At 72.5% G+C, this 56,914-nt stretch carries 50 protein-coding genes (1 of these 50 running past the window's edge); 29 read left to right on the top strand and 21 right to left on the bottom strand.

Annotated elements, in window-relative coordinates:
* The 7 genes from IE287_RS27785 to IE287_RS27755 form a co-directional block, all read left to right on the top strand.
* A protein-coding gene (locus IE287_RS27785) for an SCO family protein (RefSeq protein ID WP_189851950.1) crosses the window boundary here: on the top strand, nt 1-563 show its 3' portion. The gene continues 172 nt to the left of window position 1, outside the view; only the last 563 of its 735 coding nucleotides appear in the window; the start codon falls outside the window, past its left edge; its stop codon occupies nt 561-563.
* Nucleotides 560-1,012 carry a copper chaperone PCu(A)C gene (locus tag IE287_RS27780; protein WP_189851949.1) on the top strand — a complete coding sequence of 151 codons (453 nt, stop codon included), beginning with the start codon at nt 560-562 and terminating at the stop codon, nt 1,010-1,012. Before IE287_RS27785 ends, IE287_RS27780 begins: the two co-directional genes overlap by 4 nt.
* Nucleotides 1,013-1,033: 21 nt before the next feature.
* Nucleotides 1,034-3,085 (top strand): copper resistance protein CopC, encoded by a 2,052-nt coding sequence (locus IE287_RS27775; RefSeq protein WP_189851948.1) that lies wholly within the window; start codon nt 1,034-1,036, stop codon nt 3,083-3,085.
* A complete protein-coding gene (gene efeB / locus IE287_RS27770; RefSeq protein WP_189851947.1) occupies nt 3,086-4,405 on the top strand; it encodes an iron uptake transporter deferrochelatase/peroxidase subunit in 1,320 nt (439 codons plus the stop codon).
* A gap of 204 nt (nt 4,406-4,609) precedes the next feature.
* The gene (gene pheA, locus IE287_RS27765) at nt 4,610-5,545 is read left to right on the top strand and encodes a prephenate dehydratase (protein WP_189851946.1); all 936 of its coding nucleotides are present in this window, start codon (nt 4,610-4,612) and stop codon (nt 5,543-5,545) included.
* Between the two features lie 466 nt (nt 5,546-6,011).
* Nucleotides 6,012-7,301, top strand: coding sequence for a serine--tRNA ligase (gene serS, locus IE287_RS27760; RefSeq protein WP_189851945.1), 1,290 nt, complete (start codon nt 6,012-6,014; stop codon nt 7,299-7,301).
* Nucleotides 7,298-8,104, top strand: a complete 807-nt coding sequence (locus IE287_RS27755) for an HAD family hydrolase (RefSeq protein WP_189851944.1) — start codon at nt 7,298-7,300, stop codon at nt 8,102-8,104. Before serS ends, IE287_RS27755 begins: the two co-directional genes overlap by 4 nt.
* 132 nt (nt 8,105-8,236) lie before the next feature.
* Here IE287_RS27755 and IE287_RS27750 read toward each other — a convergent pair whose 3' ends face one another.
* Entirely contained in the window at nt 8,237-8,854 is a 618-nt protein-coding gene (locus tag IE287_RS27750; RefSeq protein WP_308436889.1) for a rhomboid-like protein, read from the bottom strand.
* A 108-nt stretch (nt 8,855-8,962) separates the two neighbouring features.
* Nucleotides 8,963-10,366, bottom strand: a complete 1,404-nt coding sequence (lpdA, locus tag IE287_RS27745; RefSeq protein WP_189851942.1) for a dihydrolipoyl dehydrogenase — start codon at nt 10,364-10,366, stop codon at nt 8,963-8,965.
* A gap of 157 nt (nt 10,367-10,523) precedes the next feature.
* Between lpdA and IE287_RS27740 the strand changes: the two genes are divergently transcribed.
* Together IE287_RS27740 and IE287_RS27735 are read left to right on the top strand one after the other, a co-directional pair.
* Entirely contained in the window at nt 10,524-11,240 is a 717-nt protein-coding gene (locus tag IE287_RS27740) for a FadR/GntR family transcriptional regulator (protein ID WP_189851941.1), read from the top strand.
* Nucleotides 11,241-11,269: 29 nt separating this feature from the next.
* On the top strand, nt 11,270-12,508 hold the full coding sequence (locus IE287_RS27735; protein ID WP_189851980.1) for a CynX/NimT family MFS transporter: 1,239 nt from the start codon (nt 11,270-11,272) through the stop codon (nt 12,506-12,508).
* Nucleotides 12,509-12,523: 15 nt separating this feature from the next.
* Here the strand turns inward: IE287_RS27735 and IE287_RS27730 are convergent, their stop codons facing one another.
* Genes IE287_RS27730 through IE287_RS27715 form a run of 4 tightly spaced genes read right to left on the bottom strand, consistent with a single transcriptional unit; the run spans nt 12,524 to nt 16,032 of the window.
* Complete coding sequence (locus IE287_RS27730; RefSeq protein WP_189851940.1) at nt 12,524-13,243, bottom strand: ABC transporter permease subunit; 720 nt, start codon at nt 13,241-13,243, stop codon at nt 12,524-12,526.
* Between the two features lie 16 nt (nt 13,244-13,259).
* Nucleotides 13,260-14,171: an ABC transporter ATP-binding protein gene (locus IE287_RS27725; protein WP_189851939.1), complete on the bottom strand. Its 912-nt coding sequence runs from the start codon at nt 14,169-14,171 to the stop codon at nt 13,260-13,262.
* A complete protein-coding gene (locus IE287_RS27720) occupies nt 14,168-15,070 on the bottom strand; it encodes an ABC transporter permease (protein WP_189851938.1) in 903 nt (300 codons plus the stop codon). The genes IE287_RS27725 and IE287_RS27720 overlap by 4 nt, the downstream gene beginning before the upstream one ends.
* Nucleotides 15,067-16,032 carry an ABC transporter ATP-binding protein gene (locus IE287_RS27715; RefSeq protein ID WP_189851979.1) on the bottom strand — a complete coding sequence of 322 codons (966 nt, stop codon included), beginning with the start codon at nt 16,030-16,032 and terminating at the stop codon, nt 15,067-15,069. The genes IE287_RS27720 and IE287_RS27715 overlap by 4 nt, the downstream gene beginning before the upstream one ends.
* 249 nt (nt 16,033-16,281) lie before the next feature.
* Between IE287_RS27715 and IE287_RS27710 the strand changes: the two genes are divergently transcribed.
* The 5 genes from IE287_RS27710 to IE287_RS27690 all read left to right on the top strand — a co-directional run bounded on the left by IE287_RS27710 (nt 16,282) and on the right by IE287_RS27690 (nt 21,314).
* Complete coding sequence (locus IE287_RS27710) at nt 16,282-17,127, top strand: M24 family metallopeptidase (RefSeq protein WP_189851937.1); 846 nt, start codon at nt 16,282-16,284, stop codon at nt 17,125-17,127.
* The gene (locus IE287_RS27705; protein ID WP_189851936.1) at nt 17,127-18,926 is read left to right on the top strand and encodes an SDR family oxidoreductase; all 1,800 of its coding nucleotides are present in this window, start codon (nt 17,127-17,129) and stop codon (nt 18,924-18,926) included. The genes IE287_RS27710 and IE287_RS27705 overlap by 1 nt, the downstream gene beginning before the upstream one ends.
* A 121-nt stretch (nt 18,927-19,047) precedes the next feature.
* Entirely contained in the window at nt 19,048-19,971 is a 924-nt protein-coding gene (locus IE287_RS27700; RefSeq protein ID WP_373307912.1) for a MerR family transcriptional regulator, read from the top strand.
* 96 nt (nt 19,972-20,067) lie between these two features.
* The gene (locus IE287_RS27695) at nt 20,068-20,610 is read left to right on the top strand and encodes an RNA 2'-phosphotransferase (RefSeq protein ID WP_189851934.1); all 543 of its coding nucleotides are present in this window, start codon (nt 20,068-20,070) and stop codon (nt 20,608-20,610) included.
* A gap of 251 nt (nt 20,611-20,861) precedes the next feature.
* Nucleotides 20,862-21,314 carry a hypothetical protein gene (locus IE287_RS27690; protein ID WP_189851933.1) on the top strand — a complete coding sequence of 151 codons (453 nt, stop codon included), beginning with the start codon at nt 20,862-20,864 and terminating at the stop codon, nt 21,312-21,314.
* Between the two features lie 24 nt (nt 21,315-21,338).
* Here the strand turns inward: IE287_RS27690 and IE287_RS27685 are convergent, their stop codons facing one another.
* The gene (locus tag IE287_RS27685) at nt 21,339-22,652 is read right to left on the bottom strand and encodes a hypothetical protein (RefSeq protein WP_189851932.1); all 1,314 of its coding nucleotides are present in this window, start codon (nt 22,650-22,652) and stop codon (nt 21,339-21,341) included.
* 176 nt (nt 22,653-22,828) lie between these two features.
* Nucleotides 22,829-23,731, bottom strand: coding sequence for an LLM class flavin-dependent oxidoreductase (locus IE287_RS27680; RefSeq protein ID WP_189851931.1), 903 nt, complete (start codon nt 23,729-23,731; stop codon nt 22,829-22,831).
* A 333-nt stretch (nt 23,732-24,064) separates the two neighbouring features.
* Here IE287_RS27680 and IE287_RS27675 point away from each other — a divergent pair, with 333 nt between their 5' ends.
* Nucleotides 24,065-24,940, top strand: coding sequence for a Cof-type HAD-IIB family hydrolase (locus IE287_RS27675; RefSeq protein WP_189851930.1), 876 nt, complete (start codon nt 24,065-24,067; stop codon nt 24,938-24,940).
* A gap of 195 nt (nt 24,941-25,135) precedes the next feature.
* Here IE287_RS27675 and IE287_RS27670 read toward each other — a convergent pair whose 3' ends face one another.
* The 4 genes from IE287_RS27670 to IE287_RS27655 form a co-directional block, all read right to left on the bottom strand.
* Nucleotides 25,136-26,851 (bottom strand): sensor histidine kinase, encoded by a 1,716-nt coding sequence (locus tag IE287_RS27670; RefSeq protein WP_189851929.1) that lies wholly within the window; start codon nt 26,849-26,851, stop codon nt 25,136-25,138.
* A 20-nt stretch (nt 26,852-26,871) separates the two neighbouring features.
* Nucleotides 26,872-30,411 (bottom strand): thiol reductant ABC exporter subunit CydD, encoded by a 3,540-nt coding sequence (cydD, locus tag IE287_RS27665; RefSeq protein WP_189851928.1) that lies wholly within the window; start codon nt 30,409-30,411, stop codon nt 26,872-26,874.
* A 78-nt stretch (nt 30,412-30,489) separates the two neighbouring features.
* Nucleotides 30,490-31,491 (bottom strand): cytochrome d ubiquinol oxidase subunit II, encoded by a 1,002-nt coding sequence (gene cydB / locus IE287_RS27660; protein WP_189851927.1) that lies wholly within the window; start codon nt 31,489-31,491, stop codon nt 30,490-30,492.
* Nucleotides 31,492-31,509: 18 nt separating this feature from the next.
* On the bottom strand, nt 31,510-33,027 hold the full coding sequence (locus IE287_RS27655) for a cytochrome ubiquinol oxidase subunit I (protein ID WP_189851926.1): 1,518 nt from the start codon (nt 33,025-33,027) through the stop codon (nt 31,510-31,512).
* A 203-nt stretch (nt 33,028-33,230) separates the two neighbouring features.
* Here IE287_RS27655 and IE287_RS27650 point away from each other — a divergent pair, with 203 nt between their 5' ends.
* Nucleotides 33,231-33,605, top strand: a complete 375-nt coding sequence (locus IE287_RS27650) for a cyclophilin-like fold protein (protein ID WP_189851925.1) — start codon at nt 33,231-33,233, stop codon at nt 33,603-33,605.
* 4 nt (nt 33,606-33,609) lie between these two features.
* Here the strand turns inward: IE287_RS27650 and hisC are convergent, their stop codons facing one another.
* The gene (gene hisC / locus IE287_RS27645; RefSeq protein WP_189851924.1) at nt 33,610-34,707 is read right to left on the bottom strand and encodes a histidinol-phosphate transaminase; all 1,098 of its coding nucleotides are present in this window, start codon (nt 34,705-34,707) and stop codon (nt 33,610-33,612) included.
* A 392-nt stretch (nt 34,708-35,099) separates the two neighbouring features.
* Here hisC and IE287_RS27640 point away from each other — a divergent pair, with 392 nt between their 5' ends.
* The 3 genes from IE287_RS27640 (at nt 35,100) to IE287_RS27630 (ending at nt 38,755) form a co-directional block, all read left to right on the top strand.
* Entirely contained in the window at nt 35,100-36,206 is a 1,107-nt protein-coding gene (locus IE287_RS27640) for a LacI family DNA-binding transcriptional regulator (RefSeq protein WP_189851923.1), read from the top strand.
* A 318-nt stretch (nt 36,207-36,524) separates the two neighbouring features.
* Nucleotides 36,525-37,964, top strand: a complete 1,440-nt coding sequence (locus IE287_RS27635) for a metallophosphoesterase (RefSeq protein WP_189851922.1) — start codon at nt 36,525-36,527, stop codon at nt 37,962-37,964.
* Nucleotides 37,965-38,125: 161 nt separating this feature from the next.
* On the top strand, nt 38,126-38,755 hold the full coding sequence (locus IE287_RS27630; protein ID WP_189851921.1) for a hypothetical protein: 630 nt from the start codon (nt 38,126-38,128) through the stop codon (nt 38,753-38,755).
* 62 nt (nt 38,756-38,817) lie between these two features.
* Here the strand turns inward: IE287_RS27630 and thiC are convergent, their stop codons facing one another.
* Entirely contained in the window at nt 38,818-40,599 is a 1,782-nt protein-coding gene (thiC, locus tag IE287_RS27625) for a phosphomethylpyrimidine synthase ThiC (RefSeq protein WP_189851920.1), read from the bottom strand.
* 204 nt (nt 40,600-40,803) lie between these two features.
* On the opposite strand from thiC, the gene IE287_RS27620 reads away from it, so the two are divergent.
* A complete protein-coding gene (locus tag IE287_RS27620; protein ID WP_229883781.1) occupies nt 40,804-42,216 on the top strand; it encodes a YibE/F family protein in 1,413 nt (470 codons plus the stop codon).
* A 157-nt stretch (nt 42,217-42,373) separates the two neighbouring features.
* Here IE287_RS27620 and IE287_RS27615 read toward each other — a convergent pair whose 3' ends face one another.
* From IE287_RS27615 to IE287_RS27600, 4 genes are all read right to left on the bottom strand, one after another.
* Nucleotides 42,374-42,814, bottom strand: a complete 441-nt coding sequence (locus IE287_RS27615; RefSeq protein ID WP_030753939.1) for an SsgA family sporulation/cell division regulator — start codon at nt 42,812-42,814, stop codon at nt 42,374-42,376.
* Between the two features lie 138 nt (nt 42,815-42,952).
* Nucleotides 42,953-43,717, bottom strand: coding sequence for an IclR family transcriptional regulator (locus IE287_RS27610; protein WP_189851918.1), 765 nt, complete (start codon nt 43,715-43,717; stop codon nt 42,953-42,955).
* 286 nt (nt 43,718-44,003) lie between these two features.
* Entirely contained in the window at nt 44,004-44,222 is a 219-nt protein-coding gene (locus IE287_RS27605; protein WP_189851917.1) for a DUF5326 family protein, read from the bottom strand.
* 307 nt (nt 44,223-44,529) lie between these two features.
* Nucleotides 44,530-44,847, bottom strand: coding sequence for a cupin domain-containing protein (locus IE287_RS27600; RefSeq protein ID WP_189851978.1), 318 nt, complete (start codon nt 44,845-44,847; stop codon nt 44,530-44,532).
* A gap of 50 nt (nt 44,848-44,897) precedes the next feature.
* Here IE287_RS27600 and IE287_RS27595 point away from each other — a divergent pair, with 50 nt between their 5' ends.
* From IE287_RS27595 to IE287_RS27575, 5 genes are all read left to right on the top strand, one after another.
* Nucleotides 44,898-45,281 (top strand): phage holin family protein, encoded by a 384-nt coding sequence (locus tag IE287_RS27595; RefSeq protein ID WP_189851916.1) that lies wholly within the window; start codon nt 44,898-44,900, stop codon nt 45,279-45,281.
* Between the two features lie 9 nt (nt 45,282-45,290).
* Entirely contained in the window at nt 45,291-45,785 is a 495-nt protein-coding gene (locus IE287_RS27590) for a low molecular weight protein-tyrosine-phosphatase (RefSeq protein WP_189851915.1), read from the top strand.
* Between the two features lie 159 nt (nt 45,786-45,944).
* On the top strand, nt 45,945-47,105 hold the full coding sequence (locus IE287_RS27585; protein WP_189851914.1) for a cystathionine gamma-lyase: 1,161 nt from the start codon (nt 45,945-45,947) through the stop codon (nt 47,103-47,105).
* Between the two features lie 187 nt (nt 47,106-47,292).
* The gene (locus IE287_RS27580; RefSeq protein ID WP_189851913.1) at nt 47,293-48,186 is read left to right on the top strand and encodes a LysR family transcriptional regulator; all 894 of its coding nucleotides are present in this window, start codon (nt 47,293-47,295) and stop codon (nt 48,184-48,186) included.
* A gap of 35 nt (nt 48,187-48,221) precedes the next feature.
* Entirely contained in the window at nt 48,222-48,701 is a 480-nt protein-coding gene (locus tag IE287_RS27575) for an NUDIX domain-containing protein (RefSeq protein ID WP_189851912.1), read from the top strand.
* On the opposite strand, the gene IE287_RS27570 is transcribed toward IE287_RS27575, so the two are convergent.
* Nucleotides 48,633-49,886: a globin domain-containing protein gene (locus IE287_RS27570; RefSeq protein WP_373307909.1), complete on the bottom strand. Its 1,254-nt coding sequence runs from the start codon at nt 49,884-49,886 to the stop codon at nt 48,633-48,635. The two genes, IE287_RS27575 and IE287_RS27570, sit on opposite strands and share 69 nt — an antisense overlap.
* A gap of 230 nt (nt 49,887-50,116) precedes the next feature.
* Between IE287_RS27570 and IE287_RS27565 the strand changes: the two genes are divergently transcribed.
* From IE287_RS27565 to IE287_RS27555, 3 genes are all read left to right on the top strand, one after another.
* Nucleotides 50,117-50,980: a GNAT family N-acetyltransferase gene (locus IE287_RS27565; protein ID WP_189851911.1), complete on the top strand. Its 864-nt coding sequence runs from the start codon at nt 50,117-50,119 to the stop codon at nt 50,978-50,980.
* Nucleotides 50,981-51,094: 114 nt separating this feature from the next.
* Nucleotides 51,095-51,553, top strand: a complete 459-nt coding sequence (locus tag IE287_RS27560) for a MarR family winged helix-turn-helix transcriptional regulator (RefSeq protein WP_189851910.1) — start codon at nt 51,095-51,097, stop codon at nt 51,551-51,553.
* A gap of 57 nt (nt 51,554-51,610) precedes the next feature.
* Nucleotides 51,611-52,063, top strand: a complete 453-nt coding sequence (locus tag IE287_RS27555; protein ID WP_189851909.1) for a GNAT family N-acetyltransferase — start codon at nt 51,611-51,613, stop codon at nt 52,061-52,063.
* A gap of 59 nt (nt 52,064-52,122) precedes the next feature.
* On the opposite strand, the gene IE287_RS27550 is transcribed toward IE287_RS27555, so the two are convergent.
* The gene (locus tag IE287_RS27550) at nt 52,123-53,505 is read right to left on the bottom strand and encodes a serine hydrolase domain-containing protein (RefSeq protein WP_189851908.1); all 1,383 of its coding nucleotides are present in this window, start codon (nt 53,503-53,505) and stop codon (nt 52,123-52,125) included.
* Nucleotides 53,506-53,541: 36 nt separating this feature from the next.
* Nucleotides 53,542-55,029: a replicative DNA helicase gene (gene dnaB / locus IE287_RS27545; RefSeq protein ID WP_189851976.1), complete on the bottom strand. Its 1,488-nt coding sequence runs from the start codon at nt 55,027-55,029 to the stop codon at nt 53,542-53,544.
* 442 nt (nt 55,030-55,471) lie between these two features.
* On the opposite strand from dnaB, the gene IE287_RS27540 reads away from it, so the two are divergent.
* Nucleotides 55,472-56,809 carry an MATE family efflux transporter gene (locus IE287_RS27540; RefSeq protein ID WP_189851907.1) on the top strand — a complete coding sequence of 446 codons (1,338 nt, stop codon included), beginning with the start codon at nt 55,472-55,474 and terminating at the stop codon, nt 56,807-56,809.
* Nucleotides 56,810-56,914 lie beyond the last annotated feature (105 nt).

Here is a 56,914-nt window from a genome sequence, read left to right as displayed (position 1 = left end):
TCCAGATCGAGGGGGGCACCGCCGGGCAGGCCCGGGCCGCCACCGTCCTCGACCGGCCGTTCACCAAGCCCGACCTCGTCCTCACCGACACCACGGGCGCGACGTACGACCTGCGCGAGCGCACCAAGGGCAAGCCGACGCTCCTCTACTTCGGCTACACCAACTGCCCCGACGTGTGCCCGCTGACGATGAGCAACATCGCCATCGCCAAGAAGCAGCTGCCCCAGGCCGACCAGGACAAGCTCCAGGTCGTCTTCGTCACCACCGACCCCGAGCGGGACACGGCCGCCTCGCTGGCCAAGTGGCTGCCCGCGGCCGGCGACCCGTCCTTCACCGGCCTCACCGGCGACTTCGCGAAGATCCAGGCGGGCGCCCGCTCGATCGGCATCGGCATCGACCCGGCGAAGAAGGAGAAGGACGGCAGCGTCGTCTCCATGCACGGCGCCCAGGTCGTCGCCTTCTCCCCCACCACCGACCAGGGCTACGTCCTGTACGGGGAGGACGCCACCGTCGACGACTACGCCAAGGACCTGCCGAAGATCATCAAGGGGGAGAACCCGTGACCCGCCGCACCACCGCCCTGTCCGCCGCCGTGGCGCTCGCCGCCGCGCTCGCGCTCACCGGGTGCTCGTCCGACAGCGGAAAGCCCGAGCTGAAGGTCAGCGGCGCGTACATGCCCCAGCCCGTGATGGACATGGCCGGCGGTTTCCTCACCATCCAGAACACCGGTGACACCGCCGACAAGCTCACCTCCGTCACCAGCCCGCTCTCGGACGACGTCACGATGCACGAGACGAAGGACCAGAAGATGCTGGCGGTGAAGGCCTTCGACATCCCCGCCGACGGGGAACTGAAGCTGGCCCGGGGCGGGAACCACCTCATGTTCATGGAACTGAAGTCGAAGCCGAAGCAGGGCGACAAGGTCAGCATCGAGCTGCACTTCGAGAAGGCCGACCCGATCACGGTCGAGCTGCCCGTCGAGGCCGCCAACCACAACCCGCAGCAGCACTGAGCTCGTTGACGGAGTGACACAGTGACGACACCCACCGCCCCGCGCCTCGGCACCGCCCTGGCCCGGCTGCTCGTTCTCGCGGCCGCCCTCCTGGGCGTGCTCCTCGCCGGCGCCGCCCCCGCCTCCGCGCACGCGGCGCTGACCGGGAGCGATCCGCAGGACGGGGCGGTGGTCGCCACCGCCCCCGCGGAGGTCGGCCTCACCTTCTCGGAACAGGTCGCGATGAGCGCCGACTCGATCCGGGTCCTCGACCCCTCGGGCCGGCGCGCCGACACCGGCGAGATCATCGACCTGTGCAGCGGCGCCGTCGTCAAGTACGGCGTGGCGCTGCGGGCCGGTCTGCCGGACGGCACCTACACGGTCGCCTGGCAGACCGTCTCCGCGGACAGCCACCCCATCGCCGGCGCCTTCACCTTCTCCATCGGCGCCCCCTCCGCCACCTCGGTCGCCCTGCCCGAGCAGGCGGCCGGCGGGGGGACCGTCGGCCTCCTCTACGGGATCGCCCGCTACCTCTCGTACGCGGGCTTCGCCGTCCTCGTCGGCGGCGGCGCCTTCGTGCTGCTGTGCTGGCCGCGCGGGGCGGGCGTCCGGCCCGTGCAGCAGACCGTCGTACGGGGCTGGCTCACCCTCACCGGCGCCACCCTGGTCATGCTGCTGCTGCGCGGTCCGTACACCGGCTCCGGCAAGCTCGCCGACGTCTTCGACCTGGCCGGGCTCCAGGGCGTGCTCCAGACCAAGACCGGGGCCGCGCTCACCTCCCGGCTGCTCCTGCTCGGCGCGGCCGCGCTCTTCGTCGCCGTCCTCTTCGGCGCGTACGCCCGGCGCACCGACCCGAAGGAGCGCAAGGACCTCTCCTTCGGACTGGGCCTCGGCGGCACCGTGGTCGCCGCGGGCATCGCCGGCACCTGGGCCCTGGCCGAGCACGCCTCCACCGGCATCCAGCCCGGCATCGCCATGCCGGTCGACATCCTGCACCTGCTCGCCGTGGCCGCCTGGCTCGGCGGCCTCACCACCCTGCTGGTCGCCCTCTACCGGGCGCCGTCGGTGGAGCGCGCGGCGGTCGAGCGCTTCTCCCGCGTCGCCTTCGCCTCGGTCGCCGTGCTGGTGGCCACCGGCATCTACCAGTCCTGGCGCCAGGTCGGCTCCTGGTCGGCCCTCACCGGCACCCGGTACGGGCAGCTGCTCCTGGTCAAGATCGGCCTGATGGGCGTCCTCGTCGGCATCGCCTGGATATCCCGCCGCTGGACCCGGCGCCTGGCCGGACGGACCGCGGGGGCGGACGCCGGGACCGGCTCCGCGGCCGACGGGTCCTCGCCGGTCGCCGGGTCCTCGCCGGTCGCCGGCACGGAGGCGGAGACCGGCCCGGAGGCGGAGACCGGCCCGGAGGCCGGCGAGGAGGAGCCCGAGCAGCCGGATCCCGGGGAGCAGGGGACCGAGGAGCGGGAGCCGGAGGAAAAGGGGGCCGCGGAGCAGGGGACCGAGGCGGCGGATCCCGAGCGGGCCGCGCAGCTCGCCCGGCAGCGCGTCGCCATGGCCACCGCCCGGCGCAAGAAGGCGCGGGACGCGGACCCCGAGCGGACCGGACTGCGCCGTTCGGTGCTGACCGAGGCGGCCGTGGCCGTCGTCCTGCTCGCCGTCACCACCGTCCTCACCACCACCGAGCCCGGCCGCACCGAGGAGGAGGCCGCTAGGACCGGCGGGACGACGGCCGGCTCGGCCGCGGTGCCCGACCGCCCGGTCGACATCCGGCTGCCCTTCGACACCGGCGGCGTGGACGGCAAGGGCGTCGTCCGGCTCAGTCTCGACCCGGGCCGCACCGGCGCCAACGCCCTGCACCTCTTCGTGGAGCGCCCCAACGGGAAGCCGCTGGACGTCCCCGAGGTCAAGGTGAACCTGACCCTGGAGGAGAAGGGCGTCGGCCCGCTGCCCGTCGCCCCGGACCGGATCCAGACCGGACACTGGAGCGCGAGCGGCGTGCAGCTCCCGCTGCCCGGCGAATGGCGGATCCAGGTGACGGTCCGTACCTCCGAGATCGACCAGACCACCATCGAGAAGAACGTCAAGATCGGCTGAATGCCCGTGAGCAACCCCGTGCCCGGCCCCGCGCCCGACGGCGCCTCCGCCCCCGTGCCCGACGGCGGCCACCTCGACATCTCCCGGCGCCGGCTGCTCGGCACCGTCGGCGCGGCGGGCGCGGCCGGCCTCGTGATCGGAGCCGCCGGCGGTGCGGGGATCGCGTCGGCCGTCTCCGGGGACGGCCCCGTCACCGGGGCGGGCGGCCCCCGCGCCCTCACCTCGGTGGGCTCCACCGAGGTGGCCTTCCACGGCAGGCACCAGCCCGGCATCACCACCCCGCTCCAGTCCCGCGGCCATCTGGTCGCCTTCGACCTGGCGCCGGGCGCCGGCCGCAAGGAGGCCGCCGCGCTGCTGCGCCGCTGGTCGGCGACGGCGCGGACGCTGATGGCGGGGAAGGCGCCGTCGGCGGACACCGGGATCGCGCTGGACGCGGGCCCGTCGTCCCTCACGGTCACCTTCGGCTTCGGCCGCACCTTCTTCGACCGGACGGGGCTGGCCGCCCGGCGCCCGATGCAGCTCGACCCGCTGCCCTCCTTCTCCAACGACGCGGTCGACCCGAAGCGGTCGGAGGGCGATCTGTGGGTGCAGATCGGGGCGGACGACTCCCTGGTCGCCTTCCACGCGCTGCGCGCGCTCCAGAAGGAGGCCGGGGACGCGGCCCGGGTGCGCTGGCAGATGAACGGCTTCAACCGCTCCGCCGGGGCGACCTCCCGCCCGATGACGGCCCGGAACCTGATGGGCCAGGTCGACGGCACCAACAATCCGAGGACCACCGACCCCGACTTCGACCGCCGGATCTTCGTCCCCGCCGGGGCGACCGGCGCCCAGGACTGGATGGCGGACGGCTCGTACGCCGTCGTGCGGCGGATCCGGATGCTCCTGGACGACTGGGAGGGGCTGACGCGGGAGAAGCAGGAGCGGGTCATCGGCCGCCGCAAGGCGGACGGGGCACCGCTGTCCGGCGGCTCGGAGACGACTCCGCTGGACCTGGACAAGAGGGGTCCGGACGGGAAGCTCGTCATCCCCGACAACGCCCACGCCCGGATCTCCGCCCCCGAACAGAACGGCGGGGCGGCGATGCTGCGCCGGCCCTTCTCCTTCCACGACGGGATCGACGCGGACGGCGCCCCGGACGCGGGGCTCCTCTTCGTCTGCTGGCAGGCCGATCCGCTGCGCGGCTTCGTGCCGGTGCAGCGCAAGCTCGACCGGGGCGACGCGCTGTCCCCGTTCGTCCGGCACGAGTCCAGCGGTCTCTTCGCCGTGCCGGGCGGGGCGGCCGAGGGCGAGTACGTCGGGCAGCGGCTGCTGGAGTCCTGAGGGCCGCCCCGGGCGGAAGTCCCGTGGCCACCGGGCATCCGCCTCCCGTGCCCGCCGGGGACGGGAGGCGGATGCCCCCCGGGGCCGCCGGTCCGGTGCCCGCGGGGGAGGCGGGGCCGGCGCCCTCCCCGTGCGGAGGGCGCGGCGCGGGTCGAGGACTGAGACGGGGCGGGCCCGGCCGCCGGGGCGCATTAGGGTGACGGTATGTCCGCCACCCGGTACACCTACCTCGGTCCCGAAGGCACGTTCACGGAGGCCGCTCTGCGGAGCCTGCCCGAGGCGGCCACGCGGGAGCTCGTCCCCATGGTCTCCGTCCCGGCCGCGCTCGACGCCGTACGGAACGGAGAGGCGGCCGCCGCGCTCGTGCCCATCGAGAACTCGGTGGAGGGCGGGGTGACGGCGACCCTCGACGAGCTGGCCTCCGGCGAGCCGCTGATGATCTACCGCGAGGTGCTGCTGCCGATCGCCTTCGCCCTGCTGGTGCGCCCCGGGACCGCGCTGTCGGACATCAAGACGGTGACGGGCCATCCGGTGGCCCAGCCGCAGGTGCGCAACTGGCTGCGCAAGCACCTCCCGGAGGCGGTGTGGGAGTCGGCCGCGTCGAACGCGGACGGGGCCCGGCTGGTGCAGGAGGGGCGGTTCGACGCGGCCTTCGCGGGTGAGTTCGCGGCGGCGACGTACGGCCTGGAGGCAGTGGTCAAGGAGATCCACGACGCGGAGAACGCGGAGACGCGGTTCGTGCTCGTGGGCCGGCCGGCGCGGCCGGCGGCGCCGACCGGCGCGGACAAGACCTCGGTGGTGCTGTGGCTGGGTGACGATCATCCGGGTGCCCTTCTGGAACTCCTCCAGGAGTTCGCGGTGCGCGGGGTGAACCTGATGCTGATCCAGTCCCGGCCGACGGGGGCGGGGATCGGGAACTACTGCTTCGCCGTGGACGCCGAGGGCCACGTCTCGGACCGGCGCGTCGGCGAGGCGCTGATGGGTCTGAAGCGGATCTGTCCGCAGGTGCGCTTCCTCGGCTCGTATCCGCGGGCGGGCGCGTCCCGCGCGGACGTGCGGCCGCTGCGGCGGGGGACCTCGGACGAGGAGTTCACGGCTGCCTCCGACTGGCTGGCGAGGGCCCAGGACGGCAGGGCCTGACCGCGATACTGGCCGAGCGGCGCGACCCGTGCGTTCGCTCGTCCACAGGCAGGCATCAATAGTCCTACCTGCATACTTTTCAGTTTCCCCAAGGAGTTATCCACAGCTTTGAACCACAAGCTGGGGACAAGTCGACTCCGGACGCCATCGGGGTCGACAAATCACCCTCTTCACCCCTCGTGCGCATGCCCTCCATCCACAGGCTCCCCCCGGCTCCACGTCAGAGGGACCTTGCGACTTTCACCCTCCAGAGGGATCGATTCCCCTCGAAATGGGTGTGTGAATAGGGTTTGATCACCCATTTCGGAGGCGGTGAAGCGGAAATCCACAGAACTCCCTCACACCCTGTGGATAACTTGGGTCCCGGTCGCCCCGGGGAAATTCCGAAGGCCCTCAATTCGGGCATACCAACACGCGCCCGCATATCCGGTGGGGTCGCGCGAGCGCACACCGGTAGCCTGGTGGGGTGATTGACCTTCGCCTGCTCCGTGAGGACCCCGACCGTGTTCGCGCCTCCCAGCGCGCCCGTGGAGAGGACGTCGGCCTCGTCGACGCCCTGCTCTCCGCCGATGAGCGGCGCAGGTCGTCCGGCGTCCGCTTCGACGAGCTCCGTTCCGAGCAGAAGGCGCTCGGCAAGCTGATCCCCAAGGCCACCCCGGAGGAGCGCGCCGAGCTCCTCCAGCGCGCCGAGCAGCTCAAGACCGACGTCAAGGCCGCCGAGGCCGAGCAGAACGAGGCCGACGAGACGGCCCGCGCGCTCCTCCTCCGGCTCGGCAACATCGTCCACCAGGACGTGCCGGTCGGCGGCGAGGAGGACTTCGTCGTCCTGGAGACGCACGGCACCATCCGCGACTTCGCGGCCGAGGGCTTCGAGCCCAAGGACCACCTGGAGCTGGGCGAGGCGCTCGGCGCCATCGACGTCGAGCGGGGCGCCAAGGTCTCCGGCTCGCGCTTCTACTACCTGACCGGCGTCGGCGCCCTCCTGGAGCTCGCCCTGGTCAACGCGGCCATCGCGCAGGCCACCGAGGCCGGCTTCATCCCGATGCTCACCCCCGCGCTGGTCCGCCCGCGCGCCATGGAGGGCACCGGCTTCCTCGGCCAGGCCGCGGAGAACGTGTACCACCTGGAGAAGGACGACTACTACCTGGTCGGCACCTCCGAGGTCCCGCTCGCCGCGTACCACATGGACGAGATCATCGACGCCGACAAGCTGCCGCTGCGGTACGCGGGCTTCTCGCCCTGCTTCCGCCGCGAGGCCGGCACGTACGGCAAGGACACCCGCGGCATCTTCCGCGTCCACCAGTTCGACAAGGTCGAGATGTTCTCGTACGTCGCGCCCGAGGACGCGGAGAACGAGCACAAGCGGCTCCTGGACTGGGAGAAGCAGTGGCTCACCTCCCTGGAACTGCCCTTCCAGGTGATCGACGTCGCCACCGGCGACCTCGGCTCCTCGGCCTCCCGCAAGTTCGACTGCGAGGCGTGGATCCCCACCCAGGGCAAGTACCGCGAGCTGACCTCGGCCTCCAACTGCGACGGCTTCCAGGCCCGCCGCCTCTCCGTCCGCATGCGCGAGGAGCAGGGCGGGAAGAAGACCGTCCAGCCGCTCGCCACGCTGAACGGCACGCTGTGCGCCGTCCCTCGCACCATCGTGGCCCTGCTGGAGAACCACCAGCTCGCCGACGGCTCGGTGCGCGTCCCGGAGGTCCTCCGGCCGTACCTGGGCGGACGCGAGGTCCTGGAGCCGATCGCCAAGTGAGCGCCTTCCCCTACCGCCTGGTCGCGACGGACCTCGACGGCACGCTGCTGCGGGCCGACGAGTCCGTCTCGGACCGCACCCGGGACGCGCTCGCCGCGGTGACGGCGGCGGGCGCCGCGCACATCGTCGTCACCGGCCGGGCCGTTCCCTGGACCCGGCACATCCTCGACGACCTCGGCTACGAGGGGATCGCGGTGTGCGGCCAGGGCGCGCAGGTCTACCACGCCGGCGAGCACCGGCTGCTGACCTCGCTGACCCTGGACCGGCAGCTCGCCGGACTCGCCCTCTCCAAGATCGAGGCGGAGGTCGGCCCGGTGGCGCTGGCCGCGAGCCGCGACGGCCTGGAGGGCGAGGTCCTGATGGGCCCCGGCTACCGCGCCCAAGAGGGTCCGCTGCCGTACGTGCCGTACGAGGACCCGGCCGAGCTGTGGGCGGCGCCGCTCACCAAGCTCTACCTCCAGCACCCGGTGCTGAGCGACGACCAGCTGACCGCCGTCGCCCGCGCCACCGTGGGCGGGCTGGTCGACGTGGTCATGGCCGGTCCGGGGATCGTGGAGATCCTGCCGCTCGGTCTCAGCAAGGCCACCGGTCTCTCGCTGGCGGCGCGCCGGCTCGGCGTGAAGGCGGCGGACACCATCGCCTTCGGCGACATGCCCAACGACATCCCGATGTTCGGCTGGGCCGCGCACGGCGTCGCGATGGGCAACGCCCACGAGGAGCTGCGGGCGGTCGCGGACGAGGTGACCGCCTCCAACGAGGAGGACGGCATCGCCGTCGTCCTGGAGCGCCTGCTGGCCTCCTGATCCTTCGGAAAGTCCGTGCGAAGGCCCGCTCCCCCGAGGGAGCGGGCCTTCGTCGGTCGCGGCCCGCGCGGACCCGGGTCCGCGCGCTCGAAGCGGCCGCCGCCGGGGGATCCCCCGTGTCCCCCCGCACAACTAGTGTGCGCCGGGGCGCCGTTCGGGGGCGAACGGTTTTCCGTGCGCGGGACGCCGGGTGAGCGGGTAGCAGGCCAGGCCGATCGCCAGCGAGATCGCGTGCCCGAGGTCGGTGTACGTGCGGTCCGAGAGCAGCGGCACGAGGAAGAAGGCCACCACCGCGGCGAGGTAGAGCCACCGCCAGGGCCGGGCCAGCCGGTAGGTCAGGATCCCGGCGGAGGCGGCGAGGCCGTAGCTGACGCCGATGTCGACGACGTGCGCCATGCTGCGCGGCACGTCGTGGTCGCGGATCGCGAGGAGGACGGCCTGCTGGCTGACGAGGGTCGCGGCGATGTGCGCGGTGGCAACGGTGAACAGCCACCTGCCCGTCCCCAGCCAGCGCTCCACGGGCGCGTGCAGGACCTCGAAGAGCACCGCGTACAGCGGCAGGGACGCCGGGTTCTCGATCCAGAAGGCGCTGCCGAGCAGCGCGCGGACCGGGTGGTGGGCGAGCTGGTGGAGATTGCTGCTGTTCCGGTGGAGGAAGTACGCGTCCAGCCCGGCGGGGGACAGCGCGAGGGTGACGCTGGTGATCGCGACGACCGCGAGCCAGAGATGGGTACCGGGTGACGAACGCACCCACGACCTGATCGGTCGGGACGGTTCGCCACCCGGGAAGGTTTCGCTCGGCACTTCTCAGTGCCTATCACCTGGGACCAGGGGAAACCCATGAGGCCAGGCGGGACCTCAGAAGTTGATCATGTGGCCGGCGATGCCGTGGATCGCTTCCTTGACGGCCTCGCCCAGGGTCGGGTGGGCGTGGACGTTCCGCGCGACCTCGTGGACGGTGAGGTCCCACTGCTGGGCCAGGGTCAGCTCGGGCAGCAGCTCGGTGACGTCCGGACCGATCAGGTGGGCGCCGATGATCTCGCCGTACTTCGCGTCGGCGACGATCTTGACGAAGCCGGTGGAGTCGCCGAGGCCGTGCGCCTTGCCGTTCGCCATGAAGGGGAACTTGGCGACCTTGACGTCGTAGCCCTTCTCGCGGGCCTGCGCCTCGGTGTAGCCGAAGCTCGCGATCTGCGGCTGGCAGTAGGTGGCGCGCGGGATCATGGCGTAGTCGAGCTCCATGGTCTCGGCGTCCGCGAGGGTCTCGGCGGCGATGACGCCCATGGCCTCGGCGGTGTGCGCGAGCATCAGCTTCGCGGTGACGTCGCCGATGGCGTAGATGTTCGGCACCGAGGTGCGGCAGCGGCCGTCGACGTCGATCGCGCCGCGCTCGGTGAGGGCGACACCGGTGTTCTCCAGGCCGTAGCCGGAGACGTTCGGGGCGAAGCCGATGGCCTGGAGGACCTTGTCGGCCTCCAGGACCTTGCTCGCGCCGTCCTTGCCGGTGACGGTGACGCGGACCTGCGGGCCGGACTCGTCGATGGCCTCGACGCGGGTCGAGGTGAGGACGTCGATGCCGAGCTTGCGGTACTGCTTCGCCAGCTCCTTCGAGACCTCCTCGTCCTCCAGCGGCGCCATGCGGTCGAGGAACTCGACGATGGTGACCTTGGTGCCGTAGTTGTTCAGCACGTACGCGAACTCGATGCCGATGGCGCCGGCGCCGGCGATGACGATCGACTTCGGGGCGTTGTCGGCGAGGATCTGCTGCTCGTACGAGACGACGCGGTCGCTGAGGGCGGTGCCGGGGAGCAGGCGCGGGGTGGCACCGGTGGCGATGATGCAGTTGTCGAAGGTGATCGTCTGCGTCGTGCCGTCGGCCTTCGCCACCTGCAGGGTGTGGGCGTCGAGGAAGGTGCCACGGCCGTCGAACTCCGTGATCCCGTTCTTCTTCATCAGGAAGTGGACGCCCTTGACGCGCCCGTCGGCGACCGCGCGGCTGCGGCTGAAGGCGTCGCCGTAGTCGAAGGTCACCGTGCCGTCGACCTTGATGCCGAAGGTCTTGGCCTCGTGGTGGAAGATGTGCGCCAGTTCGGCGTTGCGGAGCAGCGCCTTCGTGGGGATGCAGCCGACGTTCAGGCAGACACCGCCCCAGTACTTCTCCTCGACGACCGCGACCCGCTTGCCCAGCTGGGCGGCGCGGATGGCGGCGACGTAGCCGCCGGGGCCAGCTCCGAGTACGACGACGTCGAAGCGGTCTGACATGACTGACTCCCGAAGGTGATGAGGGTGTTCGGTGCACGTACGAGCCCACAGTAGTCCGGTCGCCGGGCGGCACCCCGGCGAAGCGGTCACACGTGTGGATGAGTTGTAGGATGACTGGGCAACCGGGCGAATCACACGGTACGGAGGTACGGAGCGGATGGCGGCACTGAGAGCGGCGGGGCGCACCTCGCTGGTGGACTCCGCGGTCGAGCAGCTGCGGGCACAGCTCACCGAGGGCGCGTGGTCCGTCGGCGACCGCATCCCGACCGAGCACGAGCTCGCCCAGCAGCTCGGCGTCGGCCGCAACACCGTCCGCGAGGCGATCCGGGTCCTCGTCCACGCCGGGCTCCTGGAGTCCCGGCAGGGCAACGGCACCTTCGTCCGCTCCACCGCCGACCCGGCCGCCGTCCTGCGCGGGGTCCGGCACGCGGGCGCGCGCGACGTCCTGGAGCTGCGGACCGCCCTGGAGGCCGAGGCGGCCCGGCTCGCGGCGGAGCGCCGCGACACCCACGACCTGCTGCGGCTGCGGGCCGCCCTGACCACGCTGCGCGAGGAGGGCGACCGGGACGCCGACGCGGACCTCGCCTTCCACCTCGCGGTGGTGGCCGCCACCCACAACACCGCCTTCATCGAGGTCTACCGCTTCTTCTCGACGCAGGTCCACGAGGTCCTGGTCGAGGCGCTCGGCGACCGCGCGATGCCGCCCGTCGACATCGACGCCCACGAGGCCCTGGTCGCCGCCGTCGAGGCGGGCGACGCGGACGCCGCCGAGCGCCAGGCCCGCGAGCTGCTGCGGGTGCCGGCGCGGACGGTGGCGGCGCTCGCGGAGGAGTCGGCCGCGGCCGCCGGAGCGGAGCCGGGGGCACGCACGTGAGGGGGACGGAGACGGGCCCCGCGCGCGTGCTGGTCGACGCCGAGGCCGACGTACGGCCCTCGGCCGCCGGGACCGCCGCGCGGCGGGCGCTGCTCGCCCGCCCGGCACTGCTGCTCGTCGGGATCGTGCTCGCCTCGCTCAACATGCGGGTCGCGCTGGCGAGCGTGGCGCCGCTGGTCGGCGAGATGACCGAGGCCTTCGGCCTCTCCTCGACCGCCGGCTCGCTCATCACCTCGATCCCGGTGCTCTTCCTGGGCCTCGGCGCGCTGGTCGCGCCCTGGCTGGGCCGCCGCTTCGGCGCCGAGCGGACCGTCCTCGCGGCGCTCCTGCTCCTCGCCGCCGGCATCCTGGTGCGGCTGCTGCCCTCGGTGGCGGCGCTCTACGGCGGCGGGGTCCTCGTCGGCACCGCCATCGCCCTGCTCAACGTGCTGATGCCGGGCCTCATCAAGCGGGACTTCCCGGACCGGGCCGCGACCATGACCTCCGTCTACACGGGCGCGATGGTCGCGGGCGCCACGGTCGCCGCCGCGGCGGCCGTGCCCCTGGAGGAGGCGCTCGGCGGCGGCTGGCAGGGTTCGCTCGGCTTCTGGTCGCTGCTCGCCGCGGTGGCGGCGGTGGCCTGGCTGCCGCAGGTGCTGATCGCCCGGGGCCGCACCGGGCACGAGGTGCGGGCCGTCCCGGCCGCCGGGACCGCGCCCACGCGCGTGTGGCGCTCGGCGCTCGCCTGGCAGGTGACCCTCTTCATGGGGCTGCAGTCGCTGTGGTCGTACGTGCTGATCGCCTGGATGCCGACGATCTTCACCGACCACGGGATGAGCCGCTCCGAGGCCGGCGTGGTCTTCGCCTTCAACAACCTGATCCAGGTCGCCGGGGCCTTCGCGGTGCCGCTGCTCGCCGGCCGCAGGCGCAGCCAGCGGCCGCTGGTGGTGCTGGTGACGACGCTGGTCGCGGCCGGCTACGCGGGACTGCTCGTCGCGCCGGCCGAGGGCGCCTGGCTCTGGTCGGCGGTGCTGGGCATCGGCCAGGGCGGCGCCCTGGGGCTCGCCCTGACGCTGATCGTGCTGCGGACCGGGGACGCCCCGACGGCCGCCCGGCTCTCCGGGATGGCCCAGACGGTCGGCTATCTGATGGCCGCCGCCGGGCCGCTGACGGCCGGTGCCCTGCACCAGGCGACCGGCTCCTGGACGCTGCCGATCTCGCTGGTCCTCGTCGTCTGCGCGGCGGCCGCGGGCGTCGGCCTGCTCGCCGCCCGCGACCGTACCGTCTGACGCTCCGCCCGGGGCCTACTCCTCGCCGGCCAGGGTCAGGGTGCGCAGCTTGCGGCCGGCGAACCAGGTGGCGCCCAGGGTGACGGCGACCAGGAGCACCACCGCCGTCGGCAGGGCCACGTCCGAGCTGATGAGCGCCTCGCCGGTGACCTTTTCGGCCAGGGCGAGCGCCCACTGCTGGACGCTGAGGGTGCGGGCGCCGGCGATGAGGGAGCCGAAGAGGGCCTCCCAGACCAGGGCGTAGACCAGGCCGATCACCACGGCGTGCCGGCTGACCGTGCCGAGCAGCAGGAAGAGCGCGCTGTAGGCGATGGAGGCGACCAGCGCGGCGACCGTGTAGGCGACGGCGACCTGCTGCCCGTTCCCGTTCAGGATGAACCCGGCGATCAGCGTGGGCACGGCCGAGAAGGCCATGGTCACGCCGATGGCCACGATCAGCTTGGTGGTGATGATCGTCGAGCGCTTCACCGGCTTGGACAGCAGGTAGACGATCGAGCCGTCGTCGATCTCCGGGCCGATCGCGCCCGTGCCGGCGATGACGCCGATCAGCGGCACCATCGTGGCGAGCCCGAAGCCGCCGAGGAGGTCCGCCGCGACCTGGTCGTCCGCGCCGTTGATGGCGCGGACGGCCGCGGAGATGATCAGGAGCAGGCCGGGCAGCAGGAAGAGGATCGCCGCCCGGCGGCGGCCGAGAAGGGCCCGGTAGGTGAGCCGGGCGACGGTGGGGTCGTACATCGGGGTCGTGCTCCTTTCAGGCCGCGACGAGATACGAGAAGACGGATTCGAGGGACTCGTCGGAGGGCGAGACCGTCAGCAGCCGGATGCCCCGCTCGCGCGCGACCTTCGGCAGCAGCTCGGTGAAGCGCCCGAAGTCGACGGCCTGGATCCGCAGTCCGCCGTCCGTCGCGTCGACCTCGATGCCGGCCGTCGACGGGTCGGCGATCAGCGCGGCGGCGAGCGCCCGGTCGTCGCTGGAGCGGACCAGGTAGCGGTGCGGCCGGTCGGTCATCAGGCGGCGGATCCGGCGGAAGTCGCCGGAGGCGGCGTGCCGGCCGGCGACGATCACCTCGATGTGGGAGGCGAGCTGCTCGACCTCCTCCAGGATGTGCGAGGAGAAGAGGACCGTGCGGCCCTCGGCGCCCATCCGCCGCAGCAGTTCCATGAGCTGCATCCGCTGGCGCGGGTCCATGCCGTTGAACGGCTCGTCGAGCAGGAGCACCGACGGCTCGTGGACGAGGGCCGAGGCCATCTTGACCCGCTGCCGCATGCCCTTGCTGTACGTGGAGATCTTCCGGTCCTGCGCGTACTCCATCTCCACGGTGGCGAGGGCCCGCTGGGCCTCCGCGGCACCGAGTCCCTGGAGCTCCGCGTTGGCCACCACGAACTCGCGGCCGGTGAGGAAGTCGTACATCGACTCCCGCTCGGGGACGACGCCGATGGAGCGGTAGACCGACTCGTTGCGCCAGACCGGCTCGCCGTCGAGGGTCACCTTGCCCGTGGAGGGGTCGAGGAAGCCGCCCATCATGTTGATGAGGGTGGACTTGCCGGCTCCGTTGGGGCCGAGGAGGCCGGTGACGCCGGGGCCGATCGACATCGTGACGTCGTTGACCGCCACGACGTTCCCGAACCAGCGGGAGACGTGGTCGATGGTGAGGGTGCTCACAGTCCGACCTTCCGGTAGCGGGCCATCAGGATGCCGTAGCAGGCGGCCACGAGGCCGAGGACGGCCACCAGGTAGACCACGCCGGCTCCGGTCCCGACCGAGATCTCGCCGGGGAAGGAGGCGGGGGCGCCGAGGAAGGCGTTCTGCAGGCCGATGACGAGGGTGAGGGGGGAGAAGAGGCCGAGCCAGGCGATGGCGTCGGTGTTCTCGGTGGCGTAGGAGATGCCCTGGAGGGTGGAGACCGCGCCGTACGAGATGGTGAGGACGGCGATCACGGCGGCGACGCCGAAGCCGCGGCGCGGGGTGAGCGCGGCCATGACCAGGCCGACGCCGCCGAAGAGCACCGACAGGACCGCGACGGAGACGAGGCCCTGGCCGAACAGCTTGGCCTGCTCGGCGAAGTCCATCTTGGCCAGCATCGAGCCGATCCACAGGATCAGCAGCGGGGTGGCGGTGAGGACGAAGAGCGCCGAGGCCATCGCCCCGTACTTGGCGAGCACGTAGTCGACCCGCTCGATGGGGCGGGAGAAGTACAGCGGGACCGTCCGGAACCTCAGGTCGCGGGAGACCGACTGGGGGGCCTGGGAGGCCAGGAAGACGGCGATGACGAGCTGGAGGAGGACCGCGTACTGGGTGTACTCCACGAAGAGCTTGTCGGCCTTGGTGTACACCGCGATCGCGACGATGATCAGCGCCGGGACGCACATCACCGCGAAGAGCAGCATCGGCAGCACCTTCGACTTGGCGCTCCGGCCCAGGCCGTACGCCCCGCGCAGCGACTGCAGGAAGAGCGAGCGGCGGGCGTAGGAGCGGCCGAGCCGCGGACCGTCGTAGGACCGGTATCCGATGTTGTGGATCCGGGTGGTGTCGGGGGCGGCCCCGGGGGCGGGGGTGCTCATCGGGCCTTGACCTCCTCGTGCTGCGCGGCGGCCTCGGGGCGGAAGACCTCGGCGATGTGGTGGCGGCGCTGCTCCATGCGGACCAGGCCGAGGCCGAGGCCGGCGACGGTGTCGCGCACCAGGTCGTACGTCTCCTCGCCGGGGGCCTCCAGGAGCAGGATGTGCCCGGCTCCGGGCAGCCCCTCCTCGACGCCCTCGTGGAGGGTGACGCCGGCGGCGGCGAGGGCGGCGCGGAGCGCGCCGGTGCCGTCCGGGTGGGTGTCGGAATCGGTGACCTCGACCGCCAGGGTCGTGGTGGTGCGGGTGAAGTCGCTGGTGGAGCTGGACCGCAGCAGCTTGCCGCCGTCGATGACGACGACGTGGTCGCAGGTCCGCTCCAGCTCGCCGAGGAGGTGCGAGGTCACGAGCACGGAGATGCCGAAGTCGGTCCAGACGCGGCGGATGAGGCCGAGCATCTCGTCGCGGCCGACCGGGTCGAGGCCGTTGGTCGGCTCGTCGAGGAGGACCAGCCTGGGGTCGTGGACCAGGGCCTGGGCCAGCTTCACCCGCTGCTTCATGCCGGTCGAGTAGCCGCCGATGGGGCGGTAGCGCTCCTCGTACAGGCCGACGTGGCGCAGGGTGTCGGCCGTCCGCTCGCGGGCGGCGGCCGGCGGCAGGCCGGACATCCGCGCCATGTGGACGACGAACTCGGTGGCCGAGACGTCCGGCGGGAGGCAGTCGTGCTCGGGCATGTACCCGACGCGCTCGCGGATCTCGGGTCCGTGCTTCGAGACGTCGAGGCCCAGGACCTCGGCGCGGCCCTCCGTGGCGGGGGAGAGTCCGAGCAGGATCTTGATCATCGTGGACTTGCCGGCTCCGTTGGCACCCACCAGTCCGGTCACACCGGGCCCGATGTCCAGGGAGAGCCGGTCGAGAGCGGTCACCCGGGGGAACCGCTTGCTGAGGCTTTCGGTGGCGATCACAGTCACGTCTCGAAGGTAGTGGCCGACCCCACAGGGGTCGTCAGCCCTACGGATCGATCCCTCTCCGACTTCCGGCGTACGGACCCCGAGGACGGTCGCGACGAAAGTCGGCGGGTCGCCGGGGGCCGGAGTTTTCCACAGGGGCTCGTGCACACCCCTTGACGTAGCCTCCGGGCATTGTCACATTCATCGGTGTCAAGTTACGGACGCGTAGTGCGACCGGACGCTCACACCGGACGGGCGGGTGGCATGACCTCAGCAGTGGCAAGCGAACTGACCGCGGACCTGCGGGGGTTCAGGGAAGTGCAGCGGCTCTCCTACGCCTGCGCGGAAGCGGTCGCGGCCCAGCTCAAGCCGGGCGTGACCGAGCGCGAGGCGGCGCGGATGCAGCGCGAGTGGCTGTACGAGCGGGGCGTGAAGGACTGGTTCCACCGCCCCTTCGCCTGGTTCGGGGACCGCACCGCCTTCGTCGACTTCAGGATCCCGCTGCAGTTCTTCCCCACCGACCGGCGGCTGGAGGCGGGGATGCCCTTCATCCTCGACATGGCCCCCGTCCACAAGGGGTACACGGCGGACATCGGCTACAGCGGCTGCCTCGGGCTCAATCCTCTGCACGACAAGCTGCTCGCCGATCTGCGCGACCACCGCGAGCTGATCCTGCGCGAGGTGCGCGAGCGGCGCAGCCTGCGCGAGATCTACGAGGACGTGGACCGGCTCATGGTCCGCCAGGGGTACGCCAACCGGCACCGGGCGTATCCGTTCGGCGTGATCGCCCACAAGATCGACCGGGTGAGGGAGCGGCGGTTCGCGCCGACCCTGTTCGGCTTCGGCACCCGGTCCCTCAAGGGCCTGCTGAGCGACGCCCTGCACGGGCACCGGGACGGCTGGTCGCCGCTCTGGTCCCCGTACAAGTTCTCCGACCACCCGCCCACTCCGGGCCTCTGGGCGGTCGAGCCGCACCTCGGATTCCGGGGGACGGGCGCGAAGTTCGAGGAGATCCTGGTCGTCACCGACTCCAGGGACCCCGAGCAGAGCGCGTTCTGGCTGGACGACGACCTGCCGCACGTGCGGCGGTGGAACGAAGGAGCGGTGTGATGGCGGGCGCGGGACTCAAGGGGGCGCGGGAGCGCCGGGTCCGGACGGGCGGGATCGAGCTGTGCGTCGCCGAGCTCGGCGACGCCGACCGGCCGACGGTACTGCTCGTGCACGGCTACCCGGACTCGAAGGAGGTCTGGTCGGAGGTCGCGGTGCGGCTCGCCGAGGAGTTCCACGTCGTCCTGTACGACGTGCGCGGCCACGGGCGCTCGACGGCGCCGGCGCCGCTGCGGGGCGGCTTCACCCTGGAGAAGCTGACCGACGACTTCCTGGCCGTCGCCGACGCGGTCAGCCCGGACCGGCCGGTCCACCTCGTCGGGCACGACTGGGGCTCGGTGCAGTCCTGGGAGTTCGTGACCGTGCCGCGCACCGAGGGCCGGATCGCCTCCTTCACCTCCCTGTCGGGTCCGTCCCTCGACCACTTCGGGCACTGGATCAAGAGCCGGATGGCCCGCCCCACCCCGCGCCGGATCGGGCAGCTCCTCGGACAGGGCGCCAAGTCCTGGTACGTCTACCTGCTGCAGACCCCGGTCCTGCCGGAGCTGGCCTGGCGGGGCCCGCTCGGCAAGCGCTGGCCGAAGCTCCTGGAGCGGGTGGAGAAGGTGCCGGCCGGCGACTACCCGACGCCCTCGCTGCCGCAGGACGCGGCCACCGGCGCCTGGCTCTACCGGGACAACGTCCGGGCGCGCCTCTCCCGGCCGCGCCCCGACGCCTTCGCGCACGTGCCGGTGCAGCTGATCACCCCGACCGGGGACGCCTTCCTCTCCGAGCGGCTCTACGACGACCTCGGCACCTGGGTGCCGGAGCTGACCCGGCGGACCCTGCCGGCCAAGCACTGGGTGCCGCGCACCCGCCCCGACCAGCTGTCCGCGTGGATCGGGGACTTCGTCCGCACCCACGAGGAGCCGGCGACGCGGGCGCCGCGGCCGGTGGCGGAGGCGGCGGTACGCAGCGGGGTGCGGCCGGAGTACGCGGAGCGGTTCGGCGGGCAGCTGGTGCTCGTCACCGGTGCCGCCAGCGGCATCGGGCGGGCCACCGCCTTCGCCTTCGCGGAGGCCGGGGCCCGGGTGGTCGCGGTGGACCGGGACGCCGAGGGCGCGGCCCGGACGGCGGAGATGGCCCGGCTGATCGGCGCCCCGGAGGCCTGGGGCGAGGCGGTGGACGTCTCCGACGAGCAGGCCATGGAGAAGCTGGCCGCCACGGTGGCCGCCGAGTACGGGATCGTGGACGTCCTCGTCAACAACGCGGGCATCGGGCTCACCGGCTCCTTCCTGGAGACCACCAGCGAGGAGTGGAAGCGGGTCCTGGACGTCAACCTGTGGGGCGTGATCCACGGCTGCCGGATATTCGGGGCCCAGATGGCGGCCCGCGGCCAGGGCGGCCACATCGTCAACACCGCCTCGGCGGCGGCCTTCCAGCCCTCGCGGGCGCTGCCGGCGTACAGCACCTCGAAGGCGGCGGTGCTCATGCTGAGCGAGTGCCTGCGGGCCGAACTGGCCGGGCGGTCCATCGGGGTGAGCGCGATCTGCCCCGGGATCGTGAACACCAACATCACGGCGACCACCCGCTTCGCCGGCGTCTCGGACACGGCGGAGGAGAAGCGGCGGCAGCGGAAGGCCTCGCGCCTCTACGGCCTGCGGAACTACCCGCCGGAGAAGGTCGCGGACGCGATCCTGGGGGCGGTGCTGCACGACCGCGCGGTCGTGCCGGTGACCCCGGAGGCCCGGGGCGTCCACGCCCTCTCCCGGCTGGCTCCGGGCGCCCTGCGCGCCCTGGCCCGGTGGCAGCCGCCGGCGTAGCGGCAGGGCCGTCCGCCCGGGGGCCGGACCGGGCGGGCGGTCGTACGATCCCTCGCAGGAGGGGCCCCTCGCGGGGTGGAGCGATCGGTCGGTGGGAGCGGGTTTGTCCGAGCAGTCAGCAGTGCGACCGGAGTACCGGATCGAGGATCTCGCCCATCACAGCGGGGCCACGGTGCGGACGATCCGCGCCTATCAGGACCGGGGCCTGCTGCCCCGCCCGGAGCGGCGCGGCAGGTCGAACGTGTACGGGGACAGCCATCTGGCCCGGCTGCGGCAGATCGCGGACCTGCTGGACCGGGGCTACACGCTGGCCTCGATCAAGGAGCTCCTCGACGCGTGGGACACCGGGCGCGGGCTCGGCGGGGTGCTGGGGCTCGTCGCGGAGGTCCAGGGGCCGTGGACGGACGAGGAGGCGGCGCGGATCACCCGCGCGGAGCTCGACGCCCGCTTCGGCGGCACCCCGGACGAGGAGGCCGTCCGGGAGGCGGTCGAGCTGGGCGTCCTGGAGCGGATACCGGGCCGGGACAGCGAGGAGTACCTGGTGCCGAGCCCCCAGGAGCTGGCGGTGGCGGTGGAGTTGCACGCGGCGGGCGTGCCGCTGGCCGCGATCACCGGTCACCTGAGGGAACTTCGGGAACAGGTCGAGCACATCGCGGGCCGGTTCCTGGAGTTCACCACCGAGCACGTCTTCGCCCGCTATCTGGAGAACCGTCCGCCGACGGACTCCGACGCGGCCGAGGCGGCGACGATGGTGCGGCGGCTCCGGCCGCTCGCCCAGCAGACCGTGGACGCCGAACTGGCACGCGCCATGAGGATCCTGGCGACCCGTCACCTCCAGATCCACCTCTCGCCCGAGGCGCCTCCCGTAAGGGACGACGAGCCGCGCCCCGTGCAGGTGCCGACCGACACGATCAGGGCCGTACAGAGGCTCGTCGGGCCGGAGGCCGTCGCGGCCTTCGTGACGGCGGCCACCGAACGCGAGATCAACAAAAGGACATTGGACGCATTGACGCTAAATGCCCTTAATTCCCCCACGGTTCACTAAACCATTTGATTTCCCAGGCGAGTTGTCCACAGAATCGTCAACTGAGCTGTGGATAAGCCACCTTGGTTGTGGATCAAACCTGGACGGGGATGAAGGATGGACGAACGCCGCACCGTGAAGGTGTCGAAGTACCTCTCGAAGCACCTGCGACACCAGCCCGAGCGGATCGGGCTGGTCCTCGACGCGCACGGCTGGACCGGGATCGACGAGCTGCTCGCCGCGGCCGCCGCCCACCACTTCCCGATCAGCCGGGCCGAGCTGGACCACGTCGTCGCCACCAACGACAAGAAGCGGTTCGCCGTCGACGGCGACCGGATCCGGGCCAGCCAGGGGCACACCGTCGGCGTCGACCTCGACCTGCCGCCCGCCGAACCGCCCTCGTACCTCTACCACGGTACGGTCGCCGACCGGCTCCCCTCGATCCGGGCGGAGGGACTGCGGCCCATGGCCCGCCACGACGTGCACCTCTCCCCCGACCGCGAGACGGCCACCCGGGTCGGGGCACGGCGGGGCCGGCCGGTGGTGCTCGGCGTGGACGCCGGCGCGATGCACCGGGCGGGGCACGAGTTTCGGGTCAGCGCCAACGGGGTCTGGCTGACGTCGGCGGTCCCGGCCGCGTTCATCCGCTTTCCCGGCTGAGCGGCTGAGCGGCTGCCCGGTCGGGCGGCTGCCCGGTCGGGCGGATCGGCAGCCGGGCGGATCGGCAGCCGGGCGGATGGGTGGCCGGGCGGATGAGTGGCCGGGTGGATGGGTGGCGGCTTCGGCCGTCCCTGGCGTTCCGGCCGCTTCCGGTGCTCGGGCGCTTGCAGCGCATCGGCGCTTCCGGTGCTCCGGTGCTCCGGTGCTCCGGCGCTTCCGGCGCATCGGTGCGGCTGAGGCATGATCGGGGCATGGTCCACCCGCAGCTTCCCAGCACCCAGGCCGCCGTCAACGCCGTCCGTGTCCTCGCCCAGGAGTTCCACCTGGAGATGACGGTCACCGACGACATCGGCGCGGACCAGACCTCGCGCCGTACCTCCGCCGACGCCTTCACCGTCCTCGACGAGGACGGTGCGCTGCCGCACGAGGCCTTCGTCGAACTCGGCGGCTCCCCCTCCGTCTCCGTGCAGCTCTACCCCGAGGACGACGCCAGGATCATCGTGGACGGCGTCGAGTTCGCCGATGTGCCGAGGGACGCCGTCCCCGGCTTCGTCCGGGCGGTCCACACCGGTCTGGCGCACGTGAAGGGACGCTTCTTCCCGCCCGGCCAGTGGCTGATCGTGCCCGTGCCCGGCGGCGAGACGTACAAGGAGCTCGTTCCGATGATGGGGCTCACCCCGTGGATGAGCCGCCAGGTCCGCTGACGCGATGCCGGGGAGCCGACCGGTTCAGCGGACCGAGGCGGTGGCCAGGGCGACGACCGTCCGGGGGCTTCCGTCCCCGGCGGGCAGGACGAAGGCCAGCTCCGCACCCCCGTAGGGGACACCGAGCAGCACGGCCTCGCGGAGACTGACGAGGGTGAAGGAGTCGTCCCCGTCGCCGTCGTCCCCGTCGTCCCCGTCCCCGTAACCGTCCGGGTCTTCCTGGTGCTCTCCTCCCTTCCGGGCGTCCTCCCGTTCGCGTACGGCCTGCTCCGGAATGCCGGGGCCGTACGGCGAGACCACCCCCGTCCAGGTGAGGACGGACAGGGGCGCGCCGAGGTCGGTGGCGTCGACGGGGTGCAGCCCCGTCCGGCCCTCGCCGTCGGTCGCCACCCACACCCGCGCCGCCGGAAGCCCTCCCGGGCGGCGGGCCAGGCAGCCGCGGCGGACGCGGAGTCCCGTGCCCGCCAGGGAGAGGCCGGTCAGACCGGCGACCAGGGCGAGGAGCTGCTCGCCGATCGCGTCGTACGGCTCGGCCGCCAGCCTCCGCCACGAACCGTCCTCCAGCACCGTGACGGTGGTGCCGAGCCGCTGGTCCTCGGGGAAGACGGAGCCGACGACGAGCGGGCGCCCGTCGTGGGCGCGCAGCCGCACTGCCGTGTCCGTGCGGCCCGTGACCTCGGCCTCGGTGCGCGAGGCCCGTGCGGCCCGGTCCTCGTCCGCCCGCACCTCGCGCAGGCCCAGGAGGATCGCGACGACGGCCACGGCGCACAGGGCGAGCCCGGCGGCGATGCGGCCGGTGCCCCGCTTCGGCAGGCCGGTGAGGTCGAGGGGGCGGGTGACCGGGCCGTGGGTCCGCTCGAAGAGCCGGCGCTGCCGGCGGGCCGCGGTCAGCCGGGCGCCGGCGGCGGCCCAGCCGAGGCCGAGCGCGGCGAGCACCGCCAGGTTCGCCGCTCCGGACGCCGTTCCCGGGGCGGGGAACTGCTCGACCGCCACCAGGGCGGCGAGCCCCGGCGCGGCGACGAGGGTGACCCCGGGAAGCCGGGCGCTCCAGTGCAGCAGGCCGACGGCCAGCCCCGTCTGCACCATGCCGGTCCAGTCGGGGCCGCAGGGAGTGGTGTCGCCGCACGGGACCGTCGGCTCCGTGGCGACCGCCGCGACCAGTGCCGCCGACAGCGCGAGGACGGACCAGAGCGGCCGCGCCCACCGGCCCGGCCGCGCCGCCGACCAGGCCGCCGTGTCGGTGTGCCCCCAGACCGGCACGCCGTCGACGACGGGGACCGGTGGCAGGGGCGTCGGTCCGGGGGGAGCGGCCGGGGAGAGACGCGAACGCGGGAGCATGGCAGGAGTATGCCCATGCCCGGGCCCCCTGCCCGACACGAGCACCGGGCCCCCTGCCCGACACGGGCACTGGGCCCCTGGGCGACACGAGCGCCGGGCCCCTGGGCGACACGCGACCGGCCCACCGCGCGAACCGGCGACCTGTGCCCTACCCGGTCGGATGTTCGGTCCGGTGGTCAGCCGAGGCGGTCGAGGGCCTCCGTCGCGATGGACTCGAAGACGGCCTGATCGGCGGCGAAGACCGAGTCCCGGATCGGCCAGTGGATCACGATCTCGGTGAAGCCCAGGTCGCGGTGGGTCCCGGCGAAGTCCACGAAGCCCTCCAGGGAGTCGAGCACCGCGTTCTTCTCCGGGGTGAAGCTGGTGAGCAGGACCTTGTCGAGCTCCGCCACGTCCCGGCCGATCTCCGCGCAGGCCTTGCCGAGCCGCTCGACCTGGCCGCGCAGGGCCTCCACGGACTGGGCCGCCGTGCCCGCCTCGTACAGCTTGGGGTCGCCGGTCGTCACCCACGCCTGCCCGTGGCGGGCGGCGAGCCGCATGCCGCGCGGACCGGTCGCGGCGACCGCGAAGGGCAGCCGGGGCCGCTGCACGCAGCCGGGGATGTTGCGGGCCTCGTCGGCCGAGTAGAACGCGCCGCTCTCCGTCACCGCGTCCTCGGTGAGCAGCCGGTCGAGCAGCGGCACGAACTCGGCGAAGCGGTCGGCCCGCTCCTTCGGGGTCCAGGCCTCCTGGCCGAGCGCGGTGGCGTCGAAGCCGTTGCCGCCGGCGCCGATGCCGAGGGTGACCCGGCCGCCGGAGACGTCGTCGAGCGAGATCAGTTCCTTGGCCAGCGTCACCGGGTGCCGGAAGTTGGGCGAGGTGACGAGCGTGCCCAGGCGGAGGCGGTCGGTGACCGCCGCGGCGGCGGTGAGGGTCGGCAGGGCGCCGAACCACGGGCCGTCCCGGAAGGTGCGCCAGGACAGGTGGTCGTAGGTGTACGCGGTGTGGAAGCCGAGTTCCTCGGCCCGCTGCCACGTGGCGCGGCCGCCCTCGTGCCAGCGGTCGACAGGCAGGATCACGGTGCTCAGGCGCAGACTCATGCCCCGAGCGTACGTCGGGCGCGGGCGCTCCTCAGGCCCACGGGCCGTCACGGCCACCGGCACCGCCCCCTCCCGGGTACCGCCCCGCCCCGCTGCTCCCCCTCGCCCTCACCCTCGGCCGCCCCGCTCCTCCCCGCCCCCTCGCCCTCGGCCGCCCCTTATCCTCCCCGCCCCCTCGTCCCCGGCCAACCCCGCTCCTCCTCGACCCGCCCCATCCCCCCTTCGCGCCCCTCATCCGCACCCCGTCACACGCCCCTCCCTGCGGCCCCGCAAGCCCCACTCAAATGTGCAGTGACCCGCACGCACGTGCGCCCGGTGGGGCACCATGGTGGGGTGACCTCTCCTCGGCCCTCCTCCCGACCCGCCGTCCGGCTCATCGCCACCGACCTCGACGGCACCCTCCTGCGCGACGACAAGTCCGTCTCCGAGCGCACCGTCGCCGCCCTCGCCGCGGCCGAGCGGGCGGGGATCGAGGTCTTCTTCGTCACCGGCCGTCCGGCCCGCTGGATGGACGTGGTCAGTGCCCACGTCCACGGCCACGGCCTCGCGATCTGCGCCAACGGCGCCGCCGTCGTCGACCTGCACCAGGGCGGCACCTTCCTGGAGGTCCGTCCGCTGGCCCGGCCCGCAGCCCTCGACGTCGTGGCGGCCCTGCGGGCCGCCGCCCCCGGCACCAGCTTCGCCGTCGAGCTGACCACCGGCATCCACTACGAGCCGGACTACCCGCCCTTCTTCCTCGACCCCGGCGCCACCGTCGCCACGGCCGAGAAGCTGCTGTACGAGGAGGCGCCGGGCGCCGCCGCCCCGGTGCTGAAGCTGCTCGCCCAGCACCCGGAGCTCGACCCCGACGCCTTCCTCGCGACGGCCCGGGGGGCAGCCGGACACCTGGCCTCCTTCACCCGCTCCAGCCCGACCGCGCTCATCGAGATCAGCGCCCTCGGCGTCTCCAAGGCATCGACGCTCGCCCTCTGCTGCGAGCGGCGCGGGATCACGGCGGACGAGGTGGCGGCCTTCGGCGACATGCCGAACGACATCGAGATGCTGAGCTGGGCCGGCCGCTCGTACGCGATGGGCAACGCCCATCCCGACGTGATCGCCGCCGCCTCGGGCAGCACCGTCGGCAACAACGAGGACGGCGTCGCCGTCGTCATCGAGCGGCTCGTCGCCGAAGCCCTCGCGGAACGCCCCTCCGCGGCGGACCCCCGCTAGCCCCACGCCCCGTCACGGGCCGGCTCTCGTCACGGGCCGGGACCCGTCACGGACCTACGGGATCCGGGGCACGACGAAAGCCGAACCCCGGCACCCTCACCCCTGCCTCGGTCCCGGGCCCCGGACGGGCCCCTGCCCCGGTCCCGTGGCCGGCTCCGTCCCCCGCTCCTGCTCCTGCTCCTGCTTCAACACCGTCTAGAGCGGTGCCTCCCACACCACCGACGTGCCGCCGCCGTCCTCGGCGAGTCCCGGGCCGCACCAGCTCGCGCCGCCGAGGGACTCGGCACGGCGGGCGAGGTTGCGCAGTCCGCTGCGCCGGCCGCCCTCCGGCATGCCGACGCCGTCGTCCGCGACCGTGAGCCGCACCCCCGGCGACCCGTCCGGCAGGGTCACGGTCGCGTCGACGACGACCTCGATCCGGCTCGCCCCGGCATGCCGGAAGGCGTTCGAGAGCGCCTCGCGGAGCGCGGCGATGAGGTTCTTGCCGGTCAGTTCGCCGACCGTGGCGTCGATCGCGCCGAGGAAGCGGTGGGCGGGCTTGAAGCCGAGCGGCACCGCCGCCATGTTGATCTCCCGCAGCACCCGGGTGCGCAGCCCCGACGGGGCCTCCGCCGGGCCCTGCTGGAGCGCGAAGATCGCTGTGCGGATCTCCTGGATGGTCACGTCCAGTTCGTCGACCGCCTTGCCGACGCCCTCCTGGACGGCCGGCACGATCGCCTTCCGCTGGGCGCTCTCCAGCATCATCCCGGTGGCGAAGAGCCGCTGGATGACGAGGTCGTGCAGGTCGCGGGCGATCCGGTCGCGGTCCTCGAAGACCGCGAGCCGCTCCCGGTCGCGCTGTGCCTCGGCCATCATCAGCGCGAGCGCCGCCTGCGAGGCGAACTGGGTGGCGAGGGTCCGCTCCGCCTCGGAGAACGGGCGGGCGCCCCGGGTGCGGGGCATGGCGAGCGCCCCCAGGACCCGCCCGCCGCTCTGCAGCGGCAGCAGCATGCTCGGCCCGTAGGCCGAGGTCAGCCGGCTGATCATGCGGGGATCGGTGGAGGCGTCCTGGACGAAGACCGCCTCCCCGTCCAGGAGCAGCTCCACGACCCGGCTCTCCGGCGGGATCACCACGCCGAGGGACTTGTGGGGCCGGGGCGAGGAGACCGCGACGATCTCCAGGCCGCCCTCCTCGGCCGGCAGCAGCACGATGCCGGCGTCCGCGTCGGCGAGCCGCCGGGCCTGCTCGGCGACGACGGCGAGGGCGTCGTCGGCGTCGCCGCCGGAGAGCAGCGCGGTGGTGACGGCGACCGAACCGTCGATCCACCGCTCGCGCTGGCGGGCGGCCTCGTAGAGCCGGGCGTTGCCGATGGCGATGCCGGCCTCGGTGGCGAGGACCCGGACCATGTGTTCGTCGTAGTCGTTGAACTCCTCGCCGTCCCGCTTCTCCGCGAGGTAGAGGTTGCCGAAGATCTCGCCCTGGACCCGGATGGGGACGCCGAGGAAGGTCTTCATGACCGGGTGTCCGGCCGGGAAACCGGCCGAGCGCGGGTCGGCGGAGAGGTCGGCGAGCCGGATCGTGCGCGGATCGCGGATGAGCGCGCCGAGCAGCCCGGCGTGCCCGTCGGGGCGGCGCCCGATGCGCCGGGCCACGTCGTCGCCGACGCCGTGGGTGACGAAGTCGGAGAGTCCCTTGCCCTCCTCGTCGACGACCCCGATGGCCGCGTAGCGGGCGCCGGCCAGCTCCGCGGCCGTCTCGCAGATCCGGTCCAGGGTGGTGTGGAGTTCGAGCCCGGTGCCCACCGACCGCATCGCCTCGAGGAGCTGCGGCACGCGGGCCGTCAGCTCCGTGGAGAGCCCCTGGAGGCTGCGGGTGGCCTCGGTGGCGGCGACCAGGGGGTCCGGAGAGTCGGGCGTGGCGGCGGCGGTCATGCCCCGAAGCCTAGTTAGTCCTATTTGGAGAGAAAAGTCGGACGGCCGGTGACGGGGGTCGTGGCGCCTTCGAGGAGGAGGTCGGTCGCCTTCTCCTGGTCCAGCATCCGCCGCAGCGGACCCTCCTCGGCGGCGAGCTCGGCGTACGGCCCGCGCTGCACCGTCCGTCCGCCGTCCAGCACCACCACCTCGTCGACCGCGTCGAGCCCGTGCAGCCGGTGGGTGATGAGGACGGTGGTACGCCCTTCGGTGGCGCGCAGCAGGTCGTCGGTGAGCGCGTCGGCGGTGGACAGGTCCAGGTGCTCGGCCGGCTCGTCGAGGACGAGGACCGGGAAGTCGGCGAGGAGGGCGCGGGCGAGCGCGAGCCGCTGCCGCTGTCCGCCGGAGAGCTTCGAACCGTGCTCGCCCACGAGGGTGTCGAGCCCCTCGGGCAGACCGTCCACCCAGTCGAGGAGCCGGGCCCGGCGCAGCGCCTCCCGCAGCTGCTCGTCGCTCGCGTCCGTCCGGGCCAGCCGCAGGTTCTCCCGCACGGAGCTGTCGAAGAGGTGCGCGTCCTGGGCGCACAGCCCGACGAGGCGGCGCACCGCGTCGCCGTCGAGCTCCCGGGCGGGCACCCCGCCGATCCGGTACGTGCCGGACTCCGCGTCCAGGAACCGCAGGAGCACCTGGGCGAGGGTCGTCTTGCCGGAGCCCGAGGCGCCGACGACGGCCACCCGCCGGCCGGCCTCCAGGGTGAGCGCGAAGCCGTCGAGCGCGGGCCGGTCCTGTCCCGGGTGCCGGGCCGTGAGTCCCGCCAGCTCCAGCGGGAACGCACCGGCCGGGGGAGCGGCGGGCACCGCCGGCTCGTGGACGGGGAGGGGCGCGTCCAGCACCTCGAAGACCCGCTCGGCGCTGTGCTTGACCCGCTGGCGGTACTGGACGGCCAGCGGCAGCCCGGTCACGGCCTCGAAGGCGGCCAGCGGGGTGAGGACGACGACCGCGAGGGCGACCCCGTCGAGCCGCCCGTCGCGGACGGCCTGCACGCCGACGAAGGCGGCCGCCACCACCGTCAGGCCGCACACCACGGCCGAGAGCCCGGCGCCGAGCGCGGCCGCGGCGGACTGCCGGGAGGCGATGCCGGTGAGGGTCCGGTCGGCGGCCCGCGCCCGGTCGAGCCGGTCCCGCAGCGCCCCGGCCACGGTCAGCTCGGCGCAGCCGCGCAGCGGATCGGCCACGGCGGTCGCGAGCGCCCCGCGCGCCGGGGCGAGCCGCCGCTCGGCCCGGCGGGCCAGCGCGGCGCCCAGCGGCGGTACGAGCACGCCCGCCACCAGGAGGCCCACCGCGAGCACGGCGCCCGCCTCGGGCAGCAGCCAGGCGGTGAAGCCGACCGAGCCGAGCCCGACGAGCAGCGCGGCACCGGCCGGGAGCAGCCAGCGCAGCCAGTAGTCCTGGAGGGCGTCGACGTCGTGGACGAGCCGGGCGAGCAGGTCTCCGCGCCGGGTGCGGCGCAGTCCGGCGGGGGCGATCCGCTCCAGCCGGGCGTAGACGGAGACCCGGAGTTCGGCGAGCATCCGCAGCACGGCGTCGTGCGAGACCAGCCGCTCGGCGTACCGGAAGACGGCCCGCCCGATGCCGAAGGCCCGGGTGGCGGTCACGGCGACCATCAGGTGCAGCACGGGCGGCTGCTCCGAGGCCCGCGAGATGAGCCATCCGGAGACGGCCATGAGTCCCACCGCGGAGCCGAGCGCCAGGCTCCCGAGCAGCAGCGCGAGCCCCATCCGGCCCGTGAGCTCCCCTGCCGTGGACCGCACCCGGGCGAGCACGCCGTGCCCGGGCGCGGGTACGGGCTCCGCGGCGGACGGCGCCGCGTCCGGGGCGGGCACCGGCGCGACTCCGGCCGGGGTCCGGTCGACGGCCACCGTGCCGGCGGACTCCGCCGGCACGGCCGGGGACCCGATCGTGACCACCCGGTCGGCCACGGCGAGCAGCGCCGGGCGGTGCACGACCAGCAGCACCGTCCGCCCGGCGGAGAGCCGCCGCACCGCGTCGACGACGGCCGCCTCGGTCTCCCCGTCCAGCGCCGCCGTCGGCTCGTCGAGCAGCAGCAGCGGCCGGTCGGCGAGGAAGGCCCGCGCCAGCGCGAGCCGCTGCCGCTGGCCCGCCGACAGACCGGCCCCGTCCTCACCGAGCACGGTCCGCGCCGCTTCGGGCAGCCCGGCCACGAAGGAGTCCGCCCCGGCGTCCCGCAGCGCCTCCCCCACCTCCTCGTCGCTCGCCTCCGGCCGGGCGAGCCGCACGTTCTCGGCGATCGTCCCGGCGAAGAGGTACGGCCGCTGGGGCACCCACGCGATCCGCTCGCGCCAGGCCTCCGGGTCCAGCTCCGCCAGGTCCACGCCCCCGACCCGTACGGTTCCGCCCTCCTCCGGCTCCGTGAAGCCGAGGACGACGTCGAGCAGAGTCGACTTGCCGGCACCGCTCGGCCCGACGAGCGCCACCGTCTCCCCCGGCTCGACGGTGAGGCTCGCCGAGTCCAGCGAGGGCTCCGCGCGCCCCGGGTGGCGGACCGTCACCCGGTCCAGCTCCAGTCGCGTCCCGGCCGGGACGGGCCGGGTGCCGCCGCCGCGGACCGGGGTCTCCAGGACCTCGAAGATCTCCTCGGCCGCCGCGAGCCCCTCGGCCGCCGCGTGGAACTGCGCGCCGACCTGGCGGAGCGGCAGGTACGCCTCGGGGGCGAGGACGAGGATGACGAGTCCGGTGTACAGGTCGAGGGTGCCGTGGACGAGCCGCATGCCGATGGTGACGGCGACGAGCGCCACCGAGAGCGTGGAGAGCAGCTCCAGGGCGAAGGAGGAGAGGAAGGCGATCCGCAGGGTCCGCATGGTCGCCCGCCGGTAGTCGGCGGTGATGGAGCGGATCGAGGCGGCCTGGGCCTTGGCCCGGCCGAAGACCTTGAGGGTGGGCAGCCCGGCGACGACGTCGAGGAAGTGGCCGGAGAGCCGGGAGAGCAGCTTCCACTGCCGGTCCATCCGGGCCTGGGTGTACCAGCCGATCAGGATCATGAAGACCGGGATGAGCGGCAGGGTGACGACGATGATCGCGGCCGAGACCCAGTCCTCGGTGACGATCCGCGCGAGGACCGCGAGGGGGACGACGACGGCGAGGCCGAGCTGGGGCAGGTAGCGGGCGAAGTAGTCGTCGAGCGCGTCCACGCCCCGGGTGGCGAGCGCGATGAGCGAGCCGGTGCGCTGTCCGCCGAGCCAGCCCGGCCCGAGGGCGGTGGCACGTTCGAGCAGCCGGCCGCGGAGTTCGGACTTCACCGCGGCGCTCGCCCGGTGGGCGGCGAGTTCGGTGAGCCAGGAGACGAGTCCCCGCGCCACCGCGACCCCGGCGAGCAGCAGCAGGGGAGTGGTCAGGTCGGAGACCGACAGACCCTTCTGGAAGGCCCCCACCACGACCTCGGCGATGAGCATCGCCTGGGCGATGACCAGAGCCGCCCCGACCAGGCCGAGCACGACGACCGCGACGAGGAAGACGCGGGTCGCCCGGGCGTACCGGAGCAGACGCGGGTCGATCGGTTTCACGTGAAACATGCCTCTCTGGGGGAGCGCCCGGGCCCTCTCGGGCCCGGGCGACGGCACTGGCGGGTGCCGACGGTCGCCCTAGTGGGCGTCGGCGATGTGCTGGGTGCCGATGCGCTTGCGGAACACCCAGTAGGTCCAGCCCTGGTAGAGCAGGACGAGGGGAGTGGCGATGGCCGCGCACCACGTCATGATCTTGAGCGTGTACGGGCTCGACGACGCGTTGGTCACCGTCAGGCTCCACGCGGGGTCGAGCGAGGACGGCATGACGTCCGGGAAGAGCGCGAGGAACAGCATGGCGACCGCGGCGGCGATCGTCACTCCCGAGAGGGCGAACGACCAGCCCTCGCGCCCCGCCTTGATCGCGCCGATCGCGCCGACCAGGGAGACGGCCGCGATCAGCATCGCGGCGAGGCTCCAGGCGTCCCCCGTGTCGGCCTGGGTCCAGATCAGGAAGGCGAGCGCGAGCACCGCCGTGACCAGGCCCAGCTTGACCGCGAGCGTCCGGGCCCGGACCCGGATGTCACCGACCGTCTTCAGCGCCACGAAGACCGTGCCGTGGAAGGTGAAGAGGGTGAGCGTGACCAGCCCGCCGAGGAGCGCGTACGGATTGAGCAGGTCCCAGAAGGTGCCGACGTACTCCATGTTCCGGTCGATCTCCACGCCCCGGACGATGTTGCCGAAGGCCACGCCCCAGAGGATCGCGGGGATCAGGGAGGTCCAGAAGATCGCCTGCTCCCAGTTGCGCTGCCAGTTCTCCTCGGGCCGCTTCGCCCGGTACTCGAAGGCGACACCGCGGACGATGAGGCAGACCAGGATGATCAGCAGCGGCAGGTAGAAGCCGGAGAACAGGGTCGCGTACCACTCGGGGAAGGCGGCGAAGGTCGCGCCGCCCGCGGTCAGCAGCCACACCTCGTTGCCGTCCCAGACGGGTCCGATGGTGTTGATGAGGACCCGCTTCTCGGGCCGGTTCCGGGCGAGCAGCTTGGTGAGGATGCCGACCCCGAAGTCGAATCCCTCCAGGAAGAAGTAGCCGGTCCAGAGGACGGCGATGAGTACGAACCAGACGTCGTGGAGTTCCATGCCTCGATCTCCTGAGCCTCAGTACGAGAAGGCCATGGGCCGGTCGGGGTCACGGGTGTCCCCGCCGATCTTGGTGGGCGGGTTGAGGTCGCTCTCGGTGAGCTCCGGCGGGCCGGCCTTCACGTACTTCACGAGCAGCTTGACCTCGACGACGGCGAGGATCGCGTACAGCGTGGTGAAGACGATCATCGAGGTGAGCACCTCGCCCTGCGAGACGCCCGGGGAGACGGCGGAACTGGTCCGCATCACGCCGTAGACGACCCAGGGCTGGCGGCCCATCTCGGTGAAGATCCAGCCCCACGAGTTGGCGATCAGCGGGAAGGCCATGGTCCAGAGGGCCACGATCCAGTACCACTTGCCGATCTTCGGGCTGAGCGCCTTGTTCTTGAAGAGGACGAGGTTCGGCACCTCGTCCTCACCGGTCCGCAGGCCGGGGGCGATCAGGAACTTCTTGCGGGTCAGCCAGAGCCCGATGACACCGAGGGTGAGCGAGGCCATGCCGAAGCCGATCATCCAGCGGAAGCCCCAGTAGGCGACCGGGATGTTGGGCCGGTAGTCGCCGGGCCCGTACTTCTCCTGCTCGGCCTTGTTGACGTCGTTGATGCCGGGGACGTACGAGTCGAAGTCGCCGTTGGCGAGGTAGGACAGTATTCCGGGGATCTCGATGGCGACCTTGTTGTGGCCCTTGTCGACGTCGCCGACGGCGAAGATCGAGAAGGGGGCCGGCGCCTCGCCGTCCCACAGCGCCTCGGCGGCGGCCATCTTCATCGGCTGCTGCTTGAACATGACCTTGCCGAGCATGTCACCGCTGATGGCGGTGCCGAGGCCGGCGATGATCAGGGTGATCAGGCCGAGCCGCAGCGAGGTCCGCATCACCGGGACGTGCCGCTTGCGGGCCAGGTGGAAGGCGGAGATGCCGACCATGAAGGCGCCGCCGACGAGGAAGGCGGCCGTCATGGTGTGGAAGAACTGCGTGACGGCGGTGTTCTGCGTGAGCACCGCCCAGAAGTCGGTGAGCTCGGCGCGGGCGCCCTGGCCCCGGTCCTCGTTGATGCGGTAGCCGACCGGGTGCTGCATCCAGGAGTTGGCGGCCAGGATGAAGTACGCGGAGAGGATCGTGCCGATCGAGACCATCCAGATGCAGGCCAGGTGGATCTTCTTCGGCAGCTTGTCCCAGCCGAAGATCCACAGGCCGATGAAGGTGGACTCGAAGAAGAAGGCGATGAGCGCCTCGAAGGCGAGCGGCGCGCCGAAGATGTCACCGACGAAGCGGGAGTAGTCCGACCAGTTCATGCCGAACTGGAACTCCTGCACGATGCCGGTGACGACACCCATCGCGATGTTGATGAGGAAGAGCTTTCCCCAGAACTTCGTCGCCCTGAGGTACTTCTCGTTCTCGGTGCGGACCCAGGCGGTCTGGAGACCCGCGGTGAGTGCGGCGAGGGAGATCGTCAGCGGAACGAAGAGAAAGTGGTAGACGGTGGTGATGCCGAACTGCCAGCGCGCCAGAGTCTCGGGCGCCAAAGCAAGGTCCACGTCGTCTTCTCCTTACATCGCCGTGGTCACGTCGGCAGTTTGCCCCTTTAATCACTCCCTTTACGGGACGAACAGGGACACGCTTGTGAACGCGTTCACATTCACAAGCATTATGACTCATACGAAATCCGTACTGGAGGCCGGGGGGCTGTACCAAAGGTCACACCTTCCCAAGGCCTTCAACATATTGTTGAATCCGGGCCATGACCCTTCGGATACGCATCAGCTGGCCGGCCGGACACACCACGGCCACCCTCGACGAGACCCCCACGAGCACCGCGCTCCTGGGGGTCCTGCCGCTCACCTCCACCGCCCGCACCTGGGGCGAGGAGGTCTACTTCGACACTCCGGTCTCCGTCCCGCGCGAGGCCGGGGCGCGCCAGGTCGTCGACCCCGGCACGGTCGCCTTCTGGACCGACGGCGACGCCCTCGCCCTCCCCTACGGGCCGACCCCGATCTCGCGGGGCGAGGAATGCCGGCTGGCGAGCCCGTGCAACCTGCTGGGCTCGCTCGACGACGACCCGCGGATCCTGGCCACCGTCCGCGACGGCGACCCGATCCGCGTCGAATCCGCCTGAGCCGTCAGGCCCCCTGGCGGAAGCCCTCCGCCACCTTCAGGAACAGGTCGTTCGCCTCGGTCTCGCCGATCGTGACGCGCACGCCCTCCCCCGCGAACGGCCGCACCACCACGCCGTGCCGCTCGCACTCCGCCGCGAAGTCCACGGTCCGCTCGCCGAGCCGCAGCCAGACGAAGTTCGCCTGCGCGTCCGGCACGGTCCAGCCCTGGGCCACCAGCCCCGCGTGGACCCGCTCGCGCTCCGCCACCAGCGAGCCGACCCGCCCGAGCAGCTCGTCCTCGGCGCGCAGGGAGGCCACCGCCGCGTCCTGCGCGACCTGGCTCACACCGAACGGCACCGCCGTCTTGCGCAGCGCGGCCGCCACGGGCTCGTGGGCGATCGCGAAGCCGACCCGCAGCCCCGCCAGGCCGTACGCCTTGGAGAAGGTGCGCAGCACCGCCACGTTCGGCCGGTCGCGGTAGAGCTCGACGCCGTCCGGGATGTCGGCGTCGCGGACGAACTCCTTGTACGCCTCGTCGATCACCACCAGGACGTCGGAGGGGACCCGGTCGAGGAAGCGCTCCAGCTCGGCCCGGCGCACCGCGGTGCCCGTGGGGTTGTTGGGGTTGCAGACGAAGATCAGCCGGGTCCGCTCGGTGATCGCCCCGGCCATCGCGTCGAGGTCGTGCGTCTCGTCGGCGGTCAGCGGCACCTGCACCGAGGTGGCCCCGCTGATCTGGGTGATGATCGGGTACGCCTCGAAGGAGCGCCAGGCGTAGATCACCTCGTCGCCCGGGCCCGAGGTCGCCTGGAGCAGCGACTGGGCGACGCCGACCGAGCCGGTGCCGGTGGCGATGTGGGAGACCGGGACGCCGAAGCGGTCGGCCAGCTCCGCCGCGAGCTCGGTGCACGCCATGTCCGGGTACCGGTTGAAGTTCGCGGCGGCGGCCAGCGCGCTCTCCATGACCCCCGGCAGCGGGGGGTACGGGTTCTCGTTGGAGGACAGCTTGAAGGCGACCGGGCCGCCCGCCGCGGCCGGCTTGCCCGGCTTGTAGGTGGGCACGCCGTCCAGCTCGGCGCGCAGCTTCGGGGTGGACGCGCTCGTCCCGCTGGTCTCGCTCACAGTGTGGCCTCCTCGACCGTCCGTACCGCCAATGCTTCTCACTTTATGAGGATTCCCGGCCGCTGCGAATGGGCTGTGGACAACAGCCCTGCAACGCTGTGGAAAACCCGCCCGCCGGCCCCATCGGAGCGAAGGGGCGCGCGCTTGGGTGGCGCGCGCCGGTGGCGAGCGCCGTGGCGCGCATCCCCCGTAGAGGTGAGTTGAGACCTCTTCGAGACCTCGCCCCCTCGCCAGGCCCATCCCTCCCGGGGGCATCAACTCGCATGGAAATACCCTCAACTGCCTTTGATTCCATTGCTCTTGACGACTTCCGACCATGCAGAAACGTGCCTGTCAACGCCTGCATATGCGGCCGTCCCGCCCACCCCTCATCGCCCTACTATCGGCTCGCCATGACAGCAGCAGGGAAGCACCAGGTGAGCCGGGCACAGACCCGGGGAAGCCGGCAGGGCCGGGCAGGCATCCGGGACGTGGCCGCCGCCGCCGGCGTCTCCATCACGACTGTCTCCGACGCGCTCAACGGCAAGGGCCGACTCCCGGACGCCACCCGCCGGCACGTCCGCGAGGTCGCCGACCGGCTGGGCTATCGCCCCTCCGCGGCGGCCCGCACGCTCCGCACCGGCAAGTCGGGACTGATCGGCCTGACCGTGACCACGTACGGGGATGAACCTTTCACCTTCACGGAGTTCGCCTACTTCGCGGAGATGGCCAGGGCCGCCACGTCGGCCGCGCTCGCCCGCGGCTACGCCCTCGTCATCCTTCCCGCGACCTCACGCCATGACGTCTGGTCGAACGTCGCCCTCGACGGCACCGTCGTCATCGACCCCTCCGACCACGACCCGGTCGTCACCGAGCTCGTCCGCCAGGGCCTCCCCGTCGTCTCCGACGGACGCCCGGCCGGCACCCTCCCGGTGACCGCCTGGGTCGACAACGACCACGAGACCGCCGTCCTCGACCTCCTCGACCACCTGGCCGACGCCGGCGCCCGCCGCATCGGCCTCCTCACCGGCACCACCACCGACACCTACACCCGCCTCTCGACCACCGCGTACCTCAACTGGTGCGAGCGGGTCGGACAGGACCCCGTCTACGAGGCCTACCCGGCGCACGATCCGTGCGCGGGCGCCGTCGCGGCCGACCGGCTGCTCGCCCGCCCCGACCGTCCCGACGCCGTCTACGGCCTCTTCGACCCCAACGGCACCGATCTGCTCGCCGCCGCCCGCCGCTACGGCCTGCGCGTCCCCGACGACCTGCTGATCGTGTGCTGCAGCGAGTCCACCGTCTACGCCACCACCGAGCCGCCCATCACGACGCTCTCGCTCAAACCGCGCCGCATCGGCACGGCCGTCGTCCAGCTCCTCATCGACGCCATCGAGGGGATCGAGAGCGACGGTCCGGTCGAGCAGGTGATACCGACCGAACTCATCGTCCGCACCTCCTCGCAGCGCCGCTCGCCGCGGACGACGGTCAGCCCGCCGCGCTCGCCCGCGAAGGACTGAGCGCCCCGCCCGACACCGGCCGCGCCGAAGGAGCGGCCGGCCGCACGACAGCAGAACGACCTCCCGCACGAAGCGCCGTCCCGCCCCCTGCCCGTGGGCGGAGACGGCGAAACCGACCGCCCGCCGGACCCGACCCTGGACCGGACCTTCTCAATTCGGGCGAAACAACCGGTGAACCCGGAGCGAACCCGGATTCACCACCCCTGGTGCGTCACACAGGCGGACCCTCATTCCTATGATGGGCGCACGACACCGCGGGCCACCCCGACCAGGCCGGTCCGCGATGTGCAGGGCATCGCGACGGTGGTGGAGGGGTCGATGACTCAGGGGGCCGGGCAGGAACCCGTGGAGCGCACGGCGACATTGCGTGACTTCCGCGTACCGCCGTACGCCCGGGTGCCCGTGCAGGGCCACCCGGCCGAGCCTCCGGCCGCGCCCGTCCCGCCCTCCGATCCCACCCTGCACCTGGGCACCCGCCCGGTCGCCTTCCCCGAACCGGTCGCCTTCCCCGAGCCGGCCGCACGGCCCGCGCAGGCGCACCCGGAAGGGGCCCCGCGCCCCGAGCCCGCCGCGTACCGGGAAGCGGGGCCGTACCCCGACACCGCCGCGTACCCCGACGCCGCCGGATACCCGGAGCCGACCGCGTACCCCGAGCCGGCCGCCGCGCCCCCGGCTTCCGCGCCGCCGGCCGCCGTCGCCGCGCCGCTCCCGCCGGCCGCGCCCGCCCCGCTCCCCCCGGCCGCCCCGCTCCCCGCCGCCGCGGTCCACCCCGGCGACGGGCACCCCGCCGAAGGCCACCCCGGGGACGTCCACCCCGGCGAGTTCCCCGACGGCTACACCCCGACCGAGCGCGACCTCCCGGTCATCCAGCGCGGCGACACCCTCCAGGTCCCCGTCGCCCCGGCCGTCGCGCCGGCGCCCGTCCCCACCGGCGACGGCCCCGGCCCGCTCTACGTCGTCGGCGACGTCCACGGCTACCTCGACGAGCTGGTCGCCGCCCTGCGCGCCCAGGGCCTCGTCGACGAGAACGGCGGCTGGGCCGCGGGCAACGCCCGGCTGTGGTTCCTCGGCGACTTCACCGACCGCGGACCCGACGGCATCGGGGTCATCGACCTCGTCATGCGGCTCTCCGCCGAGGCCGCCGCCGCGGGCGGCTACTGCAAGGCCCTCATGGGCAACCACGAGCTGCTCCTCATCGGCGCCAAGCGCTTCGGGGACACCCCGGTCAATTCCGGGGCCGGCACCGCCACCTTCCAGGCCGCCTGGCTGCTCAACGGCGGGCAGAAGCACGACATGGACCGCCTCCAGGACGTCCACCTCCAGTGGATGTCCCGGCTCGACGCCGTCGTCCACGAGGACGGCCACCTGCTGCTGCACTCGGACACCACCGCGTACCTCGACTACGGCCAGACCATCGAGGACGTCAACGAGACGGTCCACGAGATCATCCGGCGCAACGACGCCGACGAGGTCTGGGACCTCTTCCGGAAGTTCACCAAGCGCTTCGCCTTCCGCGACGAGGGCGGGCCGGAGGCCGTCCAGGAGCTGCTCGGCACCTACGGCGGCGCGCGGATCGTGCACGGCCACAGCCCGATCCCGTACCTCCTCGGCCAGGTGGGCACGGAGGACGGCGAGGAGGAATCGCGCCCGGCCGTCGACGGCCCGCACGTCTACGCCGACGGGCTCGCCATCGCCATGGACGGCGGCGTCACGATGGCCGGAAAGCTCCTGGTGGTCCAACTCCCGCTGGGGGACTGACTCTCACCCAGCGCATCCGGGAAAGGCGATTTCCGGAAACCCCCTGTCAGCGCGCCCGGTCACGGCCCTACCATCGGTCTCCCTAGGTAGGCAGGCTCTCCTCCGCTTCCGCCCGGACCGCCGTTCTCCACGCCCGGTCCCGGCCCACCGAGCATCGGGGGATGCACATGAACGTGGCTCCGCACCTGCTGACCGAGGACCGCGCCGAGTACGAGCGCGTCCTCGACGACGCACTGCGCACCGCACCCGAACGGCCGGAACTCGCCGGAGCGGGGGCGCTGCTGACGGACGCCCAGCTCCGCGCGATGGCACTGAACGCGACGGCGCTGATCACCGCGGCGGCGGCGAGCGAGTACGAGCACTTCGTCAAGGTGCGCGAGGCGCACCGCGCCGCCTCCAACCGCCCGCGGACCCCCGCCCCCGACGAGTCCCCGGGCGCCGTCGCGGTGCTCACCGTCCTCGTCCCGGTGCTCGCGGGCACGGCCGCCGTGATCTTCCTGCTGGTCGGCGCCGTGGTCCACCTGGTCGCCCCGGCCGCCGCCCTCGGCACCACGCTGCTCACCGCGGGCCTGGTCTTCGGCGCCCTCGCCGCCGCGGGCCTCCTCTGCGCGGGTGCCGGCCTGCTCCTCACCGCCCTGCGCAACAGTCCCGCCGAGACCGGCGCCCCCGACGACGAGCTCACCCGCGCCCGGGCCGCGTGGCGCCACGCCCTCCTGGAGCGCGGCGTGGTCCCCTTCCTCCACGCCGCCCTCACCGCCACCGGCCCGGACCCGGCTCCCCCGGTGCCGTGACGCGCGCCGGCCCGCGGTCCCCCCCGTGGACCGCGGGCCGGGGATCGGGGCGGCGGGCGCCGCTACTGCGCCAGGGGCAGGTAGACGCGGTTGCCGGAGGCGGCGAACTCGGCGGACTTCTCCGCCATGCCGGCCTCGATCTCCTCCTGGGTGCCGCCGTGCTCGCGGCGGATGTCCTGCGAGATCTTCATCGAGCAGAACTTCGGGCCGCACATCGAGCAGAAGTGCGCGGTCTTCGCGGGCTCCGCCGGGAGCGTCTCGTCGTGGAACTCGCGAGCGGTGTCCGGGTCGAGGGCCAGGTTGAACTGGTCCTCCCAGCGGAACTCGAACCGCGCGTCGGAGAGGGCGTCGTCCCACTCCTGGGCGCCCGGGTGGCCCTTGGCGAGGTCGGCCGCGTGCGCCGCGATCTTGTACGTGATGACACCGGTCTTCACGTCGTCGCGGTTCGGCAGGCCCAGGTGCTCCTTGGGCGTGACGTAGCAGAGCATCGCCGTGCCCCACCAGGCGATCATCGCGGCGCCGATGCCGGAGGTGATGTGGTCGTAGGCGGGCGCGACGTCCGTGGTCAGCGGGCCGAGCGTGTAGAACGGCGCCTCCTCGCAGATCTCCTGCTGGAGGTCGATGTTCTCCTTGATCTTGTGCATCGGGACGTGGCCCGGGCCCTCGATCATCGTCTGCACGTGGTGGCGCTTGGCGATCGTGTTGAGCTCGCCGAGCGTCTTCAGCTCGGCGAACTGGGCCGCGTCGTTGGCGTCCGCGATCGAGCCGGGACGCAGGCCGTCGCCGAGCGAGTACGTGACGTCGTACGTCGCGAGGATCTCGCAGAGCTCCTCGAAGTTGGTGTAGAGGAAGTTCTCCTTGTGGTGCGCGAGGCACCAGGCCGCCATGATCGAGCCGCCGCGCGAGACGATGCCGGTCTTGCGGCGCGCGGTGAGCGGCACGTACGGCAGGAGCACGCCGGCGTGCACGGTCATGTAGTCCACGCCCTGCTCGGCCTGCTCGATGACCGTGTCCTTGTAGATCTCCCAGGTCAGCTCCTCGGCCCTGCCGTCGACCTTCTCCAGGGCCTGGTAGAGCGGCACGGTGCCGATGGGCACGGGGGAGTTGCGCAGCACCCACTCGCGGGTGGTGTGGATGTTCCGGCCGGTGGACAGGTCCATGACCGTGTCGGCGCCCCAGCGGGTCGCCCAGGTCATCTTCTCCACCTCCTCCTCGATGGAGGAGGTGACCGCGGAGTTGCCGATGTTGGCGTTGACCTTCACCAGGAACCGCTTGCCGATGATCATCGGCTCGATCTCGGGGTGGTTGACGTTGGCCGGCAGCACCGCGCGGCCCGCCGCGATCTCCTCGCGGACGACCTCGGGGGAGACGTTCTCCCGGATCGCCACGTACTCCATCTCCGGGGTGACCTCGCCCCGGCGGGCGTACGCGAGCTGGGTCACGGCCTGCCCGTCGCGGCCCCGGCGGGGCAGCCGCGGGCGGCCGGGGAAGACCGCGTCGAGGTTCTTCAGCCCGCCGCCGCGCGGCGAGGTGTGCTTGATGCCGTCGTCCTCGGGGCGGACGGGGCGGCCCGCGTACTCCTCGGTGTCGCCGCGCGCGATGATCCAGTTCTCGCGCAGCGGCGAGAGGCCCCGGCGGACGTCGGTGTCGACGGCGGGGTCGGTGTACGGGCCGGACGTGTCGTACAGCGTCACGTCCTTGCCGTTGGTGAGGTGCACCTGGCGGACCGGCACCCGGAGGTCGGGGCGGGAGCCCTCGACGTACCCCTTGTGCCAGCCCGGCGTGCGCGCGCCGTTCTCGTCGTTCTGGTCGGAGGCAGGCGTGCGTGCATCCTGAAGGGTCATATGACCGAATCTCCCTACGCCGGCATTACCCGGTAACAGGTTCGGCGGTCGGCGCAGCCTCCTCCCGTACGTGTCCGCGTACGGTGATCAGCGCCCTCTCAGCCCGGTGCTCCGAGCTCCCGCGTGTGCAAAGGTGTCACCACGCTAGCGCCCTCCCGGGCGTGCTGAACAGTGGGCCCCCGACGTTCTTGCGATGATCGGTCGGTGACTTCCTCGCAGCAGTCCCCCGATCCGCACGGCCACGAGCACGGGCACGGCACCGGTCCCGGCGCTGGTCACGACCACGGTCCCGGCCCCGCATCAGGCCGTGGACACGGCCACGGAGGCGGCCACGGGCACGGGCACAGCCACGGCCACGGGCCCGCCGCACCCGTCTCGCGTCATCTGCGCAGGGTCATCGCGGCCGTCCTGATCCCCTTCGCCACCGCCGTGGTCGTCGGCCTCGTGGTGCTCTGGCCCGGTGGCACGCCGCCGCACGAGCGGACCGGCGTCGGCTTCGACCGGCAGACCGAGCAGGGCAGGGTCGTGGCCGTCGAGCAGGTGGACTGCAAGGACGTGAACGCGGCACAGGTGCCGCCCACCGGCGACACCTCCACCCCGCAGGGGCGCGAGGCGGTCAACGGGCAGCAGGGGGAGTGCGAGAAGGCGACGATCGAGGTCACGAGCGGCGCGGACAAGGGCCGCCGGTTCACCGAGATCGTGCAGCCGGACGCCCCGCGCCAACTGGAGGAGGGCCAGGGCGTGGTGGTCGCCTACGCCCCCGACGCCCCCGCCGACCTGCAGTATTCGGTGACGGACGTGAACCGCAAGGTGCCGATCGCGGTCCTCGCCGGCATCTTCGCCCTCGCGGTGGTGCTCGTCGGCCGGCTGCGCGGCGTGATGGCCCTGGTCGCGCTCGCGGTGAGCTTCCTGGTGCTGACGCTCTTCATCCTCCCCGCGATCCTGGCGGGTTCGAACCCGCTGGTGGTGGCGGTGGTCGGATCGAGCGCGATCATGCTGCTCGCGCTCTATCTGTGCCACGGCCTGTCGGCCCGCACCTCGGTCGCGGTCCTGGGCACGCTGATCTCGCTGCTGCTGATCGGCCTGCTGGGGTCCTTCTTCATCGGCTGGGCCTCGCTCAGCGGCAACACCGACGACTACACCGGGCTGATCCACGGCCTGTACCCCGAGATCGACATGTCCGGCCTGCTGCTCGCCAGTGTGATCATCGGTTCGCTCGGTGTCCTGGACGACGTGACCGTCACCCAGACCTCGGCGGTCTGGGAGCTGCACCAGGCCGATCCGGGCATGGGTCCGCGGGCGCTCTACCGGGCCGGCATCCGGATCGGCCGCGACCACATCGCCTCGGTGGTGAACACGCTGGTCCTGGCCTACGCGGGCGCCTCGCTGCCGCTGCTCCTGCTCTTCACCATCGCGGAGAGCAGCATGGGGACGGTGGCCAACAGCGAGCTGGTGGCGGAGGAGATCGTGCGGACCCTGGTCGGCTCGATCGGCCTGGTGGCCTCGGTGCCGGTCACGACGGCCCTCGCGGCGCTGGTGGTGTCGGCCGACCGCCCGTCGGAGCAGGCCGCCGGGCGGGCGGCGGGCCGCGGCGGACGGCGGCGCCGCGCGAAGTGACGGGCGCGCGGCGGCCCGTACGGGTCCGGGGCCGGCGCGGGTGCGTGGCGGGCGCACGGGGCCGGGGGCGGCGGGTGTACGGACCGGTGCCGGTGGGCAGCCATAGGGAGCGGGCGCACGGACCGGGGCCGGCGGTCGTACGGAGCGGGCGCCGGGGTCAGGCCGGTCCGGCGCTCTCCTCGGCGAGGATCCGGCCGAGCGCGGCCTCCAGGCTGTCCTCGAAGTCGCCCAGTGCCTGCTCCTGACCGAGCGGGACGAGCTTGTCCGTGCGGTCGAGGAAGGCGACGAGCGGCGGGGCGCTGGCGCGGAAGAGGGCGCGGTCGCCGCCGACCTGGAGCCGGATGGAGACGTCCGACAGGCCCTCGGGGTCGGTCGGGGCGATGTGCACGTCGCCGTCGCCGCTGGGGCGGTTGATCCCGTCGAGCAGCAGCTCCCTGCCGAACGCCCAGGTCACGGGTGCGTCCCCGGGGAGGTGGAAGGTCATCCGCACCGCGTAGGGATCCCGGGTCTCGTATCGCAGCTCGACCGGGATCTTGAAGGAGAGCTCCTCCGAGACGAGGAAGCTCATCAGGACCTCGGCCTGAACCGACTCTCGCATCATGTACCCCGCAGTAGATGGAGCAGTTGTGTAAACACAGCTGCTGAAAGCTGTGACCGAAACGGCCAGGAATGATCCCCCGTGGCCCTCTTGACGCAATCGTGCTGTACGCGCTAGCGGATCACAAGGAGTGATTTTTCAGATACTGATAGAGAGGGCGAGCGAACTGAAGAGGTTTCCGATCTCGGTACGTAGTCGCTCGACTGCTGGGAGCAACCGTTCTTCCTGGTGAAGGGGGAGGGAAATGGCCAGAGTGGCCGCCAGGGAGCCCACCGTGATGGGGATGGCGGCGCAAACCGTGCCGAGCGCATATTCCTGACGCTCCACCAGGGGCTCCATTCTCCCCAAACCGCCCAAACGCTCCAAAAGCACACGACGGTTACGCACCGTGTACGGAGTGATGGCTTCCACCGGATGCCGGTCGAGGTGGTCTTGACGAGATTTCAGATCCAGTTGACTGAGCAGACACTGCCCGATCGCATGGGCGTGACCGGTCTCGCGGAAATCCGCCCATTCCTCCACCGCGGGGGAGTTGGGGGCGTCCGCGACGGAGACGAGTTCGATCTCGCCGTCGCGGTACAGCGCGAAGTAGACCGGCACACCGATCTCGTCCCGCCAGTGGGCGAGGGAGTCCTCGATCTTGATGCGACGATTCTGCACAGCCCCGCCGCCGGCCAGCCGGGCGGCTGCCTCGCCGAGGTAGAACGCACCCTTGTCGCGGAGCAGATAGCCCTCGTGCGTCAGGGTGCGGAGAAGGTGGTACGTCGTGGGCAGCGGAAGGCCCGTCTCCCGGGCGAGCTGCTTGGCCGGGGCGCCGTCCGCATGGGAGGCCACGGCCTCCAGAAGTCTCAGCGCCCGCTGCACCGAGCCGATCAGGGTCGGCGCAGCCGTCTGCGTAGCCATGGCCAAAGGTCACCCCCAGGCGTGACACGGATGCACTGCACCCGTTCGCGGGGGCCGCCCCCGCGCTCGCGCCGGGCCTGGGACACCGACGGGGTCCGATGGACCGGACCCCTCTGGGACGAGCGGGAAACCGCTGGTCTGCCGGAGATCTACGCCCGTAGTCCCCGACTCGGCGGAGATCTGCCACTCTAGTGGCTCGTCCTCGCCCCCCACCCCGTTTCCACCAGCGCGTTCCCCCTGCCGGGCTAACGCCCGGCAGTCACCGAATACCGATGAGTAGCTTGTGCTACCAGTCGCGGTCCGTCTTCGACGGGGTGCCGAACTTCCGTACGGCGTAGATGAGTCCGGCCACCAGCGCGACGAACAGCAGCACCTTGAACAGCAGGCCGATCACGAAGGTGAGCACGCTGGTGATGAATCCGCCGAAGACGAGCAGGACCAGGGCGGGTATCGCGATCCACTTCACCCACCACGGCAGCCCCGCGAGAATCTCCTGTACGGCCATGGTTCTCTCCCTCGCTCCTCGAAGCCCGTCCGGAACCCTCCGTCCCGCACACCTCAAGGCTAGGCGGGCACCCCCCGCCGCAGGCCCCTCCGGGGCCCGGGCTCTCCCCTGATCCACCCCCTAGGGGAACCAGGGGTTCAGCCCCGAGAGGGAACACCCGCCGACGCCCGCGTCCCCGGCCGGCCCGCGTCTCCGCCGACGCCCGCGTCCCCGGCCGGCCCGCGTCTCCGCCGACGCCCGCGTCCCCGGCCGGCCCGCGTCTCCGCCGACGCCCGTGCCACCGGCCGGCCCGTGCCACCGGTGGCGCTCAGGCCTCCGGTGGCGAGAAGACCACCAGCACCCGCAGGTCCTCGCTGATGTGGTGGAAGCGGTGCGGCACCCCGGCCGGCACGTAGACCACGCTGCCCCGCGCCACCTGCGTGGTCTCCTCCCCGACGGTGATCGCCGCCCGGCCGGACACCACGAAGTACACCTCGTCCTGACCGTGCGGCGACTGCGGGTCCAGCTCGCCCGCGTCGAGCGCGTACAACCCCACCGACATGTTCCGCTCACGCAGGAACTGGAGGTACGCCCCCTGGTTGGCGACGCGCTCCGCCTCCAGTTCGTCCAGCCGGAATGCCTTCACTGCCATTCGCCCCTGCCCTTGGCCCGATCGTCTCTGCCACGATCAGACACATGAAGAATTTTGTAGTCAAGACACTGGCCAACGCGGGGGCACTCGCGGTCGCCATCTGGCTGTTCGGCGGCATCACCCTGACCGGCAACGACGAGATCACCGGGGAGGCCCTCGGCACCCTGCTCCTCGTCGCACTCGTCTTCGGCCTCGTCAACTTCCTGGTCAAGCCGGTCGTGAAACTGCTGACGCTGCCCCTCTTCATCCTGACCCTCGGCCTGATCACCCTGGTGGTCAACGCCCTGATGCTGCTGCTCACCTCGTGGCTGGCCGGTCTCTTCGACCTCAGCTTCCACGTGGACGGCTTCGGGACCGCCGTCGTCGGCGGCCTGGTCATCTCGGTCGTCTCGTGGGCGCTCAACGTCATGCTCCCCGACGGCGACTGAGCGGCCGGCATGACCTACCGCGTCTGCTTCGTCTGCACCGGCAACATCTGCCGCTCCCCGATGGCCGAGCACGTCTTTCGCGCGCGCGTGGAAGAGGCCGGCCTCGGCGGCGCGGTCGAGGTGGACAGCGCGGGCACCGGCGGCTGGCACGAGGGCGACGGGGCGGATCCGCGCACCGTCGCCGTCCTGGAGGAGCACGGCTACACCTCCGCCCACACCGCCCGGCAGTTCCGCGCCTCCTGGTTCCCCGCCCTCGATCTGGTGATCGCGCTCGACGAGGGCCACGCCCGGGAGCTCCGCCGCCTCGCCCGCACCCCCGAGGAGGCGGCCAGGATCCGGCTGTTCCGCTCGTACGACCCCGGAGCCGGGAACTCCCTCGACGTCCCCGACCCCTACTACGGCGGGTACGAGGGCTTCGAGGAGTGCCTGGAGATGACCGAGGCCGCGAGCGAGGGACTTCTCTCCGCGGTCCTGTCCGGCCTCCGGGAGGGGCGCCCGGAATGACTCCGGAAGGGACCGCCGGAATGACTCCGGAAGGGGCCGCCGCCCGGAACGAATCGGGGAGGCGTCCGGTACGGCCCCGGGAGGTGCCCGGAATGACTCCGGCGGCACTTCCGGAGAGACTTCGGGGGAACGAGAACGAGGAAAGGACCCCGTGAACCCGTGAGCCCCCAGGAACAGCACCACCAGGGCGAGGGCCCCGGCGACGGCACCCTCGCCGTGCGGGCCGGACTGCCCGACCCCGTGAAGTACGAACCCACCCTGCCGGGTCCCGTGTTCGCCGCCCACTTCCACCTGCCCGGCGAGCCCACCGGCCCCTACACCTACGGCCGCGACGAGAACCCGACCTGGACCCATCTGGAGCGGGCCGTCGGCACCCTGGAGGCACCCGGGGAGACCGGCATCGAGACCGTGGTCTTCGCCTCCGGCATGGCCGCGATCTCCGCCGTCCTCCTCTCCCAGCTCTCCGCCGGCGACGCCGTCGTCCTGCCCACCGACGGCTACCAGGCCCTGCCGCTCCTCCACGACCAGCTGCGCGCGTACGGCATCGAGGTGCGCACCGCCCCGACCGGCGGCGACGCCCAGCTCGACGTCCTCGACGGCGCCAAGCTGCTGTGGATCGAGACCCCGTCCAACCCCGGGCTCGACGTCTGTGACATCCGCCGCCTGGTCGGGGCGGCCCACGCCGCCGGGGCGCTCGTCGCCGTCGACAACACCCTCGCCACCCCGCTCGGCCAGCGGCCGCTGGAGCTCGGCGCGGACTTCTCGGTCGCCAGCGACACCAAGGGGATGACCGGCCACGGCGACGTGCTGCTCGGCCACGTCAGCTGCCGCGACCCCCGGCGGGCCGCGGAGGTGCGGCGCTGGCGCAAGATCGTCGGCGCGATCCCCGGCCCCATGGAGGCCTGGCTCGCCCACCGCTCGCTCGCCACGCTCCAGCTGCGGATCGACCGCCAGTGCGCGACCGCCCTGGAGCTCGCCCGGGTCCTGGCCGACCATCCCGACGTCATCGGACTGCGCCACCCCGGACTCCCGGACGACCCCTCGCACGAGGTCGCCGCGCGGCAGATGCGCCGCTTCGGCTCGGTGATCTCCTTCGAGCTCGCCGACCGCGCGCGGGCCGAACGCTTCCTGGACGAGCTCCGGCTGGTCGACGACGCCACCAGCTTCGGCGGCGTGCGCTCCTCCGCCGAGCGGCGCGGCCGCTGGGGCGGGGACGCCGTCGCCGAGGGCTTCATCCGCTTCTCGGTCGGTGCCGAGGACCCGGCGGACCTGATCGCCGACGTGCTGCGCGCCCTGGACGCGGCCCGGAAGGCGGGCTGACAGGGCTCGGACCAGGGCGTTCCGAGCCTCCCCCCTCGTGGCTCGGAACGCCCCCGTCCTTGCGCGGAACCCGCCCGAACAAGGCTAGTTGACTGTGCGTCAGTGTCCAATCACGGTAGCGACAGCGGCCTATCGACATATTTATAGTGGGACGGTTCCGCGACGACAGGCGGCCGGGAGGGCGTCCATGGATCTGGCCCTGCTGCGCACGTTCGTCACGGTGCACCGGGCCGGCTCCTTCACCCGCGCCGCCGCCCTGCTGGGCCTCTCCCAGCCCGCCGTCACCAGCCAGATCCGCACCCTGGAACGGCAGCTCGGCCGGCCGCTCTTCCTGCGGCGGGCCCGCGGGGTCACCCCGACCAGCATCGGCGACGAACTGGCCCACCGCGCCGCCCCGCACCTGGACGCCCTCGTCGAGATCACGGAGACCGGGCTCGACGCCGAGCGCGGAGTCCGCACCCTGCACGTCGCCGGCCCACCGGAGTTCACCTCGCTGCGCGCGCTGCCCGCGCTCGCCCCGCTCGTCGCCCAGGGGCTCGCCCTGCGCGCCTCCTTCACCGGCAACAGCGAGGAACTGCTCGACGGACTCGCCGCCGGCCACCACGACCTGGCCCTCTCCACCGCCCGGCCGCGCGGCGGACTGTTCACCGCCGTCCCGCTCTGCGACGAGGAGCTCGTCCTGGTCGCCGCCCCGCGCTGGGCGGCCCGGCTCTCCCCCGGCGTGCTCGCCACCGGCGCGGTGGTCCTGGAGCAGCTCCCGCTGATCGAGGTGCACGAGTCGCTGCCCTTCGCCGCCCGCTACTGGGCCGCCGTCTTCGAGAGCGGGCCGGCCGCGGCCGCCACCGTCATCGCACCCGACCTGCGGGCCGTCCGGGAGGCCGCGGCCGCCGGCGCGGGGCTCGCGGTGCTGCCCCGCTACCTCTGCGAGGAGGCGCTGGAGCGGGGACGGCTGGTGGCACTGCTCGAACCGCCGGTGCCGCCGCTGCGGACCTACTTCCTGGTGACCCGCACGGGGACCCTCGCGCTGACCCACATCGCGCGTGCCCACGAGGAACTCGTACGGGCCGCGGGGGAGTGGTGAGTTTCAGCCCGGTGGGAACGGGCCATTTTCTTCCCATGACCGAACGGCCCGTGGTCAAGCGCACCGCACGCGCCATCCTGCTCGACGGAGACGACCTCGTCCTCATCAAGCGCACCAAGCCGGGGGTGGATCCGTACTGGGTGACGCCCGGTGGCGGCGTCGAGCCCTCCGACTCCACCGTCGTCGAGGCCCTCCACCGTGAGGTGCACGAGGAGCTCGGCGCCAAGATCGTCGATGTGGTCCCCTGTTTCGTCGACACCGTCGAGCACATCGTCGACGGCGGGGTCTCCGGCGTGAAGGTCCAGCACTTCTTCGTCTGCCGCCTGGAGTCGATGGACCTCCGCCTCCGGCACGGCCCCGAGGTCGACGAACCCGTCGGGGAGTACGAGATCGTCCGGGTGCCCTTCAGCCGTGTGGGGATCGCCGCCGTCCACCTGGTGCCGCTCTCACTGCGCCACTACCTCGACGGGAACATCGAGGGCGTGCGCGCCATGCACGCCCCCGACCTCGGCTGACCCGCCCCCGGCCGCGGCCGGACCGGCTCCGACCGCGGAGAGCTCCGCGAGGAAGTCGTGGCGGATCCGCTCCGAGGGGACCCCGGCGCCGCGCAGCACGTCGACGCCCTGCCGGACCATGCCGAGCGGGCCCGCGAGGTAGGCGTCCCGCTCGGTCCAGGGGCCCGTCTCCCGGACAGCCTCCGGCAGCGGCCCCTGCGCCTCGGTGACCGGGTGGACGGCGAGCCAGGGGAAGGTCTTCTGGAGCCGCAGCAGGGTGTCCATGTCGTAGAGGTCGTGGCCCCTGCGGGCCCCGTAGAAGACGTCGACCTGCCGGCGGTCGCCGTGTTCGGCGACGTCCTCCACCAGCGCCTTGATCGGCGCGATGCCGGTCCCGCCGCCGAGGCAGAGCAGCCCGGTGTCGGTGGCGTGGTCGACCGTCATGGAGCCGGCCGGCGGCCCCAGCCGGAGCACGTCCCCGGGACGGGCCCGGTGGACCAGGGCGCGCGAGACCCAGCCGGCCGGGACGGACTTCACGTGGAGCGTGAGCAGCCCGTCCGGACGGGGCGCCGAGGCGAAGGAGTAGTGGCGCCAGACCCTCGGCCACCAAGGGGTCTCCAACGTCGTGTACTGCCCGGCGAGGAAGGGGTAGGGAGCGTCGGGGCGCAGGGTGAGCACCGCGATGTCGGGAGTCCGCAGATCGTGCGAGACCACCTCGGCCTGCCACCAGGCGGGGGCCTTCGCCTCGTCCTGCGAGGCGGCGTCGATCATGATCTGCGAGATCGCCGTGTACGCCCGGACCCAGGCCGCCTCGGTCTCCGCGTCCCAGCTCCGCTCCGCGTACCGGACGAGCGCGCCGATCAGGGCCTCCCCCACCGCCGGGTAGTGGGCCGCCACGACGCCGTACTTGCGGTGCCCCCGGCCGAGATGCCCCAGGTACTCACCGAGGAAGGCGCTGTCGTCCATCCGCTCGGCGACCGTGAGCAGGGCCTTGAGCAGACGGTCCCGCTGGACGTCCATCGCGGCCGGGAAGAGCTCGCGCAGGGCCGGGTCCCGCACGAAGAGCAGCGCGTAGAAGTACGAGGTCACCTTGTCGGCGACCGGGGCGATCTCCTCGAGGGTGCGGCGGACGAGCACCGCGTCGGCGGAGGGCTCTGCTATTCGGGCCCCCGTCCCGTCCTTCGTGCTGGTCGGACCATCCATCATGTGCCTCGCCTCACGCAGCCGGCTTCCGTGTTCGCAGCATGGCCCCTCCCGCAAAGGCTTCGGGCGGAAAGCCGCGTTCTCGGGCCAAAGGGCAGGGTTGCGGACTAGGCTCCCCTCTTTCGGCGCGCTCGCCCCCGGCCCTTCCCTCCCGCCGGGGAAGCACGTTTCACGTGAAACACCAGCAGAAAATCCCTGGACGGACGATCCCTCCGTCGGCAAGCCTGGCCGTCATGCCGATCTCCCCCACCGACCTCGCACGGCTCCCCGTCCGACGCCTCGGCCCCACCGACCTCCTGGCCTGCGCCGACCTCTCCGAGGACCGCGGCTGGCTCCGCGAAGAACACAAGTGGGGGCTGCTGCTCACCGCCGGCACCGGATACGGCATCGACGACCCCGACGGTGACGGACTGCTCGCCTGCTGCGTGGTGACCTCCTACGGCCCCGGCCTCGCGGCCATCGGCATGGTGCTCGTCGCCCAGCGCCACGCCCGCCGGGGCGTCGGGCGGCGCCTGATGGAGCACGTCCTGGCGGAGGCGGGGGAGACCCCGCTGACGCTCTACGCCACCGCGAACGGACAGCCGCTCTACGCGGGACTCGGCTTCACCGAGATCGGCCGCTCCGCGATGCTGAAGGGCCACTTCTCCGCCGACGCGGTGACCCCGCCGATTCCGGTCCGCCCGGCCACCGCGGACGACCTCCAGGAGGTCCTCCGCCTCGACCGGGAGATCTTCGGTCTCGACCGCACGCCGCTCCTCACACGGCTCCCGGCCTTCGCCGACCACCTGCGGGTCGCCGTCGAGGACGGCACGATCACCGGATTCGCCGCCGCCTGGCCCAACATGGACACCCATGTCGTCGGACCGCTGATCGCCCGGGACACCGCCACCGCCCAGGCGCTGGTCGCCTCGCTGGCGGAGGCCACGGAGCGCCCGCTGCGCACGGACGTCGACGTCCGCCACACCGAGCTGGTGTCCTGGCTCACGGAGAACGGCCTGGCCCCGGTCGTCACCAACGCGGTGATGATCCGCTCCCTCCCTGACCTTCCCGGTGACGCCACACGGCGTTTCGCCCCGCTGACCGTCGCGGCGGGCTGACCCCTCCACGGCACGGATCCAGGACCGCAATAGTTGCACACGCGCACTATTGCGGTCCTTCGACTACTCTGGATCCGGACAACCCACCGGCGAGGACAGGGACGAGGAGAGATCATGACCGCGACGGACCCCGCCCTCACGGCACTCGCACAGCGCTGGTGCGCCCTCTCCCTGCTGCACGGGCGCATCGAGTCGCACATCGAGCGCGCCCTGGAGTCCGGCCACGGTCTGAGCGCCCGCGAGTACTCGCTGCTCGACGTCCTGAGCCGCCAGCACGACGGCCCCGGCGGGCACCTCCAGATGAAGCAGGTCGCCGACGCGGTCGTCCTCAGCCAGAGCGCCACCACCCGGCTGGTGACGCGCCTGGAGGACCGGGGCCTGCTCACCCGCTACCTCTGCGCGACCGACCGCCGGGGCATCTACACCGACGTCACCGAGGCCGGGCAGAAGCTCCTGGACGAGGCCCGCCCCACCAACGACCGAGCCCTGCGCGAGGCGCTGGACGAGGCCGCGAACAACCCCGAGCTGGCCCCCTTGGTCGGCGTCCTCGAAGGCGAGACCGCCGCCGTCTGACCGGTGGTCCCGGGCCTTCACCACCAGGCCTTCACCACCGGGTCGTACCCTGCGGGCATGAACGATCTTGAGATCCGTCCCGCCCTCGCGGAGGACGTGCCCGCGATCGTCGCGATGCTCGCCGACGACCCCCTCGGCGCCCTGCGGGAGTCCCCGGACGACCCGGCGCCGTACCTCGCCGCCTTCGCCCGCCTCGCGGACGACCCGAACCAGCACCTCGTCGTCGCCACGCGCGGCGGAAGGGTCGTTGGCACGCTCCAGCTGACGATCGTCCCCGGGCTCTCCCGGCGCGGCGCCACCCGCTCGATCATCGAGGGGGTACGGATCCACTCCGAGGAGCGCGGCAGCGGTCTGGGGAGCCGACTCGTCGAGTGGGCCGTCGAGGAGTCCCGTCGTCTGGAGTGCGTCCTGGTCCAGCTGACCTCCGACGTCACCCGCACCGACGCCCACCGCTTCTACGAACGGCTCGGCTTCGAGGCGAGCCACGTGGGCTTCAAGCTGGCCCTCTGACCCTTCCGCGGACGGCCCGTGTTTCACGTGAAACGCGGGCCGTTCCCCACGGGGCGGGATCAGAGCCCGCGCCAGCCCTCCGCGTCCGTGCCGCCGGGAACCGCGTCCCCGGGCTCGTACGGCTCCCGGGTGAAGACGAAGGAGCCCAGGTCGAGGTGGCTCACGCTGCCGTCGGGGCGCCGCACGACCCGGAGCCGCTCCCCCGCGTAGTAGCCGTCCAGCCCGATCCAGCCGCCCTCGGGCAGCGCCCGGAACCTGGCGCGGCGGCCGGCCCCGCGCAACGGCTCCAGGACCACCCCACGCTCGGCGCCGAGCCGCAGACCGTAGGAGTACGTGCCCCAGTACCAGGGGCCGGTAAGCGCCAGGAGCTCCTGGTCGACCTCGTCCGCGGGCAGCGGCCGCCACGGCTCGGGCAGCCGCGGCTCGGCCTCGGCCACGATCCGTACCAGGTCGGCGGCCACGACGCCGGTCAGCGGACCGCTCGTCGCGTTGGCCAGGGCCACGCCGACCACGTCCTGGTCGACGTCCACCCAGAGCCCGGCGAGGAAGCCGGGCAGCGAACCGCCGTGCCCGATGAGCGTGCCGTTCTCCCCATGGGCCAGCTGGATCCCCAGGCCGTACCCCATCTGCGCGTCCCCGACGGCCGGCGGGGCGGCGGGCACCCGCATCTCGGCGACGGTGGAGGCGCTCAGCACGCGGTCGTCGCCCTTCGCGAGGAAGAGCCCGAACCGGCAGAGGTCGGCGGCCGTCGACCACAGCTGGCCGGCCGGAGCCATCACCCCCAGGTCCTCGGAGGGCTCGGGAAGCATCACGTCGGCCCAGGGGTGCACCGCCCAGCCCCCGGCGTGCGGGGCCACCGCCTCCCCCGTCGTGCGCCCCATGCCCAGCGGCTCCAGGACCTCGGTGCGCAGCGCCTCCTCCCAGGAGACCCCGCGCACCGCCTCGACCAGGGAGCCGAGCAGGGTGTAGCCGGGGTTGGAGTAGTGGAAGCTCCGGCCCGCCGGGTGGAGCGCGGGAGTCTCCCCCAGGACGTCCGAGAGCTCGGGCCGCGAGGTCCCGGGGGTCCGCTCCCACCAGGGCGAGGGGGTCTCCGCGGCGAGTCCCGCGGTGTGGCCGAGCAGCTGGGCGACGGTCACCTCGCCCACGCCCGTACCCGGCAGGTGCTTCTCCAGGGGGTCGTCGAGACCGATCAGCCCCTCGTCCCGCAGCCGCAGAACGAGGACGGCGGTGAAGACCTTGGTGATCGAACCGATCCGGTACTGGGTGTCCGCGTCCGGGGCGTGCCCCTCCACGCAGCTGCGGGAACCGCTCCAGACCATCGCTCCCCCGCGCGCGACCGCGCCCACGAACGAGGGCGCGCGGCCCTCGCTCTGGGCGCGGGCCACGCGGTGCAGCAGGGAACGTTCGGTGGTGGGCAGCAGGGCTTCGAAGGCTGAGGTCATGAACCGATCATGCCGCGCCGGCCCACCCGGGCACGATCAGGTTTGTGCCATGTCCACGAAGCGCGAGTAGTGGCCCTGGAAGGCGACGGTGATGGTGGCCGTCGGACCGTTACGGTGCTTGCCGACGATGATGTCGGCCTCGCCGGCGCGGGGGGACTCCTTCTCGTAGGCGTCCTCGCGGTGGAGCAGGATCACCATGTCGGCGTCCTGCTCGATGGAGCCGGACTCACGCAGGTCGGAGACCATCGGCTTCTTGTCGGTGCGCTGCTCGGGGCCTCGGTTCAGCTGGGAGAGCGCGATCACCGGGAGCTCCAGCTCCTTGGCGAGGAGCTTGAGGTTTCGCGACATGTCGGAGACCTCCTGCTGACGGCTCTCCTGCCGCTTGGAGCCGCCGGACTGCATCAGCTGGAGGTAGTCGATGATGACGAGCTTGAGGCCGTTGCGCTGCTTGAGCCGGCGGCACTTGGCGCGGATCTCCATCATCGACAGGTTCGGGGAGTCGTCGATGTAGAGCGGCGCCTGGGAGACGTCCGGCATGCGGCGGGCGAGCCGGGTCCAGTCCTCGTCGGTCATCGTGCCCGAGCGCATGTGGTGCAGGGCGACCCGCGCCTCCGCCGACAGCAGGCGCATGGCGATCTCGTTGCGGCCCATTTCGAGGGAGAAGATCACGCTGGGCAGGTTGTGCTTGATCGAGGCGGCCCGGGCGAAGTCCAGCGCGAGCGTCGACTTACCCATGGCGGGGCGGGCCGCGATGATGATCATCTGTCCGGGGTGGAGTCCGTTGGTGAGCGAGTCGAGGTCGCTGAAGCCGGTGGGCACACCGGTCATCTCGCCGCTGCGGGAGCCGATCGCCTCGATCTCGTCGAGCGCGCCCTCCATGATGTCGCCGAGCGGCAGGTAGTCCTCGGTGGTCCGCTGCTCGGTGACCTTGTAGATCTCCGCCTGGGCCGAGTTCACGATCTCGTCGACGTCGCCGTCGGCGGCGTATCCCATCTGCGTGATCTTGGTGCCGGCCTCGACGAGCCGCCGCAGCACGGCCCGCTCGTGGACGATCTCCGCGTAGTACGAGGCGTTCGCCGCCGTCGGCACCGACTGGACGAGGGTGTGCAGGTAGGAGGCGCCGCCCACGCGGTTGATCTCGCCGCGCTTGGTGAGCTCGGCGCCGACCGTGATGGGGTCGGCGGGCTCGCCCTTGGCGTAGAGGTCGAGGATCGCGCCGAAGACGGTCTCGTGCGCGGGCTTGTAGAAGTCGTGGCCCTTGATGATCTCCACGACGTCGGCGATGGCGTCCTTGGAGAGGAGCATGCCGCCGAGCACGGACTGCTCGGCGTCGAGGTCCTGCGGGGGGACCCGCTCGAAGCCGGAGAGTCCGCCGTCCCAGGGGCCGTCGCTGCCGCGCTCGTGCTGCTCGTCGCGGCCACGGCCGCGCCCGCGTCCCTCGCCCCGGCCCTCGCCGCGGCCTTCGCCACGGGTCCGGACGGGCAGTCGGTCGCTCGGTCCGCCGTCGGCCCAGGGGTCGTCCATGGGCTCGGGAACGCTCACCAGGCCACCTCTTCCCGTCCGCTCAGCGGACCTCGCCGCGCCACTCCTTCTTATGCCACGGCCTCGTTCAAAGAGTGGCTTTGCGTCCGCTTCTGGCGCGTCGGGCGCCGGTCCACGGTAGGCCCGCGAGGGGCGTCAGCCAATCCGGTTATCCACAGGTCCTGTGGGTGAAGGCCCAGATGCTGTGGATAAGCCACCGGATCCTGTGCACGGACCGGGGGACAGCCATGTGGACAAACTCATAGCCCCCCACCTTCCACAGCCCTGACCTGCTGTTTTTCCATCCACCGGCTGTGGGGGAGAAAAACTTTTCCACCTGAGACACGATCAGAACAAACAGCCCACACCCGAAGTCCCGCTCCCCTCAAAAGTAAGGATCACAAGTGCATTGCATCGCTTACCTGTGGACGATTAGATTGACTGCATGACCCAGGCCCCCACGAGCACCAAGGCCGCGCTGCGCCGGCACGACCGCGAGATCCTCTCGCTCGCCCTGCCCGCCTTCGGCGCACTCGTCGCCGAACCGCTCTTCCTGATGGTGGACAGCGCCATCGTGGGGCACCTCGGCACACCTCAGCTCGCAGGCCTCGCCATCGCCGGCGCCCTGCTCTCCACCGCCGTCAGCGTCTTCGTCTTCCTCGCCTACGCCACCACGGCCGCCGTCGCCCGGCGGGTCGGCGCCGGAGATCTGCCCGCCGCCCTCCGGCAGGGCATCGACGGCATCTGGCTGGCCCTCCTCCTCGGCCTCGCCGTCGTCGCGGTCACCCTGCCCACCGCTCCCTGGCTGGTCCAGCTCTTCGGCGCCTCCGAGACCGCCGCCCCGCACGCCACCACGTACCTGCGGGTCTCGATCCTGGGCATCCCCGCGATGCTGATCGTCCTGGCGGCCACCGGCGTCCTGCGCGGCCTCCAGGACACCCGGACCCCGCTCTACGTGGCCATCGGCGGCTTCGCCGTCAACGGCGTCCTCAACGTCGGACTGGTCTACGGAGCCGGTCTCGGCATCGCGGGCTCCGCCTGGGGCACGGTCATCGCCCAGTGCGGCATGGCCGCCGCGTACCTCGTCGTGGTCGTCCGGGGCGCGCGCCGCCACGGCGCCTCCCTCCGTCCCGACGCCCCCGGCATCCGGGCCTCCGCCCAGGCCGGCGTCCCGCTCCTGGTCCGTACCCTCTCGCTGCGGGCCGTCCTGATGATCGCCACCGCCGTCGCGGCCCGCATGGGCGACACCGAGGTCGCCGCCCACCAGATCATCCTCTCCCTGTGGAGCCTGATGGCCTTCGCCCTGGACGCCATCGCCATCGCGGGCCAGGCCATCATCGGCCGCTACCTGGGTGCCGACGACGCCGAGGGAGCCCGCCAGGTCTGTCGTCGCATGGTCCAGTGGGGGGTGGTTTCCGGAGTGGTTCTCGGACTGCTCCTGATCGTGGCCCGCCCGGCCTTCATCCCGCTCTTCACCGGCGACCCCTACGTCCGGTCCACGCTCCTCCCCGCCCTCCTCGTCGTGGCCCTCTCCCAGCCGGTCTCCGGGGTCGTCTTCGTCCTCGACGGGGTGCTCATGGGCGCGGGGGACGGCCCCTACCTCGCCTGGGCGATGCTGCTCACCCTGGCGGTCTTCGCCCCCGCCGCCCTGCTCGTGCCGGTTCTCGGCGGCGGCCTGACCGCACTCTGGGGGGCGATGACGCTGATGATGACCGTCCGGATGGGCACCCTCTGGTTCCGGATGCGTTCCGGCCGCTGGATCGTCACGGGCGCCACGCGCTGACCGCACCGCCCCGTTTCACATGAAACGCGGCGAAGGCCTGTTTCACGTGAAACAGCGGAAGGGCCGCACTCCTCACGGAGTGCGGCCCTTCCTTCTGCACAAGAG

The organism is Streptomyces omiyaensis (genome assembly GCF_014650895.1).
Taxonomy (GTDB): Bacteria; Actinomycetota; Actinomycetes; order Streptomycetales; family Streptomycetaceae; genus Streptomyces; species Streptomyces omiyaensis.
The sequence above is the reverse complement of the archived record's forward strand: the minus strand, read 5'-3'. Positions and strand labels throughout refer to the sequence as shown.

What these genes read in the sequence shown, in the direction of transcription:
- IE287_RS27630 (WP_189851921.1), top strand. Translation starts at nt 38,126, where the DNA reads ATGCACATGAACGTGGCTCCGCACCTGCTGACCGAGGACCGCGCCGAG.
- IE287_RS27570 (WP_373307909.1), bottom strand. Translation starts at nt 49,886, where the DNA reads ATGATGGATGGTCCGACCAGCACGAAGGACGGGACGGGGGCCCGAATA.
- IE287_RS27550 (WP_189851908.1), bottom strand. Translation starts at nt 53,505, where the DNA reads ATGACCTCAGCCTTCGAAGCCCTGCTGCCCACCACCGAACGTTCCCTG.
- IE287_RS27685 (WP_189851932.1), bottom strand. Translation starts at nt 22,652, where the DNA reads ATGCTCCCGCGTTCGCGTCTCTCCCCGGCCGCTCCCCCCGGACCGACG.
- IE287_RS27705 (WP_189851936.1), top strand. Translation starts at nt 17,127, where the DNA reads ATGGCGGGCGCGGGACTCAAGGGGGCGCGGGAGCGCCGGGTCCGGACG.
- IE287_RS27560 (WP_189851910.1), top strand. Translation starts at nt 51,095, where the DNA reads ATGACCGCGACGGACCCCGCCCTCACGGCACTCGCACAGCGCTGGTGC.
- IE287_RS27575 (WP_189851912.1), top strand. Translation starts at nt 48,222, where the DNA reads ATGACCGAACGGCCCGTGGTCAAGCGCACCGCACGCGCCATCCTGCTC.
- IE287_RS27650 (WP_189851925.1), top strand. Translation starts at nt 33,231, where the DNA reads ATGACCCTTCGGATACGCATCAGCTGGCCGGCCGGACACACCACGGCC.
- cydB (WP_189851927.1), bottom strand. Translation starts at nt 31,491, where the DNA reads ATGGAACTCCACGACGTCTGGTTCGTACTCATCGCCGTCCTCTGGACC.
- thiC (WP_189851920.1), bottom strand. Translation starts at nt 40,599, where the DNA reads ATGACCCTTCAGGATGCACGCACGCCTGCCTCCGACCAGAACGACGAG.
- pheA (WP_189851946.1), top strand. Translation starts at nt 4,610, where the DNA reads ATGTCCGCCACCCGGTACACCTACCTCGGTCCCGAAGGCACGTTCACG.
- IE287_RS27695 (WP_189851934.1), top strand. Translation starts at nt 20,068, where the DNA reads ATGGACGAACGCCGCACCGTGAAGGTGTCGAAGTACCTCTCGAAGCAC.
- IE287_RS27680 (WP_189851931.1), bottom strand. Translation starts at nt 23,731, where the DNA reads ATGAGTCTGCGCCTGAGCACCGTGATCCTGCCTGTCGACCGCTGGCAC.
- IE287_RS27720 (WP_189851938.1), bottom strand. Translation starts at nt 15,070, where the DNA reads ATGAGCACCCCCGCCCCCGGGGCCGCCCCCGACACCACCCGGATCCAC.
- IE287_RS27595 (WP_189851916.1), top strand. Translation starts at nt 44,898, where the DNA reads ATGAAGAATTTTGTAGTCAAGACACTGGCCAACGCGGGGGCACTCGCG.
- IE287_RS27635 (WP_189851922.1), top strand. Translation starts at nt 36,525, where the DNA reads ATGACTCAGGGGGCCGGGCAGGAACCCGTGGAGCGCACGGCGACATTG.
- IE287_RS27610 (WP_189851918.1), bottom strand. Translation starts at nt 43,717, where the DNA reads ATGGCTACGCAGACGGCTGCGCCGACCCTGATCGGCTCGGTGCAGCGG.
- dnaB (WP_189851976.1), bottom strand. Translation starts at nt 55,029, where the DNA reads ATGGACGACCCCTGGGCCGACGGCGGACCGAGCGACCGACTGCCCGTC.
- IE287_RS27710 (WP_189851937.1), top strand. Translation starts at nt 16,282, where the DNA reads ATGACCTCAGCAGTGGCAAGCGAACTGACCGCGGACCTGCGGGGGTTC.
- IE287_RS27670 (WP_189851929.1), bottom strand. Translation starts at nt 26,851, where the DNA reads ATGACCGCCGCCGCCACGCCCGACTCTCCGGACCCCCTGGTCGCCGCC.
- lpdA (WP_189851942.1), bottom strand. Translation starts at nt 10,366, where the DNA reads ATGTCAGACCGCTTCGACGTCGTCGTACTCGGAGCTGGCCCCGGCGGC.
- IE287_RS27730 (WP_189851940.1), bottom strand. Translation starts at nt 13,243, where the DNA reads ATGTACGACCCCACCGTCGCCCGGCTCACCTACCGGGCCCTTCTCGGC.
- IE287_RS27540 (WP_189851907.1), top strand. Translation starts at nt 55,472, where the DNA reads ATGACCCAGGCCCCCACGAGCACCAAGGCCGCGCTGCGCCGGCACGAC.
- efeB (WP_189851947.1), top strand. Translation starts at nt 3,086, where the DNA reads ATGCCCGTGAGCAACCCCGTGCCCGGCCCCGCGCCCGACGGCGCCTCC.
- IE287_RS27615 (WP_030753939.1), bottom strand. Translation starts at nt 42,814, where the DNA reads ATGCGAGAGTCGGTTCAGGCCGAGGTCCTGATGAGCTTCCTCGTCTCG.
- IE287_RS27565 (WP_189851911.1), top strand. Translation starts at nt 50,117, where the DNA reads ATGCCGATCTCCCCCACCGACCTCGCACGGCTCCCCGTCCGACGCCTC.
- IE287_RS27690 (WP_189851933.1), top strand. Translation starts at nt 20,862, where the DNA reads ATGGTCCACCCGCAGCTTCCCAGCACCCAGGCCGCCGTCAACGCCGTC.
- IE287_RS27605 (WP_189851917.1), bottom strand. Translation starts at nt 44,222, where the DNA reads ATGGCCGTACAGGAGATTCTCGCGGGGCTGCCGTGGTGGGTGAAGTGG.
- IE287_RS27580 (WP_189851913.1), top strand. Translation starts at nt 47,293, where the DNA reads ATGGATCTGGCCCTGCTGCGCACGTTCGTCACGGTGCACCGGGCCGGC.
- IE287_RS27640 (WP_189851923.1), top strand. Translation starts at nt 35,100, where the DNA reads ATGACAGCAGCAGGGAAGCACCAGGTGAGCCGGGCACAGACCCGGGGA.
- IE287_RS27590 (WP_189851915.1), top strand. Translation starts at nt 45,291, where the DNA reads ATGACCTACCGCGTCTGCTTCGTCTGCACCGGCAACATCTGCCGCTCC.
- IE287_RS27740 (WP_189851941.1), top strand. Translation starts at nt 10,524, where the DNA reads ATGGCGGCACTGAGAGCGGCGGGGCGCACCTCGCTGGTGGACTCCGCG.
- IE287_RS27555 (WP_189851909.1), top strand. Translation starts at nt 51,611, where the DNA reads ATGAACGATCTTGAGATCCGTCCCGCCCTCGCGGAGGACGTGCCCGCG.